Annotated in this window: 75 protein-coding genes and 1 tRNA gene (2 of these 76 running past the window's edge); 26 read left to right on the top strand and 50 right to left on the bottom strand. The window is 53.1% G+C overall.

The window, feature by feature from the left end:
* From FHU12_RS26425 to FHU12_RS26355, 15 genes are all read right to left on the bottom strand, one after another.
* Nucleotides 1–602, bottom strand: partial view of a DUF2184 domain-containing protein gene (locus tag FHU12_RS26425; protein ID WP_141972765.1) — the 5' portion only. It extends 340 nt beyond the left edge of the window; 602 of the gene's 942 nt are visible here — the first part of the coding sequence; its start codon is at nt 600–602; the stop codon falls past the left edge of the window.
* 11 nt (nt 603–613) lie between these two features.
* Nucleotides 614–1,111: a structural cement protein Gp24 gene (locus FHU12_RS26420; protein ID WP_141972763.1), complete on the bottom strand. Its 498-nt coding sequence runs from the start codon at nt 1,109–1,111 to the stop codon at nt 614–616.
* A gap of 4 nt (nt 1,112–1,115) precedes the next feature.
* Nucleotides 1,116–2,348: a DUF2213 domain-containing protein gene (locus tag FHU12_RS26415; protein WP_141972761.1), complete on the bottom strand. Its 1,233-nt coding sequence runs from the start codon at nt 2,346–2,348 to the stop codon at nt 1,116–1,118.
* Nucleotides 2,349–2,608: 260 nt separating this feature from the next.
* Entirely contained in the window at nt 2,609–3,157 is a 549-nt protein-coding gene (locus tag FHU12_RS26410; RefSeq protein ID WP_057523769.1) for a phage head morphogenesis protein, read from the bottom strand.
* Between the two features lie 55 nt (nt 3,158–3,212).
* Complete coding sequence (locus FHU12_RS26405) at nt 3,213–4,679, bottom strand: phage portal protein (RefSeq protein ID WP_141972759.1); 1,467 nt, start codon at nt 4,677–4,679, stop codon at nt 3,213–3,215.
* Complete coding sequence (locus FHU12_RS26400; RefSeq protein WP_141972757.1) at nt 4,679–6,301, bottom strand: TerL protein; 1,623 nt, start codon at nt 6,299–6,301, stop codon at nt 4,679–4,681. The genes FHU12_RS26405 and FHU12_RS26400 overlap by 1 nt, the downstream gene beginning before the upstream one ends.
* 253 nt (nt 6,302–6,554) lie before the next feature.
* Entirely contained in the window at nt 6,555–6,788 is a 234-nt protein-coding gene (locus FHU12_RS26395) for a DUF551 domain-containing protein (RefSeq protein ID WP_141972755.1), read from the bottom strand.
* Between the two features lie 59 nt (nt 6,789–6,847).
* Complete coding sequence (locus FHU12_RS26390) at nt 6,848–7,456, bottom strand: terminase small subunit (RefSeq protein ID WP_141972753.1); 609 nt, start codon at nt 7,454–7,456, stop codon at nt 6,848–6,850.
* A 15-nt stretch (nt 7,457–7,471) separates the two neighbouring features.
* Nucleotides 7,472–7,654: a hypothetical protein gene (locus FHU12_RS26385; RefSeq protein WP_141972751.1), complete on the bottom strand. Its 183-nt coding sequence runs from the start codon at nt 7,652–7,654 to the stop codon at nt 7,472–7,474.
* Nucleotides 7,655–7,783: 129 nt separating this feature from the next.
* Nucleotides 7,784–7,984 (bottom strand): hypothetical protein, encoded by a 201-nt coding sequence (locus tag FHU12_RS26380; RefSeq protein WP_141972749.1) that lies wholly within the window; start codon nt 7,982–7,984, stop codon nt 7,784–7,786.
* Between the two features lie 22 nt (nt 7,985–8,006).
* A complete protein-coding gene (locus FHU12_RS26375; RefSeq protein WP_141972747.1) occupies nt 8,007–8,201 on the bottom strand; it encodes a hypothetical protein in 195 nt (64 codons plus the stop codon).
* Nucleotides 8,198–8,722, bottom strand: coding sequence for a hypothetical protein (locus FHU12_RS26370; RefSeq protein WP_141972745.1), 525 nt, complete (start codon nt 8,720–8,722; stop codon nt 8,198–8,200). The genes FHU12_RS26375 and FHU12_RS26370 overlap by 4 nt, the downstream gene beginning before the upstream one ends.
* Complete coding sequence (locus FHU12_RS26365) at nt 8,719–9,246, bottom strand: lysozyme (protein WP_141972743.1); 528 nt, start codon at nt 9,244–9,246, stop codon at nt 8,719–8,721. Before FHU12_RS26365 ends, FHU12_RS26370 begins: the two co-directional genes overlap by 4 nt.
* Nucleotides 9,246–9,497, bottom strand: coding sequence for a phage holin family protein (locus FHU12_RS26360; protein WP_223182091.1), 252 nt, complete (start codon nt 9,495–9,497; stop codon nt 9,246–9,248). The genes FHU12_RS26365 and FHU12_RS26360 overlap by 1 nt, the downstream gene beginning before the upstream one ends.
* Before the next feature lie 68 nt (nt 9,498–9,565).
* On the bottom strand, nt 9,566–9,790 hold the full coding sequence (locus tag FHU12_RS26355) for a hypothetical protein (RefSeq protein WP_141972741.1): 225 nt from the start codon (nt 9,788–9,790) through the stop codon (nt 9,566–9,568).
* Between the two features lie 131 nt (nt 9,791–9,921).
* Between FHU12_RS26355 and FHU12_RS27250 the strand changes: the two genes are divergently transcribed.
* Entirely contained in the window at nt 9,922–10,068 is a 147-nt protein-coding gene (locus FHU12_RS27250; RefSeq protein ID WP_185742349.1) for a hypothetical protein, read from the top strand.
* On the opposite strand, the gene FHU12_RS26350 is transcribed toward FHU12_RS27250, so the two are convergent.
* The 10 genes from FHU12_RS26350 to FHU12_RS26305 form a co-directional block, all read right to left on the bottom strand.
* Nucleotides 10,049–10,618, bottom strand: coding sequence for a hypothetical protein (locus tag FHU12_RS26350; RefSeq protein ID WP_141972739.1), 570 nt, complete (start codon nt 10,616–10,618; stop codon nt 10,049–10,051). The two genes, FHU12_RS27250 and FHU12_RS26350, sit on opposite strands and share 20 nt — an antisense overlap.
* 61 nt (nt 10,619–10,679) lie before the next feature.
* Nucleotides 10,680–10,865: an ogr/Delta-like zinc finger family protein gene (locus FHU12_RS26345; protein WP_141972737.1), complete on the bottom strand. Its 186-nt coding sequence runs from the start codon at nt 10,863–10,865 to the stop codon at nt 10,680–10,682.
* 164 nt (nt 10,866–11,029) lie between these two features.
* Nucleotides 11,030–11,812 (bottom strand): antitermination protein, encoded by a 783-nt coding sequence (locus FHU12_RS26340; protein WP_141972736.1) that lies wholly within the window; start codon nt 11,810–11,812, stop codon nt 11,030–11,032.
* Entirely contained in the window at nt 11,802–11,993 is a 192-nt protein-coding gene (locus tag FHU12_RS26335) for a hypothetical protein (protein ID WP_141972734.1), read from the bottom strand. Before FHU12_RS26335 ends, FHU12_RS26340 begins: the two co-directional genes overlap by 11 nt.
* On the bottom strand, nt 11,990–13,348 hold the full coding sequence (locus FHU12_RS26330) for a replicative DNA helicase (protein WP_141972732.1): 1,359 nt from the start codon (nt 13,346–13,348) through the stop codon (nt 11,990–11,992). The genes FHU12_RS26335 and FHU12_RS26330 overlap by 4 nt, the downstream gene beginning before the upstream one ends.
* Complete coding sequence (locus FHU12_RS26325; RefSeq protein WP_141972730.1) at nt 13,345–14,223, bottom strand: ATP-binding protein; 879 nt, start codon at nt 14,221–14,223, stop codon at nt 13,345–13,347. Before FHU12_RS26325 ends, FHU12_RS26330 begins: the two co-directional genes overlap by 4 nt.
* 12 nt (nt 14,224–14,235) lie before the next feature.
* Nucleotides 14,236–15,117, bottom strand: coding sequence for an LvrA C-terminal domain-related protein (locus FHU12_RS26320; protein ID WP_141972728.1), 882 nt, complete (start codon nt 15,115–15,117; stop codon nt 14,236–14,238).
* 2 nt (nt 15,118–15,119) lie between these two features.
* Complete coding sequence (locus FHU12_RS26315) at nt 15,120–15,470, bottom strand: HNH endonuclease (RefSeq protein ID WP_141972727.1); 351 nt, start codon at nt 15,468–15,470, stop codon at nt 15,120–15,122.
* Nucleotides 15,467–15,697 carry a hypothetical protein gene (locus FHU12_RS26310; protein ID WP_141972725.1) on the bottom strand — a complete coding sequence of 77 codons (231 nt, stop codon included), beginning with the start codon at nt 15,695–15,697 and terminating at the stop codon, nt 15,467–15,469. Before FHU12_RS26310 ends, FHU12_RS26315 begins: the two co-directional genes overlap by 4 nt.
* 75 nt (nt 15,698–15,772) lie before the next feature.
* Nucleotides 15,773–16,057: a transcriptional regulator gene (locus tag FHU12_RS26305; RefSeq protein WP_110662797.1), complete on the bottom strand. Its 285-nt coding sequence runs from the start codon at nt 16,055–16,057 to the stop codon at nt 15,773–15,775.
* 81 nt (nt 16,058–16,138) lie between these two features.
* On the opposite strand from FHU12_RS26305, the gene FHU12_RS26300 reads away from it, so the two are divergent.
* The 19 genes from FHU12_RS26300 (at nt 16,139) to FHU12_RS26215 (ending at nt 23,040) form a co-directional block, all read left to right on the top strand.
* Nucleotides 16,139–16,564 (top strand): helix-turn-helix domain-containing protein, encoded by a 426-nt coding sequence (locus FHU12_RS26300; protein ID WP_110662719.1) that lies wholly within the window; start codon nt 16,139–16,141, stop codon nt 16,562–16,564.
* Between the two features lie 279 nt (nt 16,565–16,843).
* Nucleotides 16,844–17,068 carry a hypothetical protein gene (locus FHU12_RS26295; RefSeq protein WP_141972723.1) on the top strand — a complete coding sequence of 75 codons (225 nt, stop codon included), beginning with the start codon at nt 16,844–16,846 and terminating at the stop codon, nt 17,066–17,068.
* A 74-nt stretch (nt 17,069–17,142) separates the two neighbouring features.
* The gene (locus FHU12_RS26290; RefSeq protein ID WP_141972721.1) at nt 17,143–17,457 is read left to right on the top strand and encodes a hypothetical protein; all 315 of its coding nucleotides are present in this window, start codon (nt 17,143–17,145) and stop codon (nt 17,455–17,457) included.
* Nucleotides 17,450–17,749, top strand: a complete 300-nt coding sequence (locus FHU12_RS26285; RefSeq protein ID WP_141972719.1) for a hypothetical protein — start codon at nt 17,450–17,452, stop codon at nt 17,747–17,749. The genes FHU12_RS26290 and FHU12_RS26285 overlap by 8 nt, the downstream gene beginning before the upstream one ends.
* 3 nt (nt 17,750–17,752) lie before the next feature.
* Nucleotides 17,753–17,971: a hypothetical protein gene (locus FHU12_RS26280; protein WP_141972717.1), complete on the top strand. Its 219-nt coding sequence runs from the start codon at nt 17,753–17,755 to the stop codon at nt 17,969–17,971.
* Nucleotides 17,971–18,333 (top strand): hypothetical protein, encoded by a 363-nt coding sequence (locus FHU12_RS26275; protein ID WP_141972716.1) that lies wholly within the window; start codon nt 17,971–17,973, stop codon nt 18,331–18,333. Before FHU12_RS26280 ends, FHU12_RS26275 begins: the two co-directional genes overlap by 1 nt.
* Nucleotides 18,334–18,418: 85 nt before the next feature.
* On the top strand, nt 18,419–18,790 hold the full coding sequence (locus FHU12_RS26270; protein WP_141972714.1) for a hypothetical protein: 372 nt from the start codon (nt 18,419–18,421) through the stop codon (nt 18,788–18,790).
* The gene (locus tag FHU12_RS26265; RefSeq protein ID WP_141972713.1) at nt 18,790–18,999 is read left to right on the top strand and encodes a hypothetical protein; all 210 of its coding nucleotides are present in this window, start codon (nt 18,790–18,792) and stop codon (nt 18,997–18,999) included. Before FHU12_RS26270 ends, FHU12_RS26265 begins: the two co-directional genes overlap by 1 nt.
* Nucleotides 18,996–19,298 (top strand): ANR family transcriptional regulator, encoded by a 303-nt coding sequence (locus FHU12_RS26260; protein WP_141972711.1) that lies wholly within the window; start codon nt 18,996–18,998, stop codon nt 19,296–19,298. The genes FHU12_RS26265 and FHU12_RS26260 overlap by 4 nt, the downstream gene beginning before the upstream one ends.
* Nucleotides 19,299–19,300: 2 nt before the next feature.
* Nucleotides 19,301–19,522 (top strand): hypothetical protein, encoded by a 222-nt coding sequence (locus FHU12_RS26255; RefSeq protein WP_057523804.1) that lies wholly within the window; start codon nt 19,301–19,303, stop codon nt 19,520–19,522.
* On the top strand, nt 19,522–20,364 hold the full coding sequence (locus tag FHU12_RS26250) for a Rha family transcriptional regulator (protein ID WP_141972709.1): 843 nt from the start codon (nt 19,522–19,524) through the stop codon (nt 20,362–20,364). The genes FHU12_RS26255 and FHU12_RS26250 overlap by 1 nt, the downstream gene beginning before the upstream one ends.
* Nucleotides 20,361–20,720 (top strand): DUF5406 family protein, encoded by a 360-nt coding sequence (locus FHU12_RS26245; RefSeq protein WP_260440763.1) that lies wholly within the window; start codon nt 20,361–20,363, stop codon nt 20,718–20,720. Before FHU12_RS26250 ends, FHU12_RS26245 begins: the two co-directional genes overlap by 4 nt.
* The gene (locus FHU12_RS26240) at nt 20,717–21,304 is read left to right on the top strand and encodes a beta clamp domain-containing protein (protein ID WP_141972707.1); all 588 of its coding nucleotides are present in this window, start codon (nt 20,717–20,719) and stop codon (nt 21,302–21,304) included. The genes FHU12_RS26245 and FHU12_RS26240 overlap by 4 nt, the downstream gene beginning before the upstream one ends.
* Nucleotides 21,288–21,413: a hypothetical protein gene (locus tag FHU12_RS26235; RefSeq protein WP_060425221.1), complete on the top strand. Its 126-nt coding sequence runs from the start codon at nt 21,288–21,290 to the stop codon at nt 21,411–21,413. Before FHU12_RS26240 ends, FHU12_RS26235 begins: the two co-directional genes overlap by 17 nt.
* Nucleotides 21,410–21,631 (top strand): hypothetical protein, encoded by a 222-nt coding sequence (locus tag FHU12_RS26230; RefSeq protein ID WP_110662697.1) that lies wholly within the window; start codon nt 21,410–21,412, stop codon nt 21,629–21,631. The genes FHU12_RS26235 and FHU12_RS26230 overlap by 4 nt, the downstream gene beginning before the upstream one ends.
* Nucleotides 21,628–22,155, top strand: a complete 528-nt coding sequence (locus FHU12_RS26225) for an ead/Ea22-like family protein (protein ID WP_141972705.1) — start codon at nt 21,628–21,630, stop codon at nt 22,153–22,155. Before FHU12_RS26230 ends, FHU12_RS26225 begins: the two co-directional genes overlap by 4 nt.
* A complete protein-coding gene (locus FHU12_RS26220) occupies nt 22,152–22,625 on the top strand; it encodes a hypothetical protein (protein WP_260440762.1) in 474 nt (157 codons plus the stop codon). Before FHU12_RS26225 ends, FHU12_RS26220 begins: the two co-directional genes overlap by 4 nt.
* Entirely contained in the window at nt 22,622–22,789 is a 168-nt protein-coding gene (locus FHU12_RS27245; RefSeq protein ID WP_185742348.1) for a hypothetical protein, read from the top strand. The genes FHU12_RS26220 and FHU12_RS27245 overlap by 4 nt, the downstream gene beginning before the upstream one ends.
* Nucleotides 22,790–22,794: 5 nt before the next feature.
* Nucleotides 22,795–23,040: a pyocin activator PrtN family protein gene (locus FHU12_RS26215; RefSeq protein WP_141973098.1), complete on the top strand. Its 246-nt coding sequence runs from the start codon at nt 22,795–22,797 to the stop codon at nt 23,038–23,040.
* A 68-nt stretch (nt 23,041–23,108) separates the two neighbouring features.
* On the opposite strand, the gene FHU12_RS26210 is transcribed toward FHU12_RS26215, so the two are convergent.
* A complete protein-coding gene (locus FHU12_RS26210; protein WP_019456098.1) occupies nt 23,109–23,435 on the bottom strand; it encodes a YggL family protein in 327 nt (108 codons plus the stop codon).
* Entirely contained in the window at nt 23,435–24,154 is a 720-nt protein-coding gene (gene trmB, locus FHU12_RS26205) for a tRNA (guanosine(46)-N7)-methyltransferase TrmB (protein WP_043141355.1), read from the bottom strand. Before trmB ends, FHU12_RS26210 begins: the two co-directional genes overlap by 1 nt.
* Nucleotides 24,155–24,331: 177 nt before the next feature.
* Between trmB and mutY the strand changes: the two genes are divergently transcribed.
* From mutY to mltC, 3 genes are all read left to right on the top strand, one after another.
* Nucleotides 24,332–25,432: an A/G-specific adenine glycosylase gene (gene mutY / locus FHU12_RS26200; RefSeq protein ID WP_185742347.1), complete on the top strand. Its 1,101-nt coding sequence runs from the start codon at nt 24,332–24,334 to the stop codon at nt 25,430–25,432.
* Nucleotides 25,429–25,701 (top strand): oxidative damage protection protein, encoded by a 273-nt coding sequence (locus FHU12_RS26195; protein ID WP_004937404.1) that lies wholly within the window; start codon nt 25,429–25,431, stop codon nt 25,699–25,701. The genes mutY and FHU12_RS26195 overlap by 4 nt, the downstream gene beginning before the upstream one ends.
* Nucleotides 25,702–25,764: 63 nt before the next feature.
* On the top strand, nt 25,765–26,841 hold the full coding sequence (gene mltC / locus FHU12_RS26190) for a membrane-bound lytic murein transglycosylase MltC (protein ID WP_080490907.1): 1,077 nt from the start codon (nt 25,765–25,767) through the stop codon (nt 26,839–26,841).
* A 51-nt stretch (nt 26,842–26,892) separates the two neighbouring features.
* Here mltC and speF read toward each other — a convergent pair whose 3' ends face one another.
* Nucleotides 26,893–29,058, bottom strand: coding sequence for an ornithine decarboxylase SpeF (gene speF, locus FHU12_RS26185; protein ID WP_141973096.1), 2,166 nt, complete (start codon nt 29,056–29,058; stop codon nt 26,893–26,895).
* Between the two features lie 705 nt (nt 29,059–29,763).
* Between speF and FHU12_RS26180 the strand changes: the two genes are divergently transcribed.
* Nucleotides 29,764–29,839: transfer RNA gene (locus tag FHU12_RS26180), tRNA-Phe, on the top strand.
* Between the two features lie 200 nt (nt 29,840–30,039).
* On the opposite strand, the gene FHU12_RS26175 is transcribed toward FHU12_RS26180, so the two are convergent.
* From FHU12_RS26175 to FHU12_RS26155, 5 genes are all read right to left on the bottom strand, one after another.
* Entirely contained in the window at nt 30,040–31,053 is a 1,014-nt protein-coding gene (locus tag FHU12_RS26175) for a tyrosine-type recombinase/integrase (RefSeq protein WP_099818043.1), read from the bottom strand.
* 66 nt (nt 31,054–31,119) lie between these two features.
* Nucleotides 31,120–32,829, bottom strand: a complete 1,710-nt coding sequence (locus tag FHU12_RS26170; RefSeq protein WP_141972702.1) for a TraI domain-containing protein — start codon at nt 32,827–32,829, stop codon at nt 31,120–31,122.
* Nucleotides 32,823–34,271 carry a UvrD-helicase domain-containing protein gene (locus FHU12_RS26165; RefSeq protein ID WP_141972700.1) on the bottom strand — a complete coding sequence of 483 codons (1,449 nt, stop codon included), beginning with the start codon at nt 34,269–34,271 and terminating at the stop codon, nt 32,823–32,825. The genes FHU12_RS26170 and FHU12_RS26165 overlap by 7 nt, the downstream gene beginning before the upstream one ends.
* A 393-nt stretch (nt 34,272–34,664) precedes the next feature.
* Nucleotides 34,665–35,342 carry a helix-turn-helix transcriptional regulator gene (locus FHU12_RS26160; protein ID WP_141972698.1) on the bottom strand — a complete coding sequence of 226 codons (678 nt, stop codon included), beginning with the start codon at nt 35,340–35,342 and terminating at the stop codon, nt 34,665–34,667.
* Between the two features lie 239 nt (nt 35,343–35,581).
* Nucleotides 35,582–36,331: an SDR family NAD(P)-dependent oxidoreductase gene (locus FHU12_RS26155; RefSeq protein WP_141972696.1), complete on the bottom strand. Its 750-nt coding sequence runs from the start codon at nt 36,329–36,331 to the stop codon at nt 35,582–35,584.
* A 451-nt stretch (nt 36,332–36,782) separates the two neighbouring features.
* On the opposite strand from FHU12_RS26155, the gene FHU12_RS27240 reads away from it, so the two are divergent.
* Nucleotides 36,783–37,124 carry an FxLYD domain-containing protein gene (locus FHU12_RS27240; protein ID WP_168188561.1) on the top strand — a complete coding sequence of 114 codons (342 nt, stop codon included), beginning with the start codon at nt 36,783–36,785 and terminating at the stop codon, nt 37,122–37,124.
* A 61-nt stretch (nt 37,125–37,185) separates the two neighbouring features.
* On the opposite strand, the gene FHU12_RS26145 is transcribed toward FHU12_RS27240, so the two are convergent.
* The 13 genes from FHU12_RS26145 to FHU12_RS26080 all read right to left on the bottom strand — a co-directional run bounded on the left by FHU12_RS26145 (nt 37,186) and on the right by FHU12_RS26080 (nt 47,388).
* A complete protein-coding gene (locus FHU12_RS26145; protein ID WP_141972692.1) occupies nt 37,186–37,854 on the bottom strand; it encodes an N-6 DNA methylase in 669 nt (222 codons plus the stop codon).
* Between the two features lie 120 nt (nt 37,855–37,974).
* Complete coding sequence (locus tag FHU12_RS26140) at nt 37,975–38,898, bottom strand: DUF1281 domain-containing protein (protein ID WP_141972690.1); 924 nt, start codon at nt 38,896–38,898, stop codon at nt 37,975–37,977.
* A gap of 332 nt (nt 38,899–39,230) precedes the next feature.
* Nucleotides 39,231–39,509: a TA system toxin CbtA family protein gene (locus tag FHU12_RS26130; protein ID WP_141972688.1), complete on the bottom strand. Its 279-nt coding sequence runs from the start codon at nt 39,507–39,509 to the stop codon at nt 39,231–39,233.
* 11 nt (nt 39,510–39,520) lie between these two features.
* Entirely contained in the window at nt 39,521–40,531 is a 1,011-nt protein-coding gene (locus FHU12_RS26125) for an ArdC family protein (RefSeq protein ID WP_141972687.1), read from the bottom strand.
* Nucleotides 40,532–40,606: 75 nt separating this feature from the next.
* The gene (locus FHU12_RS26120) at nt 40,607–41,209 is read right to left on the bottom strand and encodes a DUF3085 domain-containing protein (protein WP_141972685.1); all 603 of its coding nucleotides are present in this window, start codon (nt 41,207–41,209) and stop codon (nt 40,607–40,609) included.
* Nucleotides 41,210–41,323: 114 nt separating this feature from the next.
* Nucleotides 41,324–41,698: a hypothetical protein gene (locus tag FHU12_RS26115; RefSeq protein WP_241016706.1), complete on the bottom strand. Its 375-nt coding sequence runs from the start codon at nt 41,696–41,698 to the stop codon at nt 41,324–41,326.
* Complete coding sequence (locus tag FHU12_RS26110) at nt 41,695–42,258, bottom strand: hypothetical protein (protein ID WP_141972683.1); 564 nt, start codon at nt 42,256–42,258, stop codon at nt 41,695–41,697. Before FHU12_RS26110 ends, FHU12_RS26115 begins: the two co-directional genes overlap by 4 nt.
* A gap of 124 nt (nt 42,259–42,382) precedes the next feature.
* Nucleotides 42,383–42,679: a hypothetical protein gene (locus FHU12_RS26105; protein ID WP_141972681.1), complete on the bottom strand. Its 297-nt coding sequence runs from the start codon at nt 42,677–42,679 to the stop codon at nt 42,383–42,385.
* A 106-nt stretch (nt 42,680–42,785) separates the two neighbouring features.
* Entirely contained in the window at nt 42,786–43,193 is a 408-nt protein-coding gene (locus FHU12_RS26100) for a hypothetical protein (protein ID WP_141972679.1), read from the bottom strand.
* 435 nt (nt 43,194–43,628) lie between these two features.
* Entirely contained in the window at nt 43,629–44,051 is a 423-nt protein-coding gene (locus FHU12_RS26095) for a hypothetical protein (RefSeq protein WP_141972677.1), read from the bottom strand.
* Nucleotides 44,052–44,072: 21 nt separating this feature from the next.
* Nucleotides 44,073–44,993 carry an integrase domain-containing protein gene (locus FHU12_RS26090; protein WP_141972675.1) on the bottom strand — a complete coding sequence of 307 codons (921 nt, stop codon included), beginning with the start codon at nt 44,991–44,993 and terminating at the stop codon, nt 44,073–44,075.
* 1,093 nt (nt 44,994–46,086) lie between these two features.
* Nucleotides 46,087–46,722 (bottom strand): SEN1982 family lipoprotein, encoded by a 636-nt coding sequence (locus tag FHU12_RS26085; RefSeq protein ID WP_141972673.1) that lies wholly within the window; start codon nt 46,720–46,722, stop codon nt 46,087–46,089.
* Between the two features lie 18 nt (nt 46,723–46,740).
* Complete coding sequence (locus tag FHU12_RS26080; RefSeq protein WP_141972671.1) at nt 46,741–47,388, bottom strand: DUF4852 domain-containing protein; 648 nt, start codon at nt 47,386–47,388, stop codon at nt 46,741–46,743.
* Between the two features lie 237 nt (nt 47,389–47,625).
* Here FHU12_RS26080 and FHU12_RS26075 point away from each other — a divergent pair, with 237 nt between their 5' ends.
* Complete coding sequence (locus FHU12_RS26075; protein ID WP_139569307.1) at nt 47,626–48,024, top strand: hypothetical protein; 399 nt, start codon at nt 47,626–47,628, stop codon at nt 48,022–48,024.
* Nucleotides 48,025–48,066: 42 nt separating this feature from the next.
* Here FHU12_RS26075 and FHU12_RS26070 read toward each other — a convergent pair whose 3' ends face one another.
* The 4 genes in view from FHU12_RS26070 to FHU12_RS26055 are tightly spaced (at most 22 nt apart) and all read right to left on the bottom strand, a layout consistent with a single transcriptional unit that may run on beyond the window.
* Nucleotides 48,067–49,605, bottom strand: coding sequence for a conjugal transfer protein TraG N-terminal domain-containing protein (locus FHU12_RS26070; RefSeq protein ID WP_141972669.1), 1,539 nt, complete (start codon nt 49,603–49,605; stop codon nt 48,067–48,069).
* On the bottom strand, nt 49,602–49,973 hold the full coding sequence (locus FHU12_RS26065; protein ID WP_141972667.1) for a hypothetical protein: 372 nt from the start codon (nt 49,971–49,973) through the stop codon (nt 49,602–49,604). The genes FHU12_RS26070 and FHU12_RS26065 overlap by 4 nt, the downstream gene beginning before the upstream one ends.
* 16 nt (nt 49,974–49,989) lie before the next feature.
* Nucleotides 49,990–51,459 (bottom strand): integrating conjugative element protein, encoded by a 1,470-nt coding sequence (locus FHU12_RS26060; RefSeq protein ID WP_376698858.1) that lies wholly within the window; start codon nt 51,457–51,459, stop codon nt 49,990–49,992.
* Between the two features lie 22 nt (nt 51,460–51,481).
* Nucleotides 51,482–51,665, bottom strand: the end of a protein-coding gene (locus FHU12_RS26055; RefSeq protein WP_260440761.1) for a TIGR03756 family integrating conjugative element protein. Its footprint extends 752 nt past the window's final position; the window shows 184 of its 936 coding nt (coding positions 753–936); the start codon falls outside the window, past its right edge — the gene reads right to left on this strand; its stop codon occupies nt 51,482–51,484.

The raw sequence follows: 51,665 nt of genomic DNA, 5'->3' as shown, positions 1-51,665 counted from the left end.
ATGCGCAGATCAGAAGGCACAACGGAATAGCCAGACGCTGCCCAGGCATTCGACAAAATGCTGTTCACGCTATCCAGAATTTCGTCATTGGTGGATGCCGCCCAGGTCTTCGGCGCGTTGTTCAGCGTAACGCCGACCAGATTGGTCAACCCTTTAAGCCCCAGTGAATCATCGCCGATGTAAACCTGCTCATCGTTGTCCATCTGCCACTTGAGCTGCATACCCTCGTATTTCTGGGTATCGATCGGACGGCCTACCTGCTGTGCTGCTGCCAGTTCAACAACAGTCCAGCCCAATTCCATGCCCCACAAGTTCAGCGGGTTGCCGTCTTTACCGATATCGACGTTCACACCCGCAATGGCGGTAGAGTCTTTACCGATCCAGTTCTTGCCGTTCGGGTTTGCGCCAGTACCGGCTGCGCCGAAACTGGTGTTTGTCCAGCTGGAAATGTCATCAGCAATCGACACGTCTTCACGCAGCTGAATATCACGGCTCCAGGTATAGCCAACCAGCGGCAAGTTCAGCGTTTGGTCGAGGCGCTCCAGCTCGCCGATGAGAAACGCACCGGAGCTATCAACGGTTGCCTGATCAAAAGTAATCATTCGTCTTTTCCTTAAATCTTCCAGGAGATTTCAGCGTTGCCGTCGGCATCGCCGGCGCCAGTGAATTCTGCGTTAGGCAGCAGAACGGTTTTGTCGGCAACCAGCGTCGCCATGAAACCGCCCAGGGGGACATTGATAGAAGCATCAGGGGAAACGACGATGTAGACCGGCGCACCCTTTTTGATGGTGCTGGCATCGGAGCCAACGTTAACCGTCATGTAGCCACGCTTCATTGCATCGCCCGGGAAGTTCTTGTCGGTGCCTACCTGGCGAACCATGTCAGGCTGCGACGTGGTTGGGTAAGGTCGTACATAGATGCCTTTCACTTTGTCGGCGGTGTCACCGTCAGCCAGTGGCACAAAGAAGCCGTCTGCGTCGATTTTCCCCGCCAGGCCATAAGCCGGGAAGGCATTAGCTGATTTGAGGATTACCGGCTCTACGGTCAAATCCTGCGGGCGAGAGATAGCCCCGGCAATGCCCACAGGCATCCGGTACAGGTATGAAGTCATTGTTTTATCCTTTTCGGTTAGACCAGAATTCGGCGTTCTGCTTGTTCAGGGCGGAGATGTTTTGGGGGCCAAGATTCAGGCGCTGCGCGTCACCTGTGATTTCTCGCGTATTGCGACCTTTCGCAATCTCAGAGATGGCGTTAAACGCCATATTTACCGACTGTTTCGGCAGTTTGCTGATATCAGCGTCACCTACCACCTGGCGAACCAGCACTTTATCAGCAGCGGCCAGCACGTCACGTTTAAAGGCGGTTGGCTTCACCTTGCGGCTGAGGTCGATACCAGGAACGATGACTTCCGCACGGTAAGCAGAATCGCCGGTAATCGTGGTTTCTTCTTCGTCCTCCTCGCCGTCGCCGGTGGGCTCTTTTTTGTTCTTGTCTTCAGGGTTTTCGCCATTGTCACCAGTTGGCGTCCCTTCGAGTTTTGCCAGCAGCGCTTTCAGCAAGGTTTTGATATCGTCCTCACCGTCGCCGGTAGGCTCGCCGCCCATCTCCGGATCTTTCTTCGGGAGCGGCTGCTGAGGTGAAAGATTGATGTTGAGGTTTACGCCGCTTGGCAAATCCCCCTCATCCACTGTCACGGCTGCTGGAGCAGATTCCAGCAGTTCGTTCATCGTGTCCGCGTCACCTGTCTTGTGGGCGAAACGAAGGCGCTGTAGCCAGCTTTTCTTTTGAGTTGCCATTGTGTCTCTGTCTCCAATTGCACAACGATTTCCGGCTCTGCCTTTTGGAACAAGAGCCACATGGTTTCCTGTGATATCCACCTGGTCAGCTGCGCCAGGGGCTGTCTGTTCGTACTCTGCGTCATAGCCACATGACACCTGCCGCAGACCTTCCTCGATCAACTGGATGGCGTACTCATCTTTGACGATGATGTCGGCCAGCATCAGATCGGATTGGTCACCCGTCCCGCGCCTAACGTTCTGGATATGACCATGCGCCAGCTCTTTCCAGTTCTGCGGATTGATCAGCCGAACGTTGCCTTCTTCATCCTCCGGGTGCAGCACCGTGATGCTCATCCCCTCAAACGAGGCCAGCGTAGCAGGATCGAATACCTGCTCTGGCGAGCGTCTGACGATGATTTCTCCCGCTGCGTTCGGCTTCAGATTAGGCAGGTCTTTGGCTGAGTAGACTTGCGTACCTGTTCGGGCGATCGGCACGTCCTTACACAGCAGTGAGCCGTCAGCCAGCCTATAGCGCGTCTCACCCAGTCGGGTTTCAAAGAAATATTTCATGGGTTACCTGCTGAATGGCGGGCATAAAAAAGGCCGCTTGTGCGACCTGTAACGAGGGGGATAATTTCGCCGATTTCCGGCGTATTTAACATAATAGACCTTTTGCGCACCACGCGATCGGCACTCGCTGCAAATGCGGGCTGAGAGACGTAAAACTCCCAACTTTCTCGGCTGAAACCCCACGTTTTTCACTACAACATTTTCGCAACAATTCGCCGCTATTGCAGTTCAACGTGATTCGATACCGAAGCCCATATTTTTCACTTTCTTGGCCCCGGTATTTGAACATCGGGATGACATTTGCAGTTAGGCAGGCAACCGGCGTGGCCGGTCATACCGTCCAGCGTCGGCGGGTTGTGCCAGTACACGAACTTATCCCGCATTTTTTTATGCGATGGCCGCGTACCGGCGCCCTCAATGCGCCACCAATATCCCTCAGAACCAACTGCCAGCGCGCGGGCCTGCGTCAGTGCGCCAGTGGCGCGGCCTATCTCTGTGCGGGCGATCATTCTTGCCCTACCTGCGGCAACATCACCGGACTGCATGATCATCTCGTACAACGCGTCTGGGCGTTCGCCGTGAATGGTGGCCTGTATGGCGCGCTGCTGAATTTCACGAACACGGTCGGCGGCTTCTAGGGGAAGCGACTTCATCAACTGGATTTGCCGGTAAACGATATCCTGTGTCACCTGGCCGATCGGCGTGTTGCCGACTACATCCCGAAGCCCCTCGGAAATCTGCTGTGATACCGATTTCCACTGGTTCCACTCCTCGCGCTCCACCTGCAGGAACATTTTCTGACCGACCATTGCCGCCCAGTCGTCCAGCACCTGAGAGTAGTCGATGAGGTGATCGGCTACCGTGTCAGCGCTTGCCTGGGAACCATCGTAGGAACCAGTTACGATCTGATTTATCTGACTGACTATCCCCAGTAGGCTTTTCTGATACTGGATTTCTGAACGCCGGCGCAGGGCCGGTTTCAAGTTCAGGCTCCTCATACTGCGACTGCGCATTATCGATGTCCTCATCAGTGATCGATGCACCAATACCCGTTACGTCCGAGTTTTCGCGCAAATCCGTCATCGCAGCCTTTGGCGACATCAGCCCGTCATTCAGCGCAGTGCTGATGGCCGTCACGGTGTTTACCGCCACTGTTGAGCGGTCAACGTCGGACATCTGCCACAGCGGGTTAAACTCAAAGGTGAAGTCCTCCGGCAGCTCCTTGCCCAGCTCAGAGCGGTGCATGATGTCGAGCACCTTCCGAAGCGGAAGACGCAGGCGGCGCTCTTGCAGCGAGCTGACGCGGTCGTAGTAGTTGGCAAGGTCAGCATCACCCGTTGAGAAACCTTTCGGTGACTGACCGAATAGGCGCACCAGCGGAATGCCGACGGCGCCACTGATCTGCTCTGCAAACTGTGAAATGACGTCATCCAGCCCGCTGAAGCTGTACTGGTGCGTTTCAAACTTATCCTTGGTATCCATGAGGGTCATGCCCTCATTGCTCTGGAACTGGCGGATAAGGTCGATATTTTTCAGAAGTGCCTCAAACGCAGGGCCGCCAAGCGCGATCAGTTCGCGAAGCTTCTCCACGCTGTAGGTGCGCAGGTGTGCTTTGTAAACCAGCTGCGCAGCGCCTACGGTAGCGCTGTCGAATGCGGTCAGCCTGTCCCAGATGCGCTCTACAACTGACATCCCCCATTCGTTCTCGGTCATTTTCTGCTGGAATGGTAGCGTAACGCCGTCGAACCGGATCAGGCGACTGTGATGTATCCTCCAGGCGGGAATGCCCGTAGCGGTCGTCACAACGTCGTAGAATTCGGGCTTGCCGAGGTCTGGCCCCATCTCTTTAATGCGGCGGGTGAGCACCGGGTTAATCATCCAGCGGTCAAGCGGGAGGATGCCCTTAAACTTTCCTTCGCCAATCGTTTCCAGGCGCAACGGCGTAAATGGCGCTTGCCCCTCGATCATGATGAAGCCAACCGCACCGCCATAAAGCCTTGACCATTTCAGCACGTCATTCAGTGCATCCCAGATCTGCATATTGTCCAGCTGCGACTCAATAACGCCACGGTCTTTCGCGTCAATCTCTGACGTGATGCGAATACCTTTGCGGGTCATATCGTCAGGGATGGCGTCTACGGCTTCACCAATCACCCAGGATGAGCGATATGACCACTCAACCATCATGCGGTTGCGACTGGTGAAGTTTGCCCGGTAAGTCGATGCTGAATGCTGGTTAGGGGTCTGCATCCCAACGCGGGCGACAAAGTTCTCGTACCCGTCAGCGGTGGCTTGTGCCGTCCGCTTTGAGGTGGGTTTATTTCGTGCCATCAGGCCTGTCTCCCTAACAGCTCCCAGATATTCAGGGCTGAATTCATTGGCGCGTAACTGATCATCACCGAGTCGGCCAGGTTGGGCGATTTGGTGCCGTCAGGCTGTTTGTCCACAACGATTTTCCCCACCCCGTTGATTGAGTAGGTCGGCTGTGAAAGTTCGATGATGAGTTTGTCTTTGTTTTCCATCGTGCTGCTGATGGAGATGATTTCGTCGGGGTTGTACGGCATTTTTTCGACAACCGCGCGGTAGGTGTTTTGAAACAACTTGCGCAGACGCCACCAGCTCTGCGCTTTGGCGTTGGCAAAAAAATCTTTGTTCAGTCGAGCTTGCTGCCCGTTGTCTCCGCGTACCGCTTCATCGTCGGGATCGAATACCGCGCCGCTCCCCCTGAATGGGGTCGCCAGAATCATCGGCCGGCGGGCGGATTTACGCAGCTCGTTGATGGCGCGGGCGTCGCCGCGAACACCAGCCCCCAATCCGTCCTCGTCGAAACGGTACTCATCAATGTTGTCCGCGTCGCAGAACCCGAAAACCTTCTCAACCGACTGGTAGATATCGCTGCCGACACCTGACCACTCGCGAACGTTCTCCAGCAGGAAACCGTGGCGGGTAGAAAAGGAGTTTTTATCGCGCCCTTCGTCTGCAACGTCCATTGCGCCAAGGCGTTTACCAGTAGGTTGAATACCCAGCTTGATATGCGCATCAACAGCGGCCTGAACCCAATCGGACGGGATAAGCACGCCCTCGGCGGATGCGCTGTAGTTAAGGTCGAGCTCTTGCGCCACCACCACCGGGTTATCGATTTTGTCGCATTCCCTGCGATACCAGGCATCGTCTTTGCGCGGATCGCTGCGCCAGTGGAACGTGAACACCGGAATTTTTCCGCTATGACGTTTTTGGGCGAATGGGTTAGCCATGCCGTTGACCGAACTCAAATCGATACGGCAGCGCGTTGTCTGCGACAGCGCAGCGTCGATCAGCAAAGGGCGCTGCAAGAATGCCGCCTCGTCCACCAGATAGAGCGTGGTGCGGTCACCGCGTCCAATGTTATCGCCAGCCTCGCCTTTGATAACGGCGCCCGTATCAGGGAATTCAACGCGCATATAGGGGGCGTGTTTTTTTTCGCTCCAGCTGCCGCGAAACTCCACCGGCAGCGTTTCAACGAATTTGCGCGCCTTCCAGAACAGCGCCTTCGGGTCACCGGTGCTGTCCACGTACTCCTCTTTACGGGAGCCGAAGCCAATCACCATTTCTTTGTTGAACAGGCATAGAGAGCAAGCCAACCCGATCGCCGTCCAGCTCAGCCCCATCTCGCGGCTCTTTTCCGTGATGCCGTTCTCCATGTTTTCCCGTCGGGTCATAATCCAGTGGATCCACTCTTCCTGTTTGGGGAACAGCAAAAACGGGATTGTCACCGGCAGGCCGTAGTCGATGTTGCGGGGGTCGGTCGTCATGCCCCAGTCGATAATGAACTGTGCCGGGTTGGTGCGATAAAACTCACGAATAGCAGGCAGTGTTTCCGGGTTGGCCCTGATGCGCTGCAGGCGCTCCATCCGCCATTCGAACACCTGGGTGTAATCCGGGTTTTTGAAGTCGAACGGGAACGGAATAGGCATAGCTCGCTACTCTGGGAAAAATGTGTGAAAAAGGGGCTTATTTAACATAATGACCGTTACCCGCACCGACGAAACAGCACTCACCCGACGATTGCGCTCAGTGGGTGATTTGTCGGGGTTTTCTCTTCGGAGTGGTCGAAAACGGACTGCATAAACGATGCATAAAACAGGGGTGTTTTTGCATAGCCGATTTTATTATGGAGACAACTGTTTATTGAGGTTTTGTACATAACGCAACGGGCGCCGTAGATACCTATTTTTCTACAATTCCACCCCGTTCAGGAGTCAGAGGAACATATTGCCAGTGGGTTACGTTGTCCAGCTCGTTGCCGTCAAGCCAGAACTTATCTTCCTCATAGCCCCCACAAACGAAGGTTCTGCTGTTTAAGCAGAGAAGAAGCGTAAGGTACTTTTCAGGATAAATCGGCTTAGGTAGCCTTTTATCAACGGAAACCCACTGCATTCCATGATAGTTGTTATCGTTCATTACAGCCTCATATGGTTGGGTGGGGATGGTTTCCGGTGCGTAACGCCGGATAATTCAGTTTACCCCATCAACTTACGATATGCCTCTGCAGCCTCTTCGGCTGACATGTTGGTGCTCTCGGTCTTGATAGCACCACCTCCGGGGCCGGATAGTTCGGTTTTCTTCGGCGCTTCCCAGCCCATCATTTCACCGAGCTGCTTAATCGCCGCCTTCGGGTCGTGCATCTTTAACTTGATGCCGTCTTTGCCCGTCGTCAGTTCGGCAACGGCCGCCATCGCTTCAGGGTCTTGCAAGGCTGAATCGCGGAATGACCAGGACGCTTGATAAACCGGCTTGCCCTCTTCGTCCTCGCCTATCTGGCAGTTTTTGAACTCTGCGATATCGGTCAGAGCTGTGCGCCCCATCTTCGACAAACGCTCCAGTGCTTCGGTGCGCGTCATGATTGCCTCGTTGATGGCTTCGTACTGCACGGACTTCAGGAAAGCTTGGACATTACCATTTCTTACCATCACAGCGGCTTTCGAGTGGACTCCGTCGCCCTTCGCTTTCCCTCCCGCGTTACGGTAGGCCTCCGCCTGGCGGTCGCCATTCAATAGGCAGGTAACGAATTTCTTTTGTAGCTTCGTCAGGGCATCGAAAAGCGCCTTCTGTTCTTCTGTCAGCGTCATTTCGACTCCTTGTGACTATTTTGCGAAAGTCACCTTCGTGGTGATTAGCCGTCGAATTAGTCGAGCAGCTTCCTTCTCCATCTCCTTGATGGTTTCCGCTGTTGCTGGTCGGCCAGCATATTTGCGCTCCATCATGGCGAAAATGTTGTTCACATCCGCGTTGTTCGGATGAATGATTTCGAGATTTAATCTTGCCATTCAGAACTTCCTGCTAGATCGCTGGATATAACCCCGGCAGCACAGTTGACCACCACCCATGAATTCATCGTGTTTATTCTGTCAAAGGCACTCAGCGAATGCCTTCTGCAGAATTTTGTAAAACAGTCACTAACCTTTCAAATAGACTTCAGTGGCAACCACTGATTGCGCTTCTAACAGCTCAGCGCGGTTGCTGGTGACAATGGCTGTGTGGTGCGGGTGTGCGTTTTCAGCCAACCATCTGATTAACGGCCTAGCTGCATCTTCGAAACTCCCCGTAGCCCACGATTCGACATAATATTCATCACTACTGTGCGGTTTGTTTTCCATCCTGTCTTTCCTCACGCTGTCGTTATTCCAACTGCAGAACGCTGTGCTTTTCCGAATCCGAGTAGGCGATCAGGCCGCTGTACTCAGGAACCTCGCCATCCTCAGCCTCAAACGCTGGAATAGTGCCGGTGGTGATGGTGTAGGACGGCTGGCCTTCATCTCCTGCGAACCGCGCCAGCTCTTTAATCTGTTCCAGGGTCAGTACAATCTTGCTCATCGTTTTCTCTCTTCTTCGAGCCGGCGTATCGCCAGCAGTTGGTTGTTCGCTTTGTCGAGCGCCGCCAGCAGCGGATCAATCCATAGCACCGACTGGCAGTATGTCAGGGTGCCGGAGGCAGTGGCGCCAGCACCGGTTGCGTCAGCGACGATGGTATCGGCTGACATTGCGCGGGAACGTAGACGGTGCGTGTAGTCGAGCAACCCACCAGCAACAGCGGCAGGCACAGCCAGATCACATGTCGGCTGTTTCTTGAGGATCGTCCGGTATTCAATTTCTTTCCCCTGGGTGGCCGCGTCGGTGTTGATGCCGTACTGAGTCGCGGCGCTGCTGATTTCGTTGGCGCGCTGGAACTGAAACGCCTGTGTGGCGATTGTATTCGCCTGCAGGCTGTTATCGCTTTGCAGCCGCTTAACATCGCCTTCCAACCTCTGCGCTTCATCGTGGTAGTAGTTGACCACACCGCAAAGCACAGAAACCAAGACGATTGAGGCAGCGCCAAGAATGAGTAAGGGCTTCATTTGTCCAGCCCCCAGCAAGCCAGTTCGGCTTCCTGATCGCGCCGTACGATCTGCCCGTAGCAGTTATTCGAGCGGATGCGGCAATCTCGGCCGCCATCGTAAATCCAGCGGCGGATTTCTCGGCAGGCGCCGATGCGGTCACCGGCGTTAAGCTTTTTGTAAAATGTCGAGGTGAAGCACTTTCCAGGGCCGATGTTCCACGGGCAGAAAGAAGCGATCCCGACTTTTTGCGGTTCGGTCAGCGTTACCTTGACGTTGCGGTCTACCCAGTCGAGCGCCTTTTTCTGCTCGACAGCGTCAATCTGCTTGCACTGCTCAGCGGTCAGACGCTGGCCCTTCACAACCTTCTGACCGTTGACCATCGTCACACCGCCGCAAATCGTCCAGATACCAACACCGTCCTGGTATGCAGTCAGGCGCTGGCCTTCTTTCTCTTCCTGAAACTGCGACATCATCACCGGGGCCGATGCGCCGGCGGCGATCAGCGCCAACATTACGGCACTGAGTTTTGATTTGTTCCCCATCACTCACGCTCCAGCATTTCAAGCTCTTCCGTGTCGATCGTCTCCGTGCGTTTTTTTATCCAATCACGCAGAAGCCGCTCGCGCCGGCAGCGGAAGTAAGTACCGAGGGCAATACCAAACGCAGAGCAGAACATGCCGAAGATGACGCCGAGGATGATCCATTCGCTCTGTGAAAAATAATTAATGATGCCGAGGACGAATGACACTGCGCTACCAGTGTGCACGGCTCCATCGGCTGCTCTGATTAGCATTCGTGTCATCCTTACCTCCCGCCGGGCGGTTGGCGCTCATGAAACAGAAAAAGCCGCCAGTGGCAGCCTTATGGTTTGGTGGTGATGCGGATGTTTACTTCGCCGTCGCAACCAACAAGCGTCGGCTGAGCGGCTGGCTCGCTCTCGTATTGCTCCATAGCAATAAACGCTGCAGCGACGGTTTCACCTGCCAATTTTGCTGAGGCAGAACTTACAGAACCTCTGGCTACAACCGCACACAGCGCATCACGCGCCCGTTCCTTTGTCTCTTCGTGCAATTCGTGAAATTTCATCGTGCTCTCCACATAGAAAAGGCCACGCGTTAGCGCAGCCTCAAATAGGCGCCAGATACGATCTGGCTGTGTATTCCCGTCTCTGATATCGTTGAATCGCGACAAACAACCCTACAGAAATGGAGAATTTTATGAGTCAGTCAAATAAGCCTGCCGGCGAGAGCAAACCTCAGCCAGCAGAACAGCCGAAACCAGCGCCGGTAAAACCCGATGACTTTTCGGTTGGCCGCATGTTAGTTGGCGATTCCGCCGAAGGTCTCAGGAAAAAAGGTAAGTAAGCGCGGAAATAAAGAGAGCGCAAGCCGGGGTAATGATGGTCGCCATCCTTGCCCAGGTCAGTCTTTCTCTTATTTTCTTGTTGTCGCTTGCTAATTCATTGGCGGTTAGGCACAGCGCATGCAGCCTATACCGCCTCATCACCGATAGGCGATTACACTCACCGCTAAATCCATTGCTTTTGAAATAATCAAAATGCTGTTGATTAATAGCCTTATATTTTTCAGTGTAAAGCTGCTCCGGCGAGGCATAAACCAGCCCACGCATGTGAACGGTTAGAACCTGCGTTACCAGGTAGATCGCGCAGAGTGACCAGTACAGGATAAATACCGCAAGCCCAGCACTGAGGAAATCTATATTCGGCCTCTGCGTAAGCAGCAAAAACGATGAGCCAATACCCACAATCAAAATGCTGAGCAACTTGTACCCATTCTCTTTATTCACAGCGTTCGACTGGTAAATATCCTTGATGCACGCCTCGCCCTGCGCCTCCAGAAAATCGACCAGCTCATCGTCGGCATCCAGAAAATAATCATTAGGCAGGTTTTTCATGGTTATGTTCCTGTTGGCGTTGCAGTGAAAGGATTTTACCTCAACGCCGGCTGGCGCAACATTAGCGCTTACTGGCGTCAGCCACTTTTTGCGGCTTCGCCACGATACGTGCATAGGATTCGTGAGTCACGAAGGTGCAACTGCATTCCAGGTTGCGGCACTGGTGATACCGTTCTTTGGTTTGCTCGGTAACCATGCGACTCGATCGGGTGTGTGCTGCGGATTGGCACTCAGGGCAATGCATCATTTCTCTGTCCCCTTAAACGCAAAAACCCCGCCATTGCTGGCAGGGTCTGAAATTTATCTAGTGTGTCACACGCGCGACTTCCCACTATTTGGAGAATTTACGCCAACTTTATGCAAAATGCAATACCCTGTATAAAAAATGTCGGCATCCGTGCCGAACTTGCTTCACTTTGTTATTTTGTTGAATACGGACGCGGCCACGCCTTCCTCCATGTCGCATTTCGCCACCAGCGCCTCATAGAACGGCTTCCAGTTACGTGACCATGATGATTGCGTCAGTTCGGGAAGCAACGCTGTAATCGCCTTGTAGGCCACAGATGAAGGCATGCGGCTAAAGCCTTTTCCGCCGCAGCGTTCGCAGTCCTTAATGACCGGTGCGCCGCTGGCTTTGGTTGCCACCCGGTCGAGCGCCTTGCCCGTCCCCTTGCAGTTCCTGCAGCGTTTATGGATTTTCCCCTTGCCGTTGCAAGTCTGACACATCTCGCGCACCACCTGGCGCTTCGTTGTCGGCGGGATTTTCTCTTCGCCATCCATACCGACGTAACCCGGGTAGGTAACGACGTCACGCTCAACCTCCACCAGCCCCTCGCCGTGACAATCGTGACAGGTCACGCTGGCGCCGGCGGAGTGCGCGTATTCCTCGTAGGCAAGCGCGGCCAGAATTTGCATGCAGCGAGCCATGCGACGACCGGCGACTTTCCCGACGTGCTTCGGGGCCTTGCGCATAGCGTACTGGGTCAGCTCTGCAACGGCCCTTTCGCGGTCTTCGCTGCTAATCCCTGTTTTACCCAGGAACGCCGCCATCCCAAAACGGGCTTTTGATTCCGCAAGCCCCAAAGCGGCCATGACGTCAGTGCCAGTGATACGATCCGCAGAGGTGCCATTTGGCGCGTCGGTAATGGTCAGCCCTTGCGCGCTGAAATGCTTTAATGCCGACTCAAGTTTCATTGTTTGCCCTCTTCGATTCGTGTTTCGCCTTCATCATCGCCGTCATAACCACCAGCCTGCTGAAAGGCATGTGTAATTCCTCCAGGCGCTTCATCCACAACGCCACCGGCCCCGTATAACCGCCATGTGCTGCGCGGATGTATTGGGCGATGGTGTGTTCGTCTTCGCGGGTTAAATTCACTGTGCCTTCCCCCTGCTGCTGTATCGACGTACTTTTTGCTCTGGCTGTTGCTTGCTCAGTCGCTCGGCTTCAATCTGGTCAATCGGCAAGAAATGGCCGTAGCGGAACTGGCGATAAACCGTACCCAACGGCCCGTTGCGGTTTTTGGTTACGTTGACCTCCGCTATCCCCTTCGCTGGGCTGTTTTCGTTATAGAGCTCGTCGCGGTAGAGCATCATGATCACATCAGCATCAGCCTCAATGCTGCCGGAGTCCTTCAAGTCTGCGTTAACCGGGCGCTTGTTTGGGCGCTGCTCAACGGCGCGCGACAGCTGGCTCAGGGCCACCACCGGGGTTTTGTTGCGCATTGCCAAGCGTTTCAGGCTGCGTGATACCTCGCCAACAGCAATGTCGTGGCGCTGGCGTTCGTTGACCTTGATGAGTCCGAGATAATCCACGAATACCACCGCCAGCTCGGGGTGTTCGGCCTTCATGCGCTCTGCATCCTGACAAACTTGCTCGACGGTCAGGTTGTTGGCGTCAATGATCCAGATGGGGCGATCGGTCAGGCGCCCCAACCCATCAGAAATCCGTGCCCAGTCTTCATCCTCAAGCTCTAGCGGCTTCCTCAGCTTGGTCGTCGAAAATCCACCAGCGCCAGCCACCTGCCTCTCGGCGATCTGAATGGCCGACATTTCCATGCTGAACATCAACACACCGGCGCCATGGTCGGTGATTTTTTCTATCAGGTTGAGGGCAAACTCGGTTTTACCCACCGATGGCCGTGCGGCCAGCAACGCGAGATCTGTTGGCTCAAAGCCGCCGGTGATTTTGTCCAGCTCTTCGATGCCAGTCAGTATTTTGCGGCCTTCCTGCGAACCTGACATGCCAGCATCCAGGCGGTCAGCGACACCGGTAAGCAGTTCATTGATGTGCACGGCCACTCGTCCGCCATCGCCGATCTGTAGCTGTTGGATATTTCGCTGGAGGGTCAGTATTGCTTCAACGGCGGCGTCGCCGGTGTTTGCCTGCTGTATCCCTTCCAGTGAGTCAGCCACTAACCGCTCAGCGGTGCGGATGAAATGATTGCGTTTCACCATATCGGCGTAAGACTTGAGACCAGCGCGCGCCCAGGCCTGACTGCTGACGCTTACGGCAATGGGTTCATATTCTGGGCCGAGTTTGTCCGCCACCACAAAGGGCGTAACCTCTCCGCCAGACATAACCAACTGACGGATCACCTGATACATCGCGCCATATTGACGCGTAGCGAATGAGTCTGGCGCCAGCGTTGCCAATACGTCAAAAGTCAGCGGCCCCGCCTGATCCAGCAGCAGGCCGCCAATTACCGCGCTTTCGGCTTCTTCGTGAGTCATGCCGCCTTACCGCCTTTATTGCTGCGATAACTCTGCCAATCAAAGACCATTCGGTTAGTGCCGCCATCAGTGACGCGATCGACAATGCGGTCGCCGACAAACGCTTTTAGCTGGTCAAACGTCAGGTTGCTGATCAGGATGGTAGGGAGAATATTTTCATAACGCGCATTGACGACCTCCTGCAGGATAGCCAGCTCTGCCGGCGTACCAAACTGCACACCAACCTCGTCGATGATAAGCAAATCCAGCGTAGCGAAGCGGTTCAACACTTCGGATTCTGTGCGTTCAGCGCCATTACGCCAGGTGCTTTTTACTTCGCGAGTAAGGCGCATCACGTCCGTAATTTCTACGTCAACCAGGTGGTCGCGGATGATCTGTTTCGCCATTGATACCGCCAGGTGGTTCTTGCCAGTGCCGCAACTCCCTGTCATCACCAACCCGGTGCCGGATTCGAAAATTTTCTTCCAGCTCTGCGCATAGCGCTGGCAGTTGCTCAGGTTCTTCGCTGCCATCGGATTAACTGGCTGGTAGTTGGAAAATTCGCAGTTCTGGAAGCGCGGGGCGATACCGGCTTCATCCAGCAGATTTTCAACTGCGAGTTGACGCAGTTCTGATTTGACATTGTGCTGCTCTTCCCGAAGGCAATCCGGGCACAGTGAGATTTTTCGACCAGGAACGCCGCGATATTCCGGCCCCGTCAAGGTGATTTGCTGGTACTCACCATGGGTTGCGCAGATCACTGGCTGAGTTTGTTTTTCCCAGCTTGCGTAATGCGAAGGGAGCTCGCCACCCAAGGCATAATCCAGACAATCCACCAGCTCGACTTCTCGACGCTCCAGTTCAAGACGTTTTTTGCGCTGCTCAAAATTTAACATGTTCACCTCGTATCACCAGTTGCACCCAGACTCACCGTAATTCTGCCCCTCGAACCCCGACACCGGCGGCAAGGTATGCCGCACACCTCCGGGCGCGGATGGCGTTTGCCAGGTTTCATCGAAGTGTCGATCGGGGCCGAAGAACGTTGCGGCCTGCTTGACGAACTCAGAGCCCAGCTTGCCGGTAGCCGCCACAAACGCCGCGTAGCGCTTCACCCCTGCCAGCATGGCTTCTGGCGTGGCCCCGTCTTTGAGGCGAGCATTCCAGGCTTTGTAGGCCGAGGGCTTGGGGTTGCCGCCGGCGCGTTTTGGATATGCCTGCCAGGCCGCCTCAAATTCAGGTGAATAATCCTGCTTGGCAGAACGCCTCGGCGTAGGAGCGTCAGCGAATGCGCCAATAGGTTTTTTAATCTCTGTAGTAATCTCTGTAGTAATCTCTGTAGGATCGAAATCGGGTTTTCCCGACCCGCGGCGAGGGGTTTCCCTCCCCCGCGACGCAGGGATTCCCGACTTTCCGAAATCGGATTTGCCGACCTCCCGAAAACGGGTTTCCCCATTTCGGGAAATGTGACTGTTTTCATTAATGATTTCATCAAGACGATCACAATCAATACGAAAATACATTTTGTGTTCGAGACGCTTGTGTGTCTCGATAAGAATGCCTCGAGAAACAAGCTGTTTGCGGGCAGTCGCCTGTTGCTCGAAAGTCAGACCCGTTTCCGATTCGATAGCTTCGCGCGTTTTATGAACGCCTTCTACGGCGTGCGCTTTGTCCTGCCAGTAGAATACTTGGCTGAAAAAAATAACTGCGTGAGGACTTCCCATGGCCTTAACTAGTCCCGGGTAGTAAGCTACCGGGCGCCCAAAATCCATTAACAAATCAGATGGACGCATTTTTATTCCCCCCCGCATAACTCAAAATAAAAACGATGGTTGGTATCAATACCCAGTACAGGAAACGCTCCCGCCGCCATCAAATAGCAAAGCTGCGCCCCACTGAAAATATTGCACCCCACCTTCCTGGCAGCGATTACAAGGCGGAACTCGTCAATAGATTTTGCCCCCTTTATGCGATTACAAGCCTTGCAGCATGCAAGCAGATTTGATAGGTCATTCGAGCCGCCCTTACTTTTGGGGATAATGTGATCGGCTGAATAATCATCAAAAGACAATGGCTTCCCGCAATAGCCACAGTGACCCTGTGTTTTTTTAAATATTACCAACGCTTTTTGAGCCGATACTTTCATTCGCCAACCTTAGCCGTTGCCTTGCACGCGAACACAAAGGCCTCCACCACCGCTTCGGCGGTGGTTATTGCAGCGGCTTTCACTTCATCATCACGCTTGCCAGCGATAACCAACTCCTCAACCACTCTCGGTACGGAATTCTTCACAACCAGGAAAATGTTGTTGGCAATATCGGCATCCATCTCGTAACCCGCGATAAACGCGGTCTTTGCTTCTTCGTCTTTCATGTTTGCTCCGGTTGATTCAGTCATCGTCATTCCTCCGCCTGGCAGTAAACTGCCGGCATGATGGTTTTGAGGGAGTTAGGCATGCTGAGCACCAGAAAAACCTTTAGGATCCTGTGCGCTCGATAACTTCAGTTGTCGTTGCTTTTCTGGCAATCCATCAAAAACCCCTGGGTAAAGATCTGGTCTGATCTCATGAGGGGTAACCTTCCACCCAACAGCCTCACTAAGCAGCAGTACCTTTCCGTCAGGAACTTTGTGGTTTAACCACAGGCTCACCGTTTGTTGTCTGCACCCCAACACCCTCGCCAAGCCGCTTTGACTCGTCACTTTCATAATGAGGTGCTTAAGCTCTCTGTTCATGATCATCCCTCGTTGTAAATACAATAATACTACAATAATATATTGTATTGGAGTTTTCAACGGATGGGATACAATTAAGAAATGAAAAACACACGCGAAACAGTTTTCTCCCAGCGCCTAAACGAAGCGCTGACAGAGCTTGGGCTTAGCCAATCTGAGCTAGCTCGCCGCATTGATGTCACCCCCCAAGCAGTTCAGCGGTGGTGTAATGGCTATGGTTCTCCAAGAAGCAAGTATCTATCGGCCATATCTAAGGCGACAGGAAAGCCGGAGCATTGGTTCTTTCTTCCGTATGGTACGCAACAAGACCAAGTTTCTGCCGTTGTAGATCAGCCGTCGAGCGCGTCAGATGATCTGGTTTCCCTCACACTAACACCTGATGAAATTAAATTAATCAATACTTACAGAGACTTACCTGGAGTTGAGAGAAAAAGAATGCTCGATTTATTTGAACTCAGGCTAGAAGAGATCAATAAATACATAACTGAATACCTATTAAAAAAATAATCAAATAAATCATCAAATTAAGAATCCAAGGAGCGACCCTTGGATTTTTTTTTGCCTTAAGATATTGCAATCTACAATATTAGATTGTAGATTTAATTGTAACGACGCAACCCATTACGATTCAGACCGTGGGAAAATGCAGATAGCCATACATCGTTGAATGACCTGTGTCGATGCAGATCCGGGATGTCGTTAATTACAGCAGCAAGGCAGCGCATTAAGGTATTTATGCGATAAACCATGCGGGAATTAACAAGTTATAAATCGGGAGGTTTTATCGTGAAAATGAAAATCGATGAAAGCAAATTGACATATATTAGCGATAGCGCGGCTGAAGTTTTTGTTCTACTTAACCTTCTCACTGAGAATGCCCGCCGCGGATTTCACTTGGAGGATACCGATACAGCTTTTGCACTGTCAGGTATTACAAAGCTAGCGGGTGAACTGAATGATAACTTATTCAAGTTGGTTGAAAGTAATAATGGTGAAAAAAATCATTCTTAATCGACTCTGGCGGCGACGCCAATCAATCGCCAGAGCCTAACCCCATCAAACCCGTAAAATTTAAAGAGGCTGATATGGACAATACCACGCCAAAAGCCAAAGAATCAACCAGGCTTGTATTGGTTGACATAAAAAAACTTAATCGAGCACAGCGCTTAATTAAAGACAATCCCACTTCATGGCCTTGGAAGCTGTGTATGCACATGGTTAAGCAAGCATACGGTGTAGAATGTGATGAACCAATGCCTGAGATCGGTGACAGGAATGGCAATTTTATTTGTACTCGCGTTGATTTAGATACAGGGGAGTACGAGTTTTTGTCCGAGCGTACTTATAACCATCGAGTTATGAACGGCTATGAATTAGTTCTCGAGGTGCCTCATGACTGATATTTATCATGCACTGATGGTAAGGGATTTCAGCGGTATCTCTGACGAGGTGCTCGGGGAACGCCAGGTAGCCTACTTCGCTGCTGCTGCCGCTATTGACGCAGCATTGTTGGTTATCGGTAATCTTGTTTTGGAAGCTGATGAGAGTGAAGGATATACAGATTCAGAGGCTAAGCGAGACCTCGTCTTAATTGGAACTGTCCTAAGAAGCTTTCCTCGGATGGCTCAGGTTTTAAAGCAAAATGGTAGCGTCGCCGAGCACATCCTAAATAAGCGACAGGGGGGGGGCTAAATAATGAGCACTCTCACGCGCCAAGCATCAAAGGCATTGCTGAATGAAGTCATCATTAACGCTACACCAGACTTTAGCGGCCGCCTGACGGTTTATATTGAGAATGGCGAATTGAAGGCGTATCGCCCTCACTCACCAGAGGAATTTACAGCAACACTCGGTACGTTTATTGAGTTAGCAGAAAGAGCTGGCTGGACAGTAAAGCCACCGGAGGAAGAATAATGCGTAAAGATTTTGGAAGTATCGGCATCGATGACGCGTTTCAGTTAAAACAACAGCCAGTGTATGTTGTGACACGTCACGGACGCAGCAAGAAAAGTTTTAGCCGTGAAACAGCCATTCGTCGCTTGGCTCACTTTATGGTTCAAAAAACATTTGACCGCGCTGGAGTACCAACTCATGAAGGCGGCGTAATCCACTTTCATCGCGGTGAAATAACACTGGGTTATTGGCAAGCGCATCATCGCTGTGAAAGGCGCATTCGTAAATTACTGGCTCGCAAGCGTGATAAAGAAAAATGGCAGCGCGAGTATGATGAATGGGCGGCAAAGCACGATGACTTAATGAAACGCCGCCCGTATTAATTAAACAATCTCCAACAAGATTTTAATTATGGCCTTCAGGCTGACGGTTTCGCTCGGCCTGAATTTAGACAGCAGGTAATTAACGATGACTCAGTGGTTCAACAATATTGCTTTAAATCGTCGGCGTATCGCCCTCGCCTATCTCGATTTTTGCCAGCGCCATTTCGGCGGCAAATGGTCTGACGTGGTTATTTCGAAAAAGAAACTGGTTCGCGTTGACCTGACCCAGGAGTGCCTCGAGGCGCTGATGAAAGAGTTCATCGAGAACATGGTTCGCGCTGAATTCGGTATCGCCGGCGGGCAGGAGCAGATCGCCAATTCCTACGACGCGATGCTGAGCAAAGACCGTAGCCGCCTTACGCCGCTCGGCAAGTCAGCGATGGAAGAAATGATGATCGACGCCGTCGCCTACAAGCTCCACAACCCAAGCAGCCAGCTGCTGCAGGTGGTGGCGTGATGGCAACCATGCAACTGATCGATGCCCAGTGCCGCGTAGAGCAGGCGCAGCAGATCCTCAATCTGTGGCTGGAGTCCTGCAACGACCGCACCGACCAAGTAGAGCGCACGATGGTCTGCGCGATGATCACCCTGCTGGATGGTGTGCCTGAGTCGATCCGCACCTTCAATAACGGTACGCCAATGGCGCAGCTGCGGGAGGCCCAATGATAAAGATTCCGTACAGCGAAGCAGCCCAGCGGGCTATCCAGCACGAAAAGGCCGAAGAGTTCATTCAGGCGGCCACGTTCTGGCGCATCGCTGAGTCATTCGCGGTGAAGTCGGTTAACCAGGATTGGGCAGCCACCCGCGCCGAGCTGTGCGAAAAGCGCCACAGCCTTACGGAGCGGCTGGAGCAGCTGCAAGAAAGCGCCAGTGAGCGAGCAAAGGAGGCAGCGAAAACCAAGGCCAAGAAGAAGATGGCTGAGGCGCTCAAGGCCCATATCAAGACCACCAGCGAAGAGGTATAGCAATGGCGAAAAAAGGCGGCAGTAAAACGTGCCAAGGCATGTGTGGCATGACGCTGGCCCAGGGGTACCGGCTGACCCGTCAACAAGCTTGGGAGTACGGCAACGTGCAGAAGTCAGTGGCGGACTACAGAACGGCCGACGGCAATATCCAGATGCCGCTGAACCGGAGTATGCGCCGGCACGCAAAACACATGGGGTTCAACTTAAAGAAGGCGACGAAATAATGGAAAAGCAAATGACAGTAGTAGGTGGCAAACCAATGATGAGCAGCCGCTTAATTGCCCGTCTTACCACAAAGGAGCACAAGGATGTCTGCCGAGATATTCGAGTGATGCTTGTGCAGCTTTATGGTGGTGATGAGCGTGATTATATCCGTAGCGCAAATTTGCTCTACGATACAAATCAATGTGTTAGCTGCATTCAGTACGATACCTCAAATCCTAACGCCTGGGAGTATCTGCTCGACTATGAGCACTCTCAGTGCCTGGTCGCTGGTTACGATGCGGCTCGTCGCATGGCAATTATTAATGAGTGGCAGGATATGAAAGTAGAGCTGGCACAACCACGTATTGCCGCACCGGCCCCGGTACAGCAGGCGATCTCCACATCCGATCACATTCTGTCGGTCGCCCGCGTCGTAGCAGAGGCCACCGCCTCCGCAACGATGAAAGCCGTGATGGAGCTTTCCGGCACGCAGGTGTTCGCTGCGCAAGCTCTGCCACCAGCATCACCTGAGCAAGTCGCGCCGGTATCGGTTGCTGAACCAGTTGGCACGCCGCCAGCCCCGGAATTCTCACCAGTCATCGATCTGATGTGGGCCTTTGGCATCTCCGACGCAGCATGCCGGCGCCTGGCAAGTTACGCCAACCTGCCGACCAAGCTTACCAATGGCGAGCGTGGCCACCTGCTGATCCACCATTCCTCTTTCGCTGATGCGGTATTCACCCTGATCGACGAATCCACACCGCCGACGGGTAAGCGAAAACGCTGGCAGCACCCAGACTTCGGCGGCTTCACGCTCAAGGTCACCGAGACCAACAAAGCCGCCGTGGAGGCCAAGCAATGATCGGTACTCAGAGCAAAGTGATGAACTACGACCCGAACTATACGCTGTGTGGACGCATGGCAAAGCAAACCGTCCGCCTGACGTTCGGCCAGTGGAAATACCGCACATCGGTAGACGTGGTTGTCGGCGGAAATAGTAACGGGTTCAGCGTTATTGAGTGTGCTATCGGTGTCGCTTATGAGCAATTGGGCACCGTCCCGTTCTTCAATGACGATACCGGCAAAGATGACGAGATGGCGGTGATTAACATCGGCAACCTGCAGTGTATGGACGAATGCCTGGAAGGCGAGGATTGGCTGAAAGAAATGCTGATTGGCGCCGAGATTATCAACATTGAACCGGAGGCAGAGCAATGATGTTCCCAACCGATATTCTGCGCGCAGCCCTGTGCTGCGTAGCAAACGAGAACGAGTCTCGCGAATACCTGCAGGGGGTGTACATCTCCCCTACCCACATCCATGCCACTGACGGCCGCGCGGCGGTGATGATGGAGCATGGTGCGGACACCGACATTGATGGGGTGTTTCTGGTCAAGGGCGAAATTCCAGACAGTGCAGAAGTCACGATCATTAAACACATGGACGAGGGCTGGATGGCTATCCATTCGGATGAAGATAAGGAATTTGTCGGTTTCTGCGAGTTGGTGCCGCTAGATTGCCGCTATCCAGACTTCAGCAAAATCCTGCCGGCAGAGCCGGAACCGTGCGACGTGCTGCCAATGTTTTCAGGTCACCTTTTGGCTCTCCCCTATCTGATGTTTGGGTCGGAAATCGGCTTTGCTGCAGTTCGGTTTAAGCCTTCAGGGAAAGGTGGCCCCTGCCAACTGATTTTAGACCCGGGCATTAACCGCCTGTACGGCAATCCGTTCCTGGTCATTATGCCGCTACGCGACAACACCTTCGATCTGCTCGACGAGGTGATGAATGAAGAAGGTATTTGAACTGATTATGTTCACGCTGTTTTTCTCCAGTCTTGCGGGTTTCGGGCTGGCGGCGGGACTCTTTTCATTCCTCGGCACTGCCGAACTGATCGGGAGGGTTATCTGGTGAAAATCGATTACCAAGACCACGGAGCAACCGCCAGCATCACGCTGACCAGCACGGTGTTTGAGTTCCGCCGGCATAACCGCGTCGTTGACACGGCGCTGTTTCTGACCAGCGTCAGCGCGCACCGCAGCGGGTTGTTCTTTATGAAAACCGTGCTATCTGGCCGCTCCGCGCCAATGTTGAAGGTTTACAAAATCGCTTTACAGGAGATGGCACGATGACAAATGCACAAATTAACGAACTGAGAACCGCCGCACTCGATGCAACTCCCGGCCCGTGGGTCTGGTTTACCAGTAACAGCATGGTTCGACTGAGTAGTGTTCCAAGCGGAAAGGATGGTGATGTGCTGAGCGCCTTTCGGGCGACTGATGGCGTGCCGTGCGTGAGTATTAGCCGGTGTGATATGGAATTCATTGCCGCCGCTAACCCTGCCGCCATCCTGAACCTACTGCTGGCACTGGAAGAGAAAGAGCGGTCACTTATTTCGAATGCTGTCGATTATGAATACGAGGCGTTAGAAGCCAAACGGAAACTCGAAGAATCGGAGCGGCGTGCCGACAACATGGCGGCTCTTGCCGACAATTACGACCACCATCGCCAGCGCCTCGATCAGGCCGCGCATAAGGTTATCGAGTGGTGCCGTCAGGAAGCATTGGATCGTACAGGTAAAGCAGAGAACGCCGAATTTTACTCGTGCGTTAAAGAGCTGCGATCAGCATTAGCATTTGTGGAGGCAACCCAGTGAGCATACAAATTGACCAGATTCAACTTGTGGCGGCCATCGCCAAAGAGATCGACCGCCAGCACCCGGGTGCTGGCGTTGAAAGCCGCTGCTTCAACACGATCATCCTGGCGGCGAATAACATCTGTCAGGAGTTCGCTAAGCCAGTGGTGAAGGCATCGGAGGGCATGGGGCTTGCTGACTGGCTCGCCAGCGACGACACAGGGATGAGCAGCCTGTTCATGGCATCCAAGCTGACCGGCATTTTCGAAGCTGAATATGCCTATCCGCGCGATCCGGCAGACTTTGGCCGCTGCCTGCGCCTGGTCGAAGCTGTGCCGGAGCTGGAAAGTAAAATTCGTGACATGTCACAACATGGCAAGGAGTGGGCGGTGGTAGCCGCCCATTGGCATGAATGGGCTGAGGTGTACCGCATTGGTGACGGAAAGCGGCTGTATCGCCTCATGCGGCTTTGCTACGAGGCAGGTGAATGATGGAGATCGAACCAACAGACTTCGACACCTGGCTGCAGGGACAGACAGTACCGATCGATGTGGATTGTGGTTGTGTGGCCGCCGAGGTGCTGCTGTTTTGGGTTAAGAAGGCGTACAACGACGGCCTACAGGCCGGGGCCGGTAAGACGGAGGTGACAGAGTGAACAGAATGTTTTTGTTGATGGCTGAGTTTGAGACCTCGGATATTCCTCTGGAGAAAATCGCGGAGAAATACCTCGGTATCTCAATCGAGTTAGCCAACAAGCGTGCGAACGCTGGCAAGCTGCCTATCCCGAGTTTCCGGGCTGCAGACTCGAACAAAGCCCCGCGCCTGGTGTATGTGAAGGATTTGGCAGACTATCTTGATCAACGCACGGCAGCAGGGAGGGAAGAGTTCAAGCAGGTTAATTCGTAAGTCGGCGCGGGGTGCCGGGTCACCTATAGCACCCCACAAACCCATAACTTACTGATTTAATTAACCACTCAATCCCACCAGATATCGAACAGATCGCTGACCTTAACGTCGGTCAGTTTGCGCGCTTCCAGCCAGTTTTTCACCAGCTCGCGCTGCTCGTCGGTGCAGTGGCCGATCTTCTGCAGGCAGATCAGACCTTCCCACTGCAGGTAGCCGCTGCCGTCAAACGCCAGGCCGTTCGGCTCGATCACTTCATCGATGAAGGTATCCAGCGTGCTGTCGATGTCTTCCACCGACGTGCCTTCGGCGAAGCGCCAGGCTACGGAGAAACCCAGCTCCTGAAATTCTTCAATGTGCAACTTTTTACGTAAACGACGACTGCGGTTCTTAGCCATTATTCTTTCCTCTCAAACATCAAGTCCCAAACGCCATGTCCCAGGCGCTGGCCGCGTAATTCAAATTTCGTCAGTGGGCGCGAATCCGGACGCGGCACGTAATCATTATCGCTGGAAAGATTACGGTAGCCTGCGACCCCGTTCATAACCTCTAACATATGTTCCGCATAAGGTTGCCAATCGGTGGCCATGTGGAAGACGCCGCCGGTCTTCAGCTTGCGCAGCACCAGTTCGACAAACGGCGTTTGCACGATGCGGCGCTTGTTGTGGCGCGCCTTGTGCCACGGATCGGGGAAGAACAGCTGCACCATGTCCAGCGAGCCGTCCGGGATCATGTTTTCCAGCACTTCAACCGCATCGTGGCACATCACGCGCAGGTTGCTCAGCTTCGCCTCGTGGGCGTCGGCCAGGCAGGCGCCCACGCCCGGCGAGTGCACCTCAATCCCTAAAAAGTTCTGCTGCGGGTTGTTGCCCGCCATGGTCACCAGCGAGGCGCCCATGCCAAAACCGATCTCCAGCACCGTCGGCGCTTCGCGGCCAAACAGCGCGGTGAGATCGACAGCGTCAGTCTGATACTCCACGCCCATCACCGGCCAATAGTTCTCCAGCGCGTGCTGCTGGCCTTTGGTCAGCCGCCCCTGGCGGCGGACAAAACTGCGGATACGGCGCATCGCGCGGCCGTTCTCATCAAATTCCGGGGAGATGACGTCATTAATCATAGTGCTTTCTGTCTGTTTGGCTGCCAATTAGGGAAACGCGCATTATGCAAAGATACATTGGTTTAGCAAGTGTTCATCTTCTGTACCCGCCGTGCGGCGTCGGAAAGTTCCGGTTTACAGCACCATGACTCTATGCTGCAATCTCGCTTCATTTTCTGCCGGATAACGACGCTGCCCATGATGCAAGCACAACAATTCGCACAGGTGGTGCTTGACTGGTATCAGCGCTACGGTCGCAAGACTCTGCCGTGGCAGCTGGAAAAAACTGCCTATCAAGTATGGCTCTCCGAGGTGATGTTGCAACAGACCCAGGTTGCCACCGTCATTCCTTATTTTCAGCGCTTTATGGCCCGTTTTCCCAACGTGCGCGCGCTGGCGGAGGCCCCGCTGGACGAAGTGCTGCATCTGTGGACCGGTCTCGGCTATTACGCCCGCGCCCGTAACCTGCACAAGGCTGCACAGACCATTGTCTCACAGCACGGCGGCGAGTTCCCGACAACCTTCGCAGAAATCGCCGATTTGCCGGGCGTTGGCCGCTCTACCGCCGGCGCGGTGCTGTCGTTGGCGCTGGGCCAACACTATCCGCTCCTCGACGGCAACGTGAAGCGCGTGCTGGCCCGCTGCTACGCAGTGGAAGGCTGGCCGGGCAAGAAAGAGGTCGAAAACCGGCTGTGGAAAATCAGCGAAGAGGTGACCCCGGCGCAGGGCGTCGGCCAGTTCAACCAGGCGATGATGGATCTGGGCGCCATGGTCTGCACTCGCTCCAAGCCCAAGTGCGAGCTCTGCCCGCTCAACGTCGGCTGCCTGTCTTACGCCAATCACAGCTGGGCCAACTATCCCGGCAAGAAACCCAAACAGACCCTGCCGGAAAAAACCGCCTACTTCTTATTGCTGCAATACGGCGACCGCGTGTGGCTGGAACAGCGCCCGGCGGTGGGCCTGTGGGGCGGCCTGTTCTGCTTCCCGCAGTTCAGCGCGCGCGTGGATTTGGAACTCTGGCTGCAGCAGCGCGGTCTGAAAGGCAAGCGCCTGGAACAGCTGACCGCGTTTCGCCACACGTTCAGCCATTTCCATCTCGATATCGTGCCGATGTGGCTGTCGCTCGACGCGGCGGGCAGCGGCATGGATGAGGGCGCGGGTCTCTGGTATAACTTAGCGCAGCCGCCGTCGGTCGGGCTGGCAGCGCCGGTAGATCGCCTGTTGCAACAGCTGGCGAAGCAGCCCCCGATCCAACAAAACTTATATGGCGATAGCGCCATCGATGAGGAATTAGCATGAGCCGCACCATTTTTTGTACTTTCCTGCAGCGCGACGCCGAAGGCCAGGACTTCCAGCTTTATCCCGGTGACGTCGGCAAGCGCATCTACAACGAGATCTCCAAGGAAGCCTGGGGCGAGTGGATGAAGAAGCAGACCATGCTGATCAACGAGAAGAAGTTGAACATGATGAACGTGGATGACCGCAAGCTGCTGGAAGAGGAAATGATCAAGTTCCTGTTCGAAGGGCACGACGTGCACATCGAAGGCTATACGCCGCCGAGCGAATAACGCTGTTGGGGCCAGGCGCTGGCCCGCTTCAATCCTCTTATACTTCTTCCAAACGGCTTTAAGATGAAGAAAATTTTAGCTTTGCTCGTAATAGCGCCTTTGCTGATCTCCTGTTCCGGCAAAAAAAGTGAAGAAATCAACGAAGCCTGGATTAAAGATACCAACGGCTTCGACATTCTGATGGGCCAATTCGCCCACAACATCGAGAACATCTGGGGTCTGAACGAAGTTCTGATCGCCGGGCCGAAAGACTACGTCAAATATACCGACCAATACCAAACCCGCAGCCACATCAACTTCGACACCGGCGCCATTACCATCGAGACCATCGCCACCACCGATCCGGCCACGCACCTGCGCCAGGCGATCATCAGCACGCTGCTGATGGGTGACGATCCGGGTTCCATCGATCTCTATTCCGACGCCAACGATATCCAGATCAGCAAAGAGCCGTTCCTGTACGGCCAGGTGCTGGATAACAAGGGCGCGCCGATTCGCTGGGAATGGCGCGCGGCGCACTTCGCCGATTACCTGCTGCAGACCAAGCTGCAAAAACGCACCTCCGGCCTGCACGTGATCTACTCGGTCACCATCCAGCTGGTGCCGAACCACCTGGACAAACGTGCGCATAAATACCTGCCGATGGTGCGCAAGGCGTCGGAAAAATACGGCGTGGACGAGTCGCTGATCCTGGCTATCATGCAGACCGAATCGAGCTTCAACCCGTATGCGGTGAGCGGTTCGGACGCGCTGGGCCTGATGCAGGTGGTGCAGCACACCGCCGGTAAGGATGTGTTCCAGATGCGCGGCAAATGGGGCACCCCGAGCCGCAGCTACCTGTTCGATCCAGAGAACAACATCGACACCGGCACCGCCTACCTGGCTATCTTGCAAAACAACTACCTGGGCGGCATTCAGAACCCGACCTCGCGCCGCTATGCGGTGATCACCGCTTACAACGGCGGCGCAGGCAGCGTGCTGCGGGTGTTCTCCAGCGACAGAACGCGCGCGGTGGGCATCATCAACGGCATGCAGCCGGGCGACGTGTATCAGACGCTGACCACCAAGCACCCGGCCGCCGAGTCGCGCCGCTATCTGGTGAAAGTGAATACCGCGCAGAAGAGCTACCGCAGAAAGTAACGTTTCCCGCGTGGATAAATGAGAAGGGCCGGTGCGAACCGGCCCTTTTCTTTATGGCTTGATCATATAGCCGAAGATGCGCTTCCAGCCGTGATCTTTCTTCTCGATGTAGACCCCCTGCAGCTCCGGCGAGAAGCCCGGCAGGCGGTTGATCCCCTCTTCCAGCGCCAGGAAGTAGCGCTGCACCGCGCCGCCCCACACTTCGCCCGGTACCACGCACAGCACGCCCGGCGGGTACGGCAAGGCCCCCTCCGCCGCGATGCGCCCTTCCGCCTGGCCGATCGGCACCAGCTCGACGTTATCGCGGATAAACTCCACGTTGGCGTCCTGCGGGTTCATCACCACCGGCGGGAAATGATCCTGGCGGAACATCTCTTTTTGCAGCTGTTTGACGTCGAAGCTGACGTACAGATCGTGCATTTCCTGGCACAGCCGGCGAATGCTGTAACCACGGTAGCGCTGCTCGTTCTTGCGGTACACCGTCGGCAGCACCACGCTTAGCGGCGCGTCCTCTGCAACATAGCGCTCGAACTGCGCCAGCATCTCCACCAGTTGTTCCATCTTGGTCGGGTTTTCTGCCGGGGTCAGCAGGAACAGGATAGAGTTGAGATCGCACTTCTCCGGCACGATGCCGTTCTCGCGCAGGAAGTTGGCCAGAATGGTGGCCGGCACGCCGAACTCGGTGTATTGGCCGGTCGCGGCGTCAATGCCCGGCGTGGTCAGCAGCAGCTTGCACGGATCCACCAAATACTGATCCTGGGCGTAGCCTTCGAAGCCGTGCCACGTTTCCCCCGGCACGAAGGTGAAGAAGCGCGCGTCGTTGGCGATAAGGTCAGTATCGTGATCCTGCCAGTCTTTGCCCGCCACCTGCTGCGGAATAAACGGCTTCAGCTGCGAGCAGCGTTTGAGCAATTGTTTGCGAGTCTCGATGCCCAGCTTGACGCAGTCCATCCACATGCGGCGCCCAGCGGCGCCGGCATGCATCTTGGCGTTGACGTCCAGCGCGGCGAACAGCGGGTAGAACGGGCTGGTCGACGCATGCAGCATGAACGCGTTGTTCAGGTGTTTATGGTTGCAGTGACGCTTCTGCCCTTTGATATGGTCGTCTTTCTTATGGATCTGCGACGTCTGCGAGAACCCCGCCTGCTGTTTATGCACCGACTGGGTGACGAAAATGCCCGGATCGTGTTCGTCCAGCTCCAGCAGCAGCGGCGAACACTCTTTCAGCATCGGGATAAAGCCTTCGTAGCCCACCCAGGCGGAGTCGAACAGGATGTAGTCGCACAGATGACCGATGGTGTCGATCACCTGGCGAGCGTTGTAAATCGTGCCGTCGTAGGTACCGAGCTGAATGATCGCCAGCCGGAACGGCCGCGCCACCGCCGCCTTCTCCGGTGCCACTTCGCGGATCTGCTCACGCAGGAAGCGCTCGTCGAAGCAGTGCGCGTCGATGCCACCGATAAAACCGAACGGGTTGCGGGCGGTTTCCAGATAGACCGGCGTAGCGCCGGCTTGGATCAGCGCCCCATGGTGGTTGGATTTATGGTTGTTGCGATCGAACAGCACCAGGTCGCCACGGGTCAGCAGCGCGTTGGTCACCACCTTGTTGGCCGCCGAGGTGCCGTTGAGCACGAAGTAGGTTTTATCGGCGTTGAACACTCGCGCCGCGTGCTTTTGCGCATCCTTGGCCGATCCTTCGTGGATCAGCAGATCGCCCAGCTTGACGTCGGCGTTGCACATATCGGAACGGAACAGGGTCTCACCGTAGAAATCGAAGAACTGCCGGCCGGCCGGGTGTTTGCGGAAGAACTCTCCGCCCTGATGCCCCGGGCACGCAAAGGTCGAATTTTCCATCTCGACGTAGGTCTTCAGCGTTTTGAAGAACGGCGGCAGCAGCGCCTGCTCGTAGGCGTCGGCGGCGGCCTCCAGCTGCGCCATGTAGAACGGCTTGCTGGCGCCGGCCAACAGCGCGAAAACCCCGCTGACAAACGGCAGATAGTCCGGCGAGAGATGCTCGTCCCCTTCCACCGCCACGAAGGTCGGAATGTCGAATCCTGTCGTCTGCAAGCGCGCCAGAATACCGGCGTTCACGTCGGCGACCGACACCACCACCGCCGCCACGTCGGTGTAGTCCGTTTGCTCTACGCGCACGATCTGGCGCAGCGTCTCAATGGTGGCGACCAGGCTGGCGCTGGTCGCGATTTTCAATTCTTTCATCATGCTGACTCTCAAACGGTGAAGGATGAGGGTGTGCCACCGGCACGGTAATGAGATAACGCGGTTATCCCGGTAAAAGCGATACCCGGGCACGGCAGCATAAGCGGCGTGCGTGACCGGCTCATGATCGGGGATCATCAGGCGGCTATCGGGGGAACTGGTCTTGGCAGCGTCCGACAGGCATCAGTAAAATCAGGGCCGCAGCGCTGGCTTTACGCATGCCTAACAGCGAGCATCAGGCGGCCTTACCGCATGGCCGGCAGGCGTATTCGGGCGGAGGACGTGCGGAGGAGACAACGGCGGAACGGTGGCGGCGTCAGATGTCTGGTGCACAGCAGCGCTTGAGCAACAAAACCAGTCATGCCAATAACCCTCTGGCTTATAAGAAGCGGGAACACCGTCAGGGAACGGAGAGTGCTGAAATTTGCGCAATGATTGCATGATTCTTTGCGGGGTTCAAGCAAGAATCGCCTTGGTTTAATGCGCATTGGATTATCTGTAAAACATTGTTATTTAATTAAAAAACCATAAAAACTCATCCAGGTAACGGTATAAATACACGTTTTACATGCATATTTATTGAGTAACGATATCCTCCCATCCCCCGCTCCGCCGGGTTCGCTGCCTGAAAATAGAGCAACCGATCGGCTTTGTGACAGAAAGCGATTGACGCCATCCGGCCAATACGGTTTAATGCGCCCCGTTGCCCGGATAGCTCAGTCGGTAGAGCAGGGGATTGAAAATCCCCGTGTCCTTGGTTCGATTCCGAGTCCGGGCACCACTAATTCTGCATCAAAGCACGTTGGTTAAGGGATGAGATCCTTAACGGGCGGTTAATACGGAACCGGTAGATAGATGTCAAAGTGGTTTTCTAGGTATTTACACTCTGGCGTTGATATTAGGTTCCTCTAGAAAGGATGCCTGTGTTTCCCCACGGGCATCCTTTTCTCGATCACTGGTGATTTTTACAGCTTGTTAAAGTTATGTCAAGACGTGTCTAGGCTCCTCTTCACGTGAAGGGGTCAAATCCATATACAGTGACAGTTCATCTTCCAACGCTTGCCCCGTGATCTTCAAATCCAGTTCGACGTATTCCAGGGTTGTGCTGACACTTCGATGCCCCAGCAATCCCTTTACCATTGCCAGATTACGATCGGGGGATTTCATCATCTCAGTCGCCAGAGTATGTCTGAACCGATGGGGGGTCACCTTAAAACCACACTCTTTCGTTAGTCGGGTAAAGAACGAGCGAACGGGCTGTATAGCAGGTTCTGGACCAACATCACCCAATGGGTTTAGGAAACGCTTTACATCAAAAAGATAATCCTCCTGTTCAGCTCCTTGTGCGATGGCACGATCAACAAGTATTCGCATACGGTCGCTCAGAAAGTTCACTATTGGCACCAACCATTCCCTATGTGTTTTGCTTCCCTTTTTACACAATAAAATAGAATTAGTTTTAAGATCGACGTCTTTTAAACGCACGTGTAACAGCTGATTCTGTCGCATGCCAGTCGAACGCAACACATCAAACACCGTACGCCAATACCATACGGGATAGAGCGCGCAGGGCCTGCATTGTCCTGGCCACTGATTTTCGCGTTCTTCAAATTGCCCCAGCACCAGATTTACCTTAATCAACTGATCCCGGCTGAGGATTTTTTTTCTTTTACTTCCCGGTGGTACTTGCGTCTCGTTAAGCGGATTCTCTTTAAGAGTGAGCCACTTTTTCTTTATCCCCTGGTTGTAGACCGCACGTAAATGACGAACTTTATTATTCCACGTACTTGTTGTTAGCCCCCTTCCCAGCATGTCCCGGCGCCACAAAATTAACTCTCGGTTCGTGACTTCATCAGGTAACATGTCATACCCAATAAATTTCCTGAAAACTGCGATCACTCGGCGATAACTCATTTCAGTTTCAGGACGTAACGCTTTTGAGAAGAAATACTCTTCGAGCAAAGTTTCCCAGTCCATACCTCGATTATTTTGCATAATCTCTCCCTAGCTTAAATAGAAGCCTTGCGAACATAATTAGTCGAAAGACACAATTAATCCCTGTCAGGGGATCACCAGTACCGGACTGTCGTCAGGTAAGTTATTCCCCCGATAGAGCAGACTTGCCTTAACGAGGTAACCTTTGGTTCGTTTAAACGCCCCTTTGCGCTCTGATGTTTCATACAGGTGAGCAAAATAAAATCGTTTACCCTTCGCTCGACGATGCTTCTCCAGGCGTTCAAAATCCTCCTGGAGGGCTTCTCGTTGAGAACCATCCAGACCAACCTGTTTCAGGTACAAATAAAAAATCCCGGGTACGGTTATAAAAATAAAACCAGAAACAAGATGAACCCTCGCACCGACGGAATTGATGGGGATCTCATTAGAACTGAGTCCATCCGATAACCAACGCCAAAAGACTTCTCCGGGAGTTATTCCCCCATCTCCTTCATTGCCCTGTTTTTGTAATAGTGAAGGAGCGGGGTCAGTTGTTGGAGGGGCACAAAAGTCGGATGTTGAAAATGCCGCTGCGGGAGCGATATCATCGATGGCTTTTGATTCCTGGTTTATTTCGGCTACCTGAACTACCTGAGCCACTTCATCAGTAAGTACAAGATTATCGGCAGGCATGGAGCCTTCATCTTCGTGAGGGTCGTCCCTGTACTCCTGTTCTGTATGGTTCACCGAAGCAAACACATCAACCGCCATTAATGACAATAGAGCCTGCATATCCTCCTCAACGCCGACGATCGTTTCAGGCGCCAGGACCATCTCAGCCAAAGGTTTATCGTTAACCGGCACATCCAGGGCTGAGCTCAATAATACCTCCGTTACTGATTCTGCATTTTCTTTGGGCTGATTTAATGTCTCTGCCGGCGGTTTCCCCTCAACGAGCGGAGGGTTGGTGCTGCTGACTGCACTTTGCAAATCAACCGCGTGTACTGAAGAAGTGATATTTTCTGTAGTCGGCGCAACCGATGGTAAGGCTACTGTCAATGTGTCGGAGATAGATACTGGCGAGAACGATACGGACAGGCTATCACCGCGCGCCAGTTTAGTCGCTTCCTGAATAATGTCGTCTATTACAGGTAATGCGCTGGGCTGGCGGGAAGCAATCGTCATCAACGAGTGTGTAGCCGCTGGCAGTGCTGAAAGCCAGTCGAGGACCTCTGCAGGCAGTAACCTTGCCGCAATCATTGCACATTGGCTTCTTGCCAGGGTCGGGGCTAAAGGAGCCGCCCTGAAGCGAAAACGGTAAGGTTCACTCGGCACCGTCAAGCCAGGTAACCAGGCGCGACCACTCTGGAACTCCCCCTGCAGCTGGCTCAACAACGGCAGGTAGTGCCAAAGCGCAGCGTAAAACACCACGACATTCCATTGTACATTCTGTGCCGATTGTTCTTCCGGTGCCGCCCCAGGAGGTAGCATGTGCCCTTTGGCCAGGCGCACCGCATATGTCGTCGTCTGCAATGTGACATCAATCAAGCCCTCTTCCCTGGCATACTCCCCCTGAGGCGTTGCCGGCAACATCTGCATCAACGCAAAGAGCTGCTTCAGTGGCTGCAGATAGAATTGTTCATAGAGGTCTTTTGGAAGCGCACAATTTTCCCATAACTGCTGCAAACTCTGCTTACGAGATGCTGTGTTCAACAGTTGTTCTGCGGACGCGGGCATAAAGTAACCAGCAGGCCCTCTTGAGACTGAAGTGCTTGCCGTTGGCTTTACCGTCATATCCAGGGTCCCAACCAGCAGCTCTCTGATAGCCTTCAGCATGCCAGGCCTCCGGCGATATCATTACCCTCGCTGTCCATCAACACCTGGAGCAATTCATTCAGTACCAGCGTTTGCCGGGCCCGGGTCACAGCGACATACAGCAGGTTGGTTTCATCGGTACGTTCGCTGTCGGCCATCAGGGGATCTGTGATATCAGCAAAATCATGATTCAACACCACCACAGGCCACTCCAGCCCTTTGCTTCGATGCGCCGTCGAAACGGTTACCTGAGCCTGACTTTCGTCGGTAACCGCATGTTCACGCATCACCTGCAGCTTTTGTGGCAGCGGGAAGTACTGTTCGAGTAACCGCAGGCCTTGGTTCATTTCAACATCCCGGGTTGCTCTGGCAACCGACTCAAACTCCTCAAAGTTGCGGTATTCTCGCGCCAGCAGCGGAGATTGCATCCGCTCAGGCATATCAGCCGAGAACCAGTACAGATCTTCCAGTTCTTCCGTTTTATAGCCGCTGATACCCCCAACCCAGTAGACCTTCTTCCCTGCCAGGCTGGCATCCAGCGCAGCGCCGATGACCCCAGCCACCGTTCGGCTCAATATGGCAATAGGCTGCCCCTTCACGTCATCAGGTATGCACCCAACAACCCTGTCGTTTTCCCCCTCCCCGACCACAGACATCGTTTCGCCTTGCCGCGCAAGCAGCATATTGGCCACCTGGGCCACGGCAGGACCAAAACGGAAACTGTGAGTCAAGTAAAGTTGGTCCGCATCGGCCAACTCAGGAGCATCGAGGGCATTTTCCGCGCCACGGAATCGGTAGATTTGTTGATGCCGGTCGCCAACCAACACCACATTACAGCCCTGCGCCAGTACCAGTGACTGCGTCACCGGATTCGCGTCTTGCCCCTCGTCAAACAGGAGCGTCTGCCAGCGTTTGGAAAGGTCGGGCTGAGAGAGCTGATACAGCTTGAGGTAAACGTCATGGGTGACAGGGAAAGTACCATCCTGGCGTGCAGACTCACGCCAAAGCAATTGCGCCGCTGCCAGGATTTTATCGGGCGACAAACCACTGCGTGAGTCTTCATCAGGCAAGTGTTGCAAACCCAATTCGCCATCCCCACTGCAGAGGAAAGCATTAAAGGTCGTGATAGATGTGCGTGCCAGCGGCCAATAGCGGGTATTGAGTTGGCGAGCAACGTCAGTGATCCGCAGGTTAGCTGTCAACCGCTGCTGATAATGGCGCCCGAAGTTAGGCCAGGCCAGCTGATGCGACGTCTTACATTCAACGTTAAACGGGAATTTTTGCTCAGCCTCATCCCTGACTGCACGGTTATAGGCAAGATAAAGCATTCTGCAGTTCGGGTTGGCCTGCGCAAAGCGGACCAATGTTGACGTTTTACCGGTGCCGGCAAACGCCCTGACCACAAGGCGATGGCCAGACCAGCCGATGATGGCGGCCTGTTCAGGTGTATCAGAATAAGACATCAGCAGCACTCCGTAATCACATAACCGGCACTATCCTGCTCAGATCAAGACGATAACCACCACAAGAAAACCTTTTCTCAAAAAGAAAAGATTTCTATGGGGGGTAGCCTTACGTTGCAGTACTCTTGCTGTAGCCTTAAAAAAACGCTGAATATTTATGGTGCGAGCACCATAAATATTCAGCGCCTAATATCATTGCAATATATAATTAATACACTTTCTCGATATACGGCTTTTTCGCCTTCTTATACTTCCCTGGTGTTGAGATTACTTTGATGCAGAAAAAAACGACCTCAAATCTTCAGTATGCGTAGGATAAAGTTAACAGACGAGAGAATCAAAGACCAAAAATTGACAACCTATGATTTCTCATAGGTCATAAGATTTAACATGTCACATAACCATTTGAAATGGAAAGTTTTCATGATAACCTTGTTCAATACAAATTTCTATTAGATTTACTATTGAGTCAGTATGAAACTTAAATTTAATGTTCCTCAAATAATAATCATAGTTCGCAAGTGACATATTCATCACATCAGCAACCCTTTTCCTTTTCATACCTTTAAGTATAAAAAAAAGAACCTTAGCCTCATTCGCGGTGAGGTTCACCCCTTGGTAAGGGGCTACTTTCATAAATTTTGAAATTCCAGCAATGTTAGAGAAATCAAAAGCACCGTTCATAATAATAGCTGTAGCAAGCGTTCCAGCAGGTTGCCCATTCTTATCATAAATAATTTTTTTGGATGTGTGCAAAAAGGCCTTAATCACTCCTGGTAACGGTTCAAGGACATTATAATTTTCACCAGACAGAATAGCATTCTCATGATTGGTATAAATATCCCTTCTTTCAGCCCAGGGCATATCAAAATCATTAAGACCCTGGAGCTTATATGGGTGCACGCCTGAGAAGCGACTAAATACCGCATTAGATGCCACAAAGCGGTGGTTCAAGTCCTTCACAAGAATAATACCGCCGCCAGTATGAATTAATGGTTTGTCCACATAGGATTCAATCGTTGGCTCAAGGACTTGTTCTTCTCCTGTGAAAGGCCGTACTTCCTTTTCCATAGAAAGCCCCTCCAAAGGGATTTGTTGTTCAGTCAACTTAGTGAGTATCAGCCTCCTTCTCCACCGCCTCTGCGGAAAAGTTTGCAGACAACTGGAAGGCAGATCAGCCCGACATCGATTTGTCCTGCCTGAAACTAAACTATGAGTGAGATATTGACAACGAGTGAACATGGGTTTTAAACCACTTGCTGCTGTAAAGTCTACCCCATATGGCGGACTTTACAGCATCAAACTTCGTTCTAACCAACCGAGTACCCACCATCAACCGTAATGATTTGTCCTATGATGGACCGAGCTGCATCAGAGGCGAGGAATAAAGCCGTGGCAGCAATCTCCCCTGTTGTGGCTATACGCCCGGTAGGCATTCTACTGAGAAATTCGGCTTTCGCTTCTTCATCCCGGCCAACAAAACGGTCAAACATATCAGTCTCTACGGGGCCTGGTGCGATTGCATTAACCCTGATGCCTTTAGCTGCTACCTCAAGTGCTACGGAGCGCGTAAGCCCATTGACTGCATGTTTACTGGCAGCATATACGCTTCCTCCTGGGATCCCAACCAATCCGGCTTGCGAAGATATATTGATTAAGCTACCGGTCCCCCGTTTGCTCATAACAGGCAAAGCATGCTTCATCACAAGCTGTGTCCCCAGGACATTAGTATCAAATACTTGGTGAAAGTCTTCAACGGTAGTCTGATCATGTGGTGCGGGCAAGCCTTCTGTTCCCGCACTGTTAATTAACGTGTCAATTTTACCATACATTTGACAGGCCTTTCCTATCAAAGCGGCGACTTGTTCTTCGAGCACAACATCAGCGAGCACAAAGTGGCTTTGAGAGTTAATACTCCTCAACTCTTCTTGTAGCTCTGCGCCACGTTTGGTTTTTCTGCCGGAAAATATTACGTTATAACCGTTATTAGCAAACTGACGGCAACACTCTTCGCCAATCCCGGAAAGCGCACCTGTTATTACAACTACTTTCGCTGACATTAGAAAATCCTCAAGATGGGTTGTAAATACCTGACTGTAGCGAATCGCTACGCATACCATGATTGAAAAAATGCGGTTCTAAAGATTACACCCTCTTAATTATAAAAGGCAACTGAGGGAAATCAGCTCTTTCATAAGTGACAAGACCAGCGCTATGCTGCGCAGGTCAGAACGATACGCACCACAGTAAATCATTTCCTGAAGAAAAGACTTACTGTAACCAGTCGGTTCCCGTTACCAATCCAGGCCTGCCAGGGCTCTTTCAGGAAGATTGAGCACATCAGACGAACACTATCTGTGCTAAGCCGGGGCACATTAAACCTACGGAAGCCCCTACCGCCAGACAGTACAGCCTGAAGAATTGAGCCATAAGCCAGTATAAACTTAGGCATTAACAAACCATGGGGAATTAGGTATGATTTCTTTACCTATAATCCATGGGGACTGACAGATGTTCAGAAAAATCGGATTGTTAGCTGTCCTGAGTGCTGCATTTTCAGGTTATGCGCTGGCAGAAAACATAAGCAAAGATGTTGAGCTTACCGGGCTTAAATTCGCTGACACGGCAAATGGACTAAAAAATATCATCGGGACCGGCACGAACAAGACCGACCACGAGATTAACATGGTCATGATTAAGTTCAACCTGCTCCAGAATGGACAAATCATTGGCCAGGCCGTTGATATGGCCAATCATGTCGAGCCGGGTCAGTCCTGGAAAATATCAGCTGCCTACAACAGCATTGCTCTCAAGCCCGATAGCTTTCGAGTAACAGAAGTATCAGTACATTAACGGTAAAAAAGCCGGCGATAAGCCGGCATTCGTTAATTCAACCTCTCACTCATCAGGCAACCTAATCTCCCCGCAAGCGTGATGACCAATTCCCCAAATAGTGACCGGGCGTATAGAGTATTCGGCGTCGCTCGTTATGAAGCGAATTACCAATCACCACTTCCCCTGCTATGCCACACAGCGACAATTGTATATAGGCCATGCCAGCCGCCAACGGATCGACGTCTGTAGCAGATACCCACATGTGGCGGTGTGACAGATAGCCAGCCTGGTTAAGTATATCGGCATAGGCCAGGACCATACAGCCGGCACCGCATGCCGGTTCGCCAAGTGTAATGAAGGGTTTCTTCTTGAAAATGGCGTCGACATCTCCCAGTGAAATCTGCGCCATCATCCTGCTGATATCCCACGGCGTAAAAAACTGCCCACGGTACTTGTCACCCAGATCCAGTTGCATGAAAACCCTGCCCAGGAAGTCACTGAACCTGGTCATCATACTCATCGATACCAAGGCCAGCAGCTGCGCTATGCGCGTGACATCCGCTTTCTCATAGCCTTTGATGATCTGCAGGTACTTGTCCTCGCGTTTTTGGTTGAAGCAAAGGCGGTTCTCCAGTGCGATGACACTGCAACTGACAAAGTCCTCAAACACTTTCGCGCGCCGGTGGTAGCGCGCCGTTTCGTGGAAAAGTGATATGAAAGTTTTTTCATGGTTAATCAACCCGGCCATACGTGTTCTCCGAAAAAAGGGAACACATATCCTTCGCGGGAAACTATGTTCCCCGAAGGATGAAAAAGACCACCGGAATAACCGGTGGCCATCGTTTAACTACAATACCGCTGCTGGCGCTTAACTCGCTGCTGCATTCGGAGACAACGGCACAGAATCCTTGTCGGCGTAGGTCAGGTGGATCACCTCACCTTCCTCAACCTTAGCCGCTATTCGTCCACCGTCGACATGCTCACCGCGGTCGTAGCGATCGTAGCCGCTGCGTTCCGCATCAGGCATATACCAGGTATGTTCCACCTGGCAGCTGAACAACTCAGACACTCTCCCGATAACCTCGCCGGCTGGCGGGTACCACGGAGAATCGAAGTGTACCGTCAACGTATTGATGCCATCACGTACGCAACCGACATTATGGCCGGCCGGCCACTCGACGCCGTACTGTCGACCATAGAGCTCGACAGTGGTCGGCACATCACGCAGCAGTCCACCAGAGCCATTCAGTTCGGTCGCCAGACGCGTCGGGATCAGCATCAGCATATCGCACGGTGCGGTATATTCAGGCATCATCCCCAAACGTTCCCAGCAGATGCCGGCATCGATATCAGGGCTAACCCCCACCAGTCCGAACCAGTCCGCATATTGGCGCGACAGTACATCCGCCATACACGCCTTTGCGACGTTGGGGATGTTCTCCCATTTCACCGCATCGATACCCGACTGGCGGTAGAGTCGCTCTATCAGGCGAATGTTCTCACCCGTTAACGGCACATCCGCCTTCAGCAATCCGAACCAGTGTTCAAAGGCCAGATTCTGAGTCGATGCAATCCCCGGCTGCGTTAACAGTGCCGGGTAAGGCACATAAACACCGGGTTTTGTCGTCGCCGGCTTCAGGATGCCGGCACACCCGGCCAGGAACAGCCGGCAGCTTTGTTGAACAGCATGACGGTAGTCAGGAACAACATGGCCATTGACCCATTGCTGCAGTTCATCCACAAAAACGGATTGGCCAGTGATCACTAAACGGTTATTGCACCAGTTCGACATGGTCGTTCTCCTCTTCTTACAAGAAAAAGAGGGAGCTTTCCCCAGCGGGGGAAAGTCTCCCCCGTTGGGTTAGGTGTTACCTCATGATGGCCAGGACGCTGATCCTGTCCTTAGTGGGCTTGCTCGCCATAGTGAGCCCGGTATACCTGGTGTTCGTCGCCATCAGCGACCAATCCCAGCTGTACCAATATTTCGCGCTCCCACGAGCCCGGACGTCGGCTACCATCGGCGATAATCGCCAGAATGTAATGGTTCAGGCCCTAGACATTCTCAAGCCGAACGGCGGCGCCACAAGTCTGCTGAAGCTTCACTGCAGCCTCTTGTTGATGGTTTTAGTCATCGGTTATCTCCTGTTCTGTTTCACCGATCACGCCCAGCTCTTCCACCTGGCGCAGATACGGTGATGATGAGGTAAAGGGATTGGCGCCAAGGCGTACCAGGTGGTATTTATCCACCAGGTTATTGATCGCCTCAAACGGCCGCACTCCCGCTTCCTGTAAAGCCATCACGCACTCCGCTTCACACAGATCGGTATCGTTTAACGCCAGGCCAAAATATTTGGCCAGTAACCTGCCGGCAATGGTCTGCCAGTAACGTTCTTCAATCGTCATCACCAGACTCCTCATGCCGCAACGGCTGGATCGGTTGTCACCGGGTCCGCCAGAGGCCTCAGCAAAAATTCTGATGCCTCACGGGCCTGTTTGGCCGCACGAAACAGCGCGCGCTTATCTTCACGCAATACCCTGAGCCAGTGCTCAAGGTAGCTGTCGTGCTGGATGTCACCAAAGACGCCAAGCTGCGCGCACATAAAAGCACTGCCCAGCTCCGCCACCAGTTCCTCAAACGCGTAAACCGGGTCGCCGAACCGCCGGGAAGAAGACGTGATCCCTTCCCGGTTAAGCCGTTTAGCATGGCCGGTGCTGTGCACCAGTTCATGCAACAACGTTGACCAGTAATCCGCCTCGGTTCGAAATTGCTGAGCCTGTGGCAGGACAATCTGGTCCCGGAGCGGGGAGTAAAACGCCCTGTCCTGGTAGACCTGTTCAACCCGAACACCGCAGGCCTCAACGAGGGTGTTAACCTGAGCCTGCGTTTTCGCATCAACCCATACATCACCCTCGTCCGGCGCCTCTGCCGGCGTAACACCCACAACGGCCTCCGGGAGGTTGTCGCATTGGGCAACGTTAAACAGGTACAGCGGCTTCAGCATGGGTATTCGCGTTTTCAGCGGTTTTCCCTCTTCGTCAAACAGCTGCCGGCCATCAGCATCCTCCACCTGCTTATCCCAGGGTTTGAATACCACAGCCAGGGTTGCCGTCTCGCCGGCACGTACATGGCCACCGACGGCCTCCGCCTGTTTATAAGTCAGCCAGCGATTGGAGTGAAAACCGCGCTCTTCCGCAGCTATCCACAAGAGCAGCACATTTACGCCGCTGTAGTGGTAACCCGTCGTGCCGTTCTGCGGCATGACAGACCCGGTATAAACCCGGTTCCGGTCAGTCCGCCAGGGCTTGCGCCAGGGTAAGGCGCCACGCTTGATGGCGCCGATGATACTGTCCGTGACCTGTTGGTACAGGTCTGGTCGTTCGCGACGGGCTTTTGCCGGCCGGCGTGATGGTGATGTTTTCTTCATGGAATGCTCCTCAATGAAAAAGGCGCATTCCTCCCCTGGCGGCGAAGAATACGCCCCAGGGGACAGGAAAAGTGGTTAGAGAGCGGGATAACGCAGCGCCCCTTTCGGATTCACTGTGTCAACACGCTGTTTCAGCCGTTCGAACAGAGCCAGGTAATCAGCCCGATCGGCGGGTTTTGCCCGTTTGCAATCGGTATGACAGGCCGTGGCCAGCAGGTTGATGGCCCGCTCACGCCAGTGTTTAAACTCATCCTGGCTGACGCAGACCGAGTAATGGACCTCGGCCAGCTGCAGCATGCGCGCGGTCACCCGGCGATAATCGGCGACACACACCCAGTTAACCGTGGCAACGTGCATATAGACCGTTTCGGGTAACAGGTGTATCCAGAGCTCATGGCCTTGCGACAGTATTCGTTCGATGCACCTGTCGTTCAGCACCAGCGCCTCGCCAAAGTCATCGTCGCCGGCAAGCTGCCGGGACGTTTCATACCAGGCCTCATCCTTGTCGGGATGACACCCGTCGGCATACGCCAGGTGCTTGATACGGCCGGTGGCGTTTCGTTCGCCCACGGCCGGCATCAGATAGACGCCATTGTCTTTGGCCAACACCAGCGCACACTGATTGGCGCGCACTTCAGCCACCACGGCGCGCAGTTCTGCAGGGTTAAAATGCAGCATGGTCAGTCTCCTGAATTGCGGAGGCGGACCTTCCCCGGGAGGGGGAAAGCCCCTCCAGGGAAAGTAAGGTAACGCGTCGGTGACCAGTTGGCTCAACAGGACCGACAATGTGGACTAGATGATGGGGTTGAACTGGTTCACTCGCGCCTGCTCCCGTTCAATCTCTGCGTCATTACACCCGTCATCAACGCTGCTCTGCCATACTGCCGGATCGATTGCGGTCCCAAGCTGGTGCAGTGCGTTGATAAGCGGTTCACAGGCCGGACGGTCGAAGCGTCCCCCCTGCCAGGCAAAACCAAAATGGTAAGCGACAGAAGCCACCTCACATTGGTTAGGCGAGTGGGTTTCACCCTCACCCTTTTCATTGCCGGCATCGAGACGCATCAGCGCGCGTACAGCCAGCAAATGCCCTTCCAGGTTGGCCAGATCGCACAAATCCTGAGTCAGCGTCTGGGGTGAGGTGGTTAAAAAGGCGATGTTCATACTCATGACATGTTCCTCTCTTTCGGAGTAAGCCAGACGTTATCCATCAAGGCGATCACTCGCCAGTGGTAGGCGCGCTCATCGGCGTTAATGCTGTTCCTGAACTGCACCAGGTGTCTGCGGACGGAGTCATCCGTAAGCACCCGCTCATTCACGGCTTCCGGTGCCTGAAGTTCGGGGCGCTGAAGATGATGGCGCAACCAGATAAGCGGTTGCTCCCAGCCACATTCGGCAGTTTGAGTATCCCGTTCAATGCGGACAGCGCCCGGACACAGGTTATGTATCAGTATCAAAACCAGTCGGTGGAAAAAATCGGGGCGGTAAAAGAACCCCACCCGCTCTTCGACGCAAGACATCGATGGGGTCGGGGAGTCGTCCTCGGGTACAGGAGATACCCGTAAACCGGCCGTTTCAAAGGTCATGCCATCAAACAGCTGGCCGGCTTCCGTGATACCTTCCGGCCGGACCTCATCCGGCAACAACCAGAACACCTCGGTCACCGCCAAGGTAAAATCAATCCACGCGTCACGGGACGGCGGTGCGACAAAATACACGTTCATGCTCACGATAAATCCTCCATAAAATGCAGAGGGATTTATCCCCAAACGGGCATAAATCCCCGTCAGGGTATGAGTGGGTAAACCCGTCGCTCTAAAAGCGGTAACGCAGTCTGGCCAAATGCTCAGCATGCTAGCCAGCGAGTCGGTAAGCCTTTCTGCGCTCGGTATGTTTGCAAGGCAGCACAACATGAATGCTTGCGTAGGTATATTCGCCCTTGTACCAACCTTTGCGCAGCGTCAGTAACGCGCTGACCGAACCGTCATCACTGCAGATAACATACGCGCGAACGGCAAAATTACCTGCGGCATTGACGTACCAGTCAGTAAAACGCGGCGGCGCCATGCGAAAACGTATTCGCCGGACAGCCGATTTGACGCGCTGCAGGGCTGAGAAGAAATCAGGAACAACTGAAGAAGTAATAGACATGGTGTCTCTCCTGTAAAAAAGGGAAACACCACTCCCAGGGGAAAGGGTTTTCCCTGGGGGAGCCGATTGCCAACAGCGCAATCAGACGAAGGTCAAAGGTGTGGGGTCAATAAATGCCGCCGTGACTGGATTCCATGCCATCGACGTAAGCATCGTTATAGCCGATGTCCCAACCACACTGCCACAGTTCCGGATCAAGTTGGTTGCCCAGCTTAATCGCTTGCCGCAACCCCGTTCGCAGGAGCCACTGGTTCCCAAGGCCATAAAATTGACGGTTCCCAAGCGCCTGTGCGGTATAGAACACGGCTTTATCAATAGCCAGTCTATCCTCAGAATTACACATGCTCCGGATGTACCGAGTTGCCTGTTCGAGTTCGGCAAGAATGCGTTGCAAAAACAAGGCATTCTCTTCCAGCCTGGCCAGGGTTGCTACGACACGCGCGTGAGGAAGACGTTGTTCAGTCTGATGTTTCACAAATGAAACAACAGCACAGAGAAGGTTTATTCTGTTCATGGTGTCAGTCCTGATAGGAAGACGGATAACACCAGCCCTGACGGGATGTGTTTTCCGTCAGGATAATTACAGAGATCGGGCATGTACCCGGAAGTGAAATGTTGAAGAAACCTTCATCACCGTTGAGTGATCGCCGTTCTCAAAGGCTAAACGACGTTACCGCCACATGGGCTTCCTCTTTCAGGCTACGAGGCTATTCATGACCACCCGAAGGCGTTTCTCACAGGTCACATGAAACATTGGCTGGCACTCACCCGAAGGCGCCTCTCACGGAGTGCTGAGGCATTGGCTGGTTGCCCGAAGACAACAAGTAAGCCTGGTCATTTTCAAACCACTCAAGACAGGTGTCAAGACGATTTACCAATAATTTAAGCAATAAAAAAGCCGCAGCCCTGAGAGAGCTGCGGCGAATACATTGTATAGTGTCCACACCCGTCATTTCTTAATAATCAAGTTGCCCTGCTTATCGAACAGACCGCCAATCCAATTATCAACCATTTCTTTGACACTCTCTTTCCTCTCAGCGTCATACTCCTGAGAGATAAGCTGACGAGTCAGCCTGGAGGAAATCGGGATCGTTATTTCACTTTCACTGAGGCTCTGCGTTTTATCTGAAAGAGGCACTCTGATCACCCCCGTCATAACAAACACATCTCCTTTACGTGAAAAACTATCGCCGTCAGTCTCTTCAAAATACACATCATTAAAATACCGCCCCATCATCGCACAGGTGTCTGACTCCTTTAACGGCGTTTCACACTCAAAAGTAATAACAACATCACCACACTCTGCATCCGTCAACGAAATCTCATCAACCTGCTTGACTGATTTTATTTTCATCAAAATATTATGGCGCATAAAAACCTCACTCGTAATAGTTCAATTATCCTCAGGCATACCTTTGAAATAAACCTGTTTAACATAGCGCCCCCGCCCATCACCGTGTCCCAAATCCATCGAGACCTGTGCATAAATTTCTCTTTCAGTATACCCTTGCCCCTTATAATAAGACTCAGCCTGCTGAGAAAAATGGTAACGCATACTATGCGGTGATTTATCCCCCACCAAACCAACCCGACGAAGGTGATATCGATAAGTATTCATCGCCTTTCGTATATCAGGTCGGTCAACCAGCTTCCCATCCTGTGCCTTCATTACTTTTTCAGCATAACTAATCGCGCGTTTCAAATCGTCTCGGTTAACAATCAGTGTATCACGGGGACGCCCGCCCTTTGTTCCAAAAACAACACGTACCGATTGTTGTCCTGATCTCAAAGCACGTTTCCAGGTAGAAATAGATTTGCAAGCTTCAATGGCCTCTTTATTTCTGAGTCCAAGCACATAGGAAAGCTGCATGGTCGCTGCAACACCGGTATTTTTCTTTTCCACTTCCTGAAATGCCGTTTTGAACTCATCCGGCGTTAAAGGTAATTTTGTTCCGTCCCGACTGGCAGGCTCTAACCCCAATGCCTTATTACTTAATAATGGATTATCCGGATCAGCCAATTTATAATGCCCACCACGTAATAACACACCGCGAATAGCTGAACGTTCATTCTGGATCGTACGCACTGAAATCCCCATCGCTGCCCGGCTTTGTAAATAACCGACGACATGACGAGTTTTAATGCTGTCAGTATGACGCAACTGGATCTTGTTTTCTTTTAGATATTTCAAAAAGTATTTTGCAATCCGCATCCTGTCCGCAGTACTGGCATACCCACCGGGAGCCTCACGCGCTTGTGTAATGAAATCTCGCCTGAATTGCTCCACCTTCGACCTGGCTGTTTTCCTGCCCATAAAAATGCCCTCCACAGATAACAGACATAACATTTCATCCACGCATACGGGTGAACTGCACACAGCACACCTGTATGCACGGATAACATCGCCATCAGATTGTTCTTTTTACGTCATGAAAGACGTTCTCTGCGTGTCGGTTCGTTCGCCATCCTGGCTCGTTTGATATTGTGTAGCAGAGCAATGCCTATGTTGAGTTTTTACAGGTGATCAACCAGTACTCAGTACTGGTGAATTAAACACCCCATCAGCGTTATAGCTGACGCCTCAATATCAGAACGATTTTCCTCCATTTATCATAAAGTTAATGACCATCATTTTGAGTCCTTAACAACGGTTGAGATGTATTTCCGGCTCGTTCGTCCGTGAAAACGGACGTGGCGGAAATGTTGTGAATACGTCTTAAAACGTACGTCACGCGGTAATAGATTCTGCAAACCCGCGCCGTACGTGGTGTTGACGTAGTACGCCTGGCGGCGTCACTTGGTGTTCGCTTTGCTCGCACGCAAGTGACGCCGCGCTCCTCTGCTCCTAATGAGACTCACGTAAGCGGCCAAATGTACCAAATGGCCTTATCCGTGCGTTCAAAAGTCGCATCGTCACTAAGACGTCATAAAAGATTAAATATCAAAGAGTTGATGCAAAGATGTTTACAAAGCAAACATTCTGCAGAAAGACGTAATACATACGTTATTGGTGAAAGGAACCATACCAGGACTGGCGCGGTTGAGTTGTTAGTGAACCTTCATCACTGTTGTGATCTCCGTTCTCAAAGGGTAAACGGAGGTACCGCCACATGGGCATCCTCTTCCAGGCTACGAGGATATTGTGACCACCCGAAGGCGTTTCTCACAGGTCACATGAAACTTTGGATGGCACTCACCCGAAGGCGCCTCTCACAGAGTGCTGAGACATTGGATGGTCGTCCAGAGACGACAATGGAACGGGCTCAGCTTACGCGATCATCCTGATTACCGTCAATGCTATTATCTGCCTGTGCGGTATCAGAGTCTGTTGAACAGATCCTACTCACCGGGAAACGAGCATAAAAAACCAGGCGAAAACGCCTGGTTACGGAGAGATTCCCGGGCATTTATTTACCGAAAAGCCTTTCGTGCATCCAGCCTTTTCCTGTCAGAATAAAGATGCCGTTCTTTTTAAGCGGCACAGAGCCGGAAGCCATATCCTCTTTCAGGCGGCGATCCAGATCCAATAGCTCCGGCGTACCCGCCCAGTCTGGAATATCCGTCACTTTATAAGAGAATGCAACGCGGGATATTTTCTGCCCCAAGGCATCAGAAGGCTCTGTAAAATTATCAACAGTATCAACCGTAGCCCTGCCAAAACAGAAACCGCCTAGTGCTTCACCCTTCATATTCCTGGCAGCATCAGGCTTATAATATTTCTTACCTTCTTCTGTCAGATCATAGGAATTAACCACAATATCTCTTTCCTTTCCTGCCCAGCTCGCAGGAATATGCTTACGTGAGGTCTCCGTTTCTTTAACCATTCCTTTTCCTGCCATGATATGCAGTATCTCAGGCAAATGATTAAAGGAAACCACGTCTGATTTAAACGGGAAATTCACCGTAATATAACAATGAGGATATTGCGTATCCAAATATGCCTGTGCTGCTTTTTTAAAGTTACTTTCCGTGGCATCTTTTGGATCTCCACATCCGGAAAGCATTATTAGTGCCAAAGGAAAAGTCAGTAATAACTTATTCATCAGTCAATCTCCCGGCTATCAGATTTTATATTCCTGAAGAAGTTCCCCACCTTCTTTTTCATAAACAGACACACTAGTTACATGTCCTATTATTTTATTTTCTTCCGTGGATTCTTTCATGGTGAAATTGATAACGGAAAACACATTCCTATTGACGGCTCCATATTTATCTTTCCTTTTTGCAAGAAATGCCTTGGCCTGATCTTTAGGCATAATAAGACCATTGACTATATCCCCATTATCAAAGAAAATGTTAATACTATTCGTTATCCCATTATAACAACATTTATCAACGTGATAGTATATACTGCCTGTAAAAGGAGTGAAATCGTATGCCCCCTTAGTAAAATCATAATTTCCAAACTGTAAAATAGTTTTGATGGTGAAATTTTTAGCAAGATCCATTTCTGACATTTTCTTTTCAATAATATTGACAGTTTCCTTTCTTTTATCTTCCAGTTCGAACTCATCACCATGACTTTTCTGCCATACAGTCGGGCGATACATTTGCATATAACCATCAACAATATCCTGCGGCTTCACATTCTCATTCAGTTTCAGATAAGCAATCAGCGTATTATCATAACTAAAATCGTAAGCCATCACGGAGCTGCTGAGAAGCAGCCCACCAGATAGTAATAGCCACTTTAGTTTTTTATTGATCATATTCAACACCCCCTTACGGTGCTTTTTAAACCTGAATCCCCATAGCCAGTAACCTGAATACAGAAATTTTCCCTGTCTAAAAAAAGACCAGGAAACCTTACAATACGAATCTACATTGTCAATGGACAAGTTTGACAAAATCTGAACAGTATTGTATTTGGGTCAAGCTGACCTATAGCAACTGGTCGATTTTTAAGCTATAGTGATGTCGATGCATATAAGGAAACTGGAGGTTAAATGAGCCAAACCAGAGATCAACAGGCCTTCCAACGGGGCATTAGGGTGGCGCGTCTGTGGAAACGTTTAAAGAGTACGATTTTGCGTTGGGATCAGCGCTGGGTGTCCAAAGCTTGTAAACACAAGCTTCCTAACTGGATTGGGCATATTCCGATGATCATGCTTGCAACTTCGATACTGGCTGCAGTTGCCTTTGGCGGGCTGCTCATAGCTAGTCTAGGTATCATAATGTCAGCAATCATACTTATCGCATCATTGGTTTTTGAACCTTTATATGAGCAAAACTCTCGTAAATCCACCTTTGAATATAAAACATATGGCGAGTTTGGTCCTGGTTGGTACTCAGGTAAGACAAAGATTAGTGATGGTGATACCAGCCCCTATGACTACCGAAGATGAGTAAATCAGATGGCCGCATATTGGCGCCATCTGATTTAGGGATTATTTATTCAATATGTTACCTGCCGCTTTGTTCGATATTGCATCTCCCGCTGTTTTACCCAATTGTCCACCGGTGTTATGTGCCGTATCAGTCCCGCTCTTAACTGCAGCCCCGATAGAATGTCCAACACTCACTCCTGCCCAGGACAACGCCCCTAGCCACACTGCTGGCAACACGATAAACATACAGCCCATCACCAGGTTCATAATCAGGTCATCTGCACTATTCTGGAACCCGGCCACATTCCAGCGACTGTGCGAGTCCGAACTGTACAACGCCTCCAGTAACCAACTGTCCAGCCAGCGCGCCAGCTCCCACCAGAACGTCAGGAAGTTCAGCGCAAACACCACGAACGTCACCGTAATCACCGTCTTGTACTCGTAGGCAGCGAACGCCAGGATAAGCGGCACCATGATGTAGACGGCCATCAGCAGCACCGCCTGCACCATCGGCAGTGCCTGACGCATCGCATCAAATGCCGGGTACGCCGCCAGGCTCCCCAGCGCGGTTCCGCCCAGTGACGCGAGCCGGTTAACCGAGTTGTCCAGGGTAAAGTCTGCATTTCCGCCGTAACCGGCATAAGCACGTCCGCCCTGGGAGACCGTCAGGTTATCCGGGCTGACCAGGCGACGTATCACAGCTTCCTTATAATCTGCATCCGGTTGCCCCATCATCTTCAGCGCGGCAGACATCCGAAGCATGACGCCCGGGTCAACCTGTTTCACCACGCGGGCTTCCAGCCCCACGTCGCCGGCTGACCACCACTCGCTGCAGGTCGGGTACCCACCTCGCCCGGTGTTTGGCCGACCGCTGTCCCGCCCCTCATTCCAGGGGAAACTGGCACGCGGCGTTTTGGACTGCAGGTTGTTGTAGTACCCGCCGTTCAGGAAGGTTTTCGACCCCAGCCACTCAATATCACGCAGGGTAGCCTTGTCAGTCGTCTGGCCCTGATCGCGGTTCTGCCAGGTATACAGCGCCAGCGCGTAGCAATCGTTGGTGAAGTCCTGCAGCTCCTTCGCAAGCCCCGGGTTATTGACCCGGCTGTGCTGAACCTCAAAACGCACCTGCCGCAGGTCCGGTCGACACGGGATCGTGGCCACGGCCGCCGACGTGATCCCCTTCGACAGTTTATGCACCACCAACCACCACACCGGCACCTTCGCCGTCTGGCCGTTCATACTCGACATGATGTTGGCGTAGCCCGTTTCATCCGGCTTTTTCGGTGTCCAGGTACCACAGGTCGCCGCCCGGCTGCTGTCATACTTGATGGTGTCGAGGCTGACATTCATCAGCGGCAGACAGCAGGCCAGCATCACAAAGAATGCCCCGTAGAGCAGGTTTTCGATGCGTGGCAAAGACAGCATCCCTTTGTTGCCCTCATCCTCCCCTTCCTCTCGCACCTTCAGCCAGATGGCTGCCACCTTGAACAGCAACGGCAGCACAAACAGCCCCGTACTGACCAGTAACTCCCACAGGCCATTGTTAATCAGCCAGCCGAGCAGCGTCAGGAAATACTCCAGATAGCTGTTGGTCATCATAAGGTCAGCCCTCCGCCGAAGAGGCTGTATTCACAGGCCAGGGCAAATACCGCGCAGGCAATGGCCATGCGTTTGAGAGGTTGCCGGTATTCCAGTTTGCAGCCAGGGGCATGCCAGATTTTCCAGAATCCCCAGGCCAGCGCGGCGTAAAGCGCCAGACGCCAGCTAAGCCAGCCATAGCGTGTACTGTGCACCCAGTCACGCAGCGCGGCACTCTCTCCCGGGTGATTGACACCCCAGTGAGCCATGCCCAGCGCGACAATCATCGCTATCACCAACATGCCCAACATCTGCAGAACACGCTTAGCCCGCAGACCGAATCGGCGCCCCCTGGCGGGCGTCACCGCTTTTTTCTCTGTTCCGGTCATTGATTCATCCTCACAATTACTGGTCGCTTTCCGGCACGGCCAGCTGGTTGAATTTAGTATCCGGGCTGTCAACCGACTGACGCTGCGGGTTGGTTTCCGCCCGGTTGTTCTCCCTGTCGATGATGGTCAGCACCGCGTTACGCGCAATCTCACGCTTCATCTCCATCTCGTTCTTGAGCGCCGTGATCTCACGATCCAGCGCCTCGATACGCCGATCGCCTTCTTCCATGGCGACTTTCTGCGCAGAGGCGTTCGGCTCAGACATCCCGGTGGTGATCATGCGCCGCATGATAAAGGCCGTTTCGATGGTATCCGCCATCGCCAGTTCACTGGCCAGGCGCCCAACCAGGGCGGCATTATCCGGATCGCGCTGCAGTGCCTTGATAACGCCGGCGGTCACAGCCAGGCTGCCCGTTTTGAGTTTGGCCAGGTTACCCGCGGTGGGTTTTTCTGCCCCATTGACCAGCCTGGCCAACTGTTCGTTATTCGCCTTGGTTGCCTCTTCCAGCATCGGCGCAAACCCCGTACCGGCTACGGTGCTGCCTGGCTGTTCGGCCCCTTCGCCACTGGTGCATTGCGCGGCGTCTTTGCAGGTGCGCAGCGAGGTGTCGCCCAACACCTTCACCACAGCGGCTGCCGCTTCTTCACTGCTGGCATATTTGGTACAGGCACCGCCGGTACAGCTGCTGCCGGATACGCTGGAGGTGCTGGTGACCGGCAACGCATTCATCATGTTGTAGCCGGCTGCAGCCAGATCGTGCGTTGGCTTAATCGCCGGCTGACCGGCGCCGCCACGCTTCTGTCCACCGATCCAGGTCTGGCCGGATTGTCCGGTCACTTTCTCCGTGGCATTCATCGACCGCACTGCATCGGCATCCCCGTTATTGATCAGGCTTTTGGCCTCCTCCATCGCTGCCGCCTGGCTCCAGCCGCCGGAGTCCGCCATATCCATCATCCGTTTGGAGAGGTTCTGGCAATTGAGCTGGGCTTTGTCGAATGCCACATTGGCCTGCAATACCCCGTTGGTCAGCATTTCATACAAGCCCGGGTTAGCACGCTGAATAGCCATCGCCGGCAGACTGGCTACCGCACCGGTAGCGCCTTGAATAACGTTACCCATCAGGCTCTTGAACCCGTCCGTCACGCCATTGAGCTGGTTACCGATGGTGCTCTTCAGGTCGAAGTTGCCGCACATCAAATCCGAGCTCCAGCCCAGGTTCATCCCCAGGCGCTGCATATTGCCACGCGTCGCCGGCTGCGATATCACCGAGCCTCCGCCCAGGGAATAGAACAGCTTGTCCGAGACCGCGCCGCTGGCGCTCTTCCCGTACCCCACATTGCTGTCATTCACCTGGGGCAACGAAATACCAAACAGGGTGCCGTTATCGTCATTGTCGTCAGCGTGTGCGCTCACACCGGCCATCGCCAGGCTGCCGGCAACCACCAAAGACAGCAGACTGCGCCGTCCCCGGATAAATTCATTCATTGGGTTTTTCATCATTTATGCCTCAAAAATCCGTGCTGTAGAGGAAACGCTGCCCGCGGCGCTGGCAGCAGCTGTAGGGTTGCCACAGGGCAAAGGCAGCGTTCGCATCCGCAGCCGGCGGATGATCGCCATCCGGGAACACGGCGCAGGACTGGCTGAGCTGCGGCGCCAGGCGCTGCCATTTATGGTTGCTGGTTCCGGTATTT

Source organism: Serratia marcescens (assembly GCF_006715005.1).
In the GTDB taxonomy this organism is placed as follows: domain Bacteria; phylum Pseudomonadota; class Gammaproteobacteria; order Enterobacterales; family Enterobacteriaceae; genus Serratia; species Serratia montpellierensis.
Note: the sequence above shows the minus strand (reverse complement) of the source record. Positions and strands in the feature narration are given on the sequence as shown.

Bases quoted from the DNA above. Each gene is read 5' to 3' on its own strand.
- FHU12_RS26165 (WP_141972700.1), bottom strand. From the start codon at position 34,271: ATGTCTTATTCTGATACACCTGAACAGGCCGCCATCATCGGCTGGTCT.
- FHU12_RS26400 (WP_141972757.1), bottom strand. From the start codon at position 6,301: ATGCCTATTCCGTTCCCGTTCGACTTCAAAAACCCGGATTACACCCAG.
- FHU12_RS26300 (WP_110662719.1), top strand. From the start codon at position 16,139: ATGAAAAACACACGCGAAACAGTTTTCTCCCAGCGCCTAAACGAAGCG.
- FHU12_RS26255 (WP_057523804.1), top strand. From the start codon at position 19,301: ATGGCGAAAAAAGGCGGCAGTAAAACGTGCCAAGGCATGTGTGGCATG.
- FHU12_RS26080 (WP_141972671.1), bottom strand. From the start codon at position 47,388: ATGATCAATAAAAAACTAAAGTGGCTATTACTATCTGGTGGGCTGCTT.
- FHU12_RS26345 (WP_141972737.1), bottom strand. From the start codon at position 10,865: ATGATGCATTGCCCTGAGTGCCAATCCGCAGCACACACCCGATCGAGT.
- FHU12_RS26095 (WP_141972677.1), bottom strand. From the start codon at position 44,051: ATGCGCCATAATATTTTGATGAAAATAAAATCAGTCAAGCAGGTTGAT.
- FHU12_RS26360 (WP_223182091.1), bottom strand. From the start codon at position 9,497: ATGCTAATCAGAGCAGCCGATGGAGCCGTGCACACTGGTAGCGCAGTG.
- FHU12_RS26390 (WP_141972753.1), bottom strand. From the start codon at position 7,456: ATGACGCTGACAGAAGAACAGAAGGCGCTTTTCGATGCCCTGACGAAG.
- FHU12_RS26235 (WP_060425221.1), top strand. From the start codon at position 21,288: ATGAAGAAGGTATTTGAACTGATTATGTTCACGCTGTTTTTCTCCAGT.
- FHU12_RS26240 (WP_141972707.1), top strand. From the start codon at position 20,717: ATGATGTTCCCAACCGATATTCTGCGCGCAGCCCTGTGCTGCGTAGCA.
- FHU12_RS26365 (WP_141972743.1), bottom strand. From the start codon at position 9,246: ATGGGGAACAAATCAAAACTCAGTGCCGTAATGTTGGCGCTGATCGCC.
- FHU12_RS26160 (WP_141972698.1), bottom strand. From the start codon at position 35,342: ATGGAAAAGGAAGTACGGCCTTTCACAGGAGAAGAACAAGTCCTTGAG.
- FHU12_RS26310 (WP_141972725.1), bottom strand. From the start codon at position 15,697: ATGAAAGACGAAGAAGCAAAGACCGCGTTTATCGCGGGTTACGAGATG.
- FHU12_RS26060 (WP_376698858.1), bottom strand. From the start codon at position 51,459: ATGAATGAATTTATCCGGGGACGGCGCAGTCTGCTGTCTTTGGTGGTT.
- FHU12_RS26285 (WP_141972719.1), top strand. From the start codon at position 17,450: ATGACTGATATTTATCATGCACTGATGGTAAGGGATTTCAGCGGTATC.
- FHU12_RS26330 (WP_141972732.1), bottom strand. From the start codon at position 13,348: ATGACTCACGAAGAAGCCGAAAGCGCGGTAATTGGCGGCCTGCTGCTG.
- FHU12_RS26350 (WP_141972739.1), bottom strand. From the start codon at position 10,618: ATGAAAAACCTGCCTAATGATTATTTTCTGGATGCCGACGATGAGCTG.
- FHU12_RS26120 (WP_141972685.1), bottom strand. From the start codon at position 41,209: ATGCTGCATTTTAACCCTGCAGAACTGCGCGCCGTGGTGGCTGAAGTG.
- FHU12_RS26265 (WP_141972713.1), top strand. From the start codon at position 18,790: ATGGCAACCATGCAACTGATCGATGCCCAGTGCCGCGTAGAGCAGGCG.
- FHU12_RS26410 (WP_057523769.1), bottom strand. From the start codon at position 3,157: ATGGTCGGTCAGAAAATGTTCCTGCAGGTGGAGCGCGAGGAGTGGAAC.
- FHU12_RS26250 (WP_141972709.1), top strand. From the start codon at position 19,522: ATGGAAAAGCAAATGACAGTAGTAGGTGGCAAACCAATGATGAGCAGC.
- FHU12_RS26395 (WP_141972755.1), bottom strand. From the start codon at position 6,788: ATGAACGATAACAACTATCATGGAATGCAGTGGGTTTCCGTTGATAAA.
- FHU12_RS26065 (WP_141972667.1), bottom strand. From the start codon at position 49,973: ATGACCGGAACAGAGAAAAAAGCGGTGACGCCCGCCAGGGGGCGCCGA.
- FHU12_RS26375 (WP_141972747.1), bottom strand. From the start codon at position 8,201: ATGAGCAAGATTGTACTGACCCTGGAACAGATTAAAGAGCTGGCGCGG.
- FHU12_RS26125 (WP_141972687.1), bottom strand. From the start codon at position 40,531: ATGAAGAAAACATCACCATCACGCCGGCCGGCAAAAGCCCGTCGCGAA.
- FHU12_RS26415 (WP_141972761.1), bottom strand. From the start codon at position 2,348: ATGAAATATTTCTTTGAAACCCGACTGGGTGAGACGCGCTATAGGCTG.
- FHU12_RS26305 (WP_110662797.1), bottom strand. From the start codon at position 16,057: ATGAACAGAGAGCTTAAGCACCTCATTATGAAAGTGACGAGTCAAAGC.
- FHU12_RS26340 (WP_141972736.1), bottom strand. From the start codon at position 11,812: ATGAAACTTGAGTCGGCATTAAAGCATTTCAGCGCGCAAGGGCTGACC.
- mltC (WP_080490907.1), top strand. From the start codon at position 25,765: ATGAAGAAAATTTTAGCTTTGCTCGTAATAGCGCCTTTGCTGATCTCC.
- FHU12_RS26105 (WP_141972681.1), bottom strand. From the start codon at position 42,679: ATGTCTATTACTTCTTCAGTTGTTCCTGATTTCTTCTCAGCCCTGCAG.
- FHU12_RS26320 (WP_141972728.1), bottom strand. From the start codon at position 15,117: ATGCGTCCATCTGATTTGTTAATGGATTTTGGGCGCCCGGTAGCTTAC.
- FHU12_RS26325 (WP_141972730.1), bottom strand. From the start codon at position 14,223: ATGTTAAATTTTGAGCAGCGCAAAAAACGTCTTGAACTGGAGCGTCGA.
- mutY (WP_185742347.1), top strand. From the start codon at position 24,332: ATGATGCAAGCACAACAATTCGCACAGGTGGTGCTTGACTGGTATCAG.
- FHU12_RS27250 (WP_185742349.1), top strand. From the start codon at position 9,922: ATGAGTCAGTCAAATAAGCCTGCCGGCGAGAGCAAACCTCAGCCAGCA.
- FHU12_RS26380 (WP_141972749.1), bottom strand. From the start codon at position 7,984: ATGGAAAACAAACCGCACAGTAGTGATGAATATTATGTCGAATCGTGG.
- FHU12_RS26195 (WP_004937404.1), top strand. From the start codon at position 25,429: ATGAGCCGCACCATTTTTTGTACTTTCCTGCAGCGCGACGCCGAAGGC.
- FHU12_RS26175 (WP_099818043.1), bottom strand. From the start codon at position 31,053: ATGCAAAATAATCGAGGTATGGACTGGGAAACTTTGCTCGAAGAGTAT.
- FHU12_RS26260 (WP_141972711.1), top strand. From the start codon at position 18,996: ATGATAAAGATTCCGTACAGCGAAGCAGCCCAGCGGGCTATCCAGCAC.
- FHU12_RS26130 (WP_141972688.1), bottom strand. From the start codon at position 39,509: ATGACGATTGAAGAACGTTACTGGCAGACCATTGCCGGCAGGTTACTG.
- FHU12_RS26215 (WP_141973098.1), top strand. From the start codon at position 22,795: ATGTTTTTGTTGATGGCTGAGTTTGAGACCTCGGATATTCCTCTGGAG.
- FHU12_RS26155 (WP_141972696.1), bottom strand. From the start codon at position 36,331: ATGTCAGCGAAAGTAGTTGTAATAACAGGTGCGCTTTCCGGGATTGGC.
- FHU12_RS26275 (WP_141972716.1), top strand. From the start codon at position 17,971: ATGCGTAAAGATTTTGGAAGTATCGGCATCGATGACGCGTTTCAGTTA.
- FHU12_RS26280 (WP_141972717.1), top strand. From the start codon at position 17,753: ATGAGCACTCTCACGCGCCAAGCATCAAAGGCATTGCTGAATGAAGTC.
- FHU12_RS26370 (WP_141972745.1), bottom strand. From the start codon at position 8,722: ATGAAGCCCTTACTCATTCTTGGCGCTGCCTCAATCGTCTTGGTTTCT.
- FHU12_RS27240 (WP_168188561.1), top strand. From the start codon at position 36,783: ATGTTCAGAAAAATCGGATTGTTAGCTGTCCTGAGTGCTGCATTTTCA.
- FHU12_RS26315 (WP_141972727.1), bottom strand. From the start codon at position 15,470: ATGAAAGTATCGGCTCAAAAAGCGTTGGTAATATTTAAAAAAACACAG.
- FHU12_RS26075 (WP_139569307.1), top strand. From the start codon at position 47,626: ATGAGCCAAACCAGAGATCAACAGGCCTTCCAACGGGGCATTAGGGTG.
- FHU12_RS26145 (WP_141972692.1), bottom strand. From the start codon at position 37,854: ATGGCCGGGTTGATTAACCATGAAAAAACTTTCATATCACTTTTCCAC.
- FHU12_RS26210 (WP_019456098.1), bottom strand. From the start codon at position 23,435: ATGGCTAAGAACCGCAGTCGTCGTTTACGTAAAAAGTTGCACATTGAA.
- FHU12_RS26355 (WP_141972741.1), bottom strand. From the start codon at position 9,790: ATGAAATTTCACGAATTGCACGAAGAGACAAAGGAACGGGCGCGTGAT.
- FHU12_RS26115 (WP_241016706.1), bottom strand. From the start codon at position 41,698: ATGAGTATGAACATCGCCTTTTTAACCACCTCACCCCAGACGCTGACT.
- FHU12_RS26100 (WP_141972679.1), bottom strand. From the start codon at position 43,193: ATGAACAGAATAAACCTTCTCTGTGCTGTTGTTTCATTTGTGAAACAT.
- FHU12_RS26405 (WP_141972759.1), bottom strand. From the start codon at position 4,679: ATGGCACGAAATAAACCCACCTCAAAGCGGACGGCACAAGCCACCGCT.
- speF (WP_141973096.1), bottom strand. From the start codon at position 29,058: ATGAAAGAATTGAAAATCGCGACCAGCGCCAGCCTGGTCGCCACCATT.
- FHU12_RS26385 (WP_141972751.1), bottom strand. From the start codon at position 7,654: ATGGCAAGATTAAATCTCGAAATCATTCATCCGAACAACGCGGATGTG.
- FHU12_RS26085 (WP_141972673.1), bottom strand. From the start codon at position 46,722: ATGAATAAGTTATTACTGACTTTTCCTTTGGCACTAATAATGCTTTCC.
- FHU12_RS26090 (WP_141972675.1), bottom strand. From the start codon at position 44,993: ATGGGCAGGAAAACAGCCAGGTCGAAGGTGGAGCAATTCAGGCGAGAT.
- FHU12_RS26290 (WP_141972721.1), top strand. From the start codon at position 17,143: ATGGACAATACCACGCCAAAAGCCAAAGAATCAACCAGGCTTGTATTG.
- FHU12_RS26070 (WP_141972669.1), bottom strand. From the start codon at position 49,605: ATGATGACCAACAGCTATCTGGAGTATTTCCTGACGCTGCTCGGCTGG.
- FHU12_RS26140 (WP_141972690.1), bottom strand. From the start codon at position 38,898: ATGTCGAACTGGTGCAATAACCGTTTAGTGATCACTGGCCAATCCGTT.
- FHU12_RS26270 (WP_141972714.1), top strand. From the start codon at position 18,419: ATGACTCAGTGGTTCAACAATATTGCTTTAAATCGTCGGCGTATCGCC.
- FHU12_RS26170 (WP_141972702.1), bottom strand. From the start codon at position 32,829: ATGCTGAAGGCTATCAGAGAGCTGCTGGTTGGGACCCTGGATATGACG.
- FHU12_RS26225 (WP_141972705.1), top strand. From the start codon at position 21,628: ATGACAAATGCACAAATTAACGAACTGAGAACCGCCGCACTCGATGCA.
- FHU12_RS27245 (WP_185742348.1), top strand. From the start codon at position 22,622: ATGATGGAGATCGAACCAACAGACTTCGACACCTGGCTGCAGGGACAG.
- trmB (WP_043141355.1), bottom strand. From the start codon at position 24,154: ATGATTAATGACGTCATCTCCCCGGAATTTGATGAGAACGGCCGCGCG.
- FHU12_RS26420 (WP_141972763.1), bottom strand. From the start codon at position 1,111: ATGACTTCATACCTGTACCGGATGCCTGTGGGCATTGCCGGGGCTATC.
- FHU12_RS26245 (WP_260440763.1), top strand. From the start codon at position 20,361: ATGATCGGTACTCAGAGCAAAGTGATGAACTACGACCCGAACTATACG.